Source organism: Nocardia sp. NPDC050697, from assembly GCF_040654395.1.
In the GTDB taxonomy this organism is placed as follows: Bacteria; Actinomycetota; Actinomycetes; order Mycobacteriales; family Mycobacteriaceae; genus Nocardia.
The window spans coordinates 501901-558831 of the sequence record NZ_JBFAHY010000001.1 but is presented as its reverse complement, the minus strand read 5'-3'; the positions used below and the strand labels follow the sequence as shown (position 1 = coordinate 558831).

Here is a 56931-nt window from a genome sequence, read left to right as displayed (position 1 = left end):
CGAGCGCAATGCCCGGCGCGGGGTGATCCTCGTTCCGGACAGCCGCGGCGTGTTCCACCGGCTCTCCGTCGAGGACAACCTGCGGCTGGCGCGGCGCAAGAACAGCCCGTCCCTCGATGACGTGCTGGACTACTTCCCCAAGCTGCGCACGCTGCGCTCCCGCGGCTGCGGCACCCTCTCCGGCGGCGAACAGCAGATGCTGGCCCTGGCCAAGGCGCTGCTGTGCGCGCCGAAGGTGCTGCTCATCGACGAACTCAGCCTCGGGCTCGCCCCCATCGCGGTCGAGGAGCTGCTGCCCCGGCTGCGCGAGATCGCCGACGACCAGCACATGGCCGTCGTCCTGGTGGAGCAGCACATCGAGCTGGCGCTCTCGATCGCCGACTCGGCGCTGGTGCTGCACCACGGCCGGGCCGCGCTCACCGGCTCCGCCGCCGAGCTGCGGGGGCGCCGCGACCGGGTCGAGGCGGCGTACTTCGGTACCCTCGAGAACGCCGCGGGGAGCTGACACCGCCTGTCGTATCGGGTGGCGGGCGCACCCGATACGACAGGAACGGAGGACGTCATCGACGCAGCGAGGGAGGGGACCGTGGCCGAGTCCGGGCGCCGCCGCAGCACCCGCAACCGCCCCACCGACACCCATCTGCTCGACGCGGCGTGCGCGGTGATGGCCGAGGTCGGCGTCGACCGCGCCACCATGGACACCATCGCCCAGCGCGCCGATACCTCCCGGGTGACGCTCTACGCCCACTTCGGCTCCCGCGACGCGCTCGTCGACGCGGTGCTCGAACGCGAGCTCGAGAAGCTCACCACCTGGATGTTCGAGATCTACGACCACGGCGAGACCATGCAGTACGGCCCGCGCGCCGCGTACTCGATCGAATCGCTCTTCGACTACGCGCGGCGCCACCCCAGTGGCTTCCGCGTGCTGCTCGACAACCGCTACGACGACAACCATTCGGTGCGGCGGCTCTCCGCGACGCTCGAGCCGCGGATCGCGGAGCGGTTGCGGGCCAATTACGCCGAGCGGGGGACGCCCATCGATGGGGGTGCGGAGACGCTCGCCGCCCTGCTGCTCGGTATCAGCCTCGATGTGGCCTATCGGGCGGTGATCGTCGGGGGGTCGGATATCGATGTGGCGTGTGAGCTCGCCGTCACCGCGTCGCTGGCGGTCTTGCGCGCGGTCGAGCCCGCGCAGTTGCGGGCCCTGGACGCCGCGCAGCCGGGGTGAACCGGCCTGTGATACAGGTCGCTCTACTACCCCCTGTCGGAGATTCGGCGCCGGAGTTAGCCTGAGTCGATCATGTTGCTCGGCAACGCTGTTGGCACGGATCGTGGTGTGTGCGGTTCGCCTGCCCGTTCCGCGAGGAGTCTCCGATGTCTCGGTCAGCCACCCCGATCACCCGCCGCCGGATGCTCGCCGCCGCCGCACTGCTGATCGTTCCGGGGTGCGCGCCGACCGGCTCGCCTGCCGAAAACAGCCCCCCGCACTGGGATTACGACGCGGACGGACCGGCGCACTGGGCGCAGCTCGACGGCCGCTACAGCATGTGCGGGACCGGCGCCGGGCAGTCCCCGATCGACCTCGGCCATCCGACGCGCGTGACGCCCGCCGAGCACATCGACATCGACTACGGCCCGGTGCGCGCCGTGGAGGTCGTCGACAACGGCCACACCATCCAGGCGAACATTCCCTCCGGTACCGGCCATCACGTGACCGTCGACGGGCGGCGATTCACGCTGACCCAGTTCCACTTCCACGCGCCGAGCGAGCACACAGTCGAGGGCGCCGGTTCGGCTATGGAGCTGCACCTGGTCCACGTCGCCGAGGACGGCGCGATCGCCGTGCTCGGCGTCCTCATGGAGGTGGCCGAGCAGCCGTCGGCCTTCTCGCCGGTGCTCGGGGAGCTGCCTCCGGCCCGTGGGTCGCGCACCATCGAAACGCTCGACCTGCGCGCCCTTCTCCCCGGCGATCTCGCGCAGTTCCGCTACACGGGCTCGCTCACCACGCCGCCGTGCACCGAGGGGGTGGCCTGGACCGTGCTCCGGCACCCGGTCCCGGTGGCCGGGGACGAGGTGGAGCGCTATCTGGCGCGCTTCCCGCACACGAATCGGCCCGCTCAGTCCGCCAATGGGAGGGCGGTCGTGCTCGCGGGTGGCTGACCTGGTCCGCGCATCGACTCGAGCTGTTCCCGGAGGATGTCCCCGTGGCCCGCGTGCCGGGCGAACTCGCCGGTCATGAACACATACATCCAGCGGAGGCTGATCGGGGCGCCGGTGTGCGGATGCGCGCGGACCTCGTGCAGCGGGAAGCTCGCCGCGATGACCCGGGCGCGGGCGCTCGCGCGGTCGAACTCCGCGATCACCTCGGCCACGGACTCGTGGTCGCCCACCTCGAAGCCCCCGTGCGCCCACAGCGGGCCGTCGCAGTCGGCGTCGGCGAGGCGGCCGAGGGTGCGCTGGAACCACATTCGCTCGGCGAAGGTGGCGTGTTTGACGAGGGTGAGCGGGGTCGTCAGCGAGGGCACGAGGCGGCGTCTGGCCTCGGTCTCGGACAGCCCGCGCACCGTGCTCACGAGGTCGGCGCGCGCTTGGTCGAGCAGGCTTTCGAGTACTTCGCGCTCGGGAGTGGTCATCGGACGCAGTCCTTTCTCGGCCCGCCGACGCACACGCCAGACGGACCGATCTGGTGGTGGTTCGGATAGCGGCTCACCGGGAGAACCGGGGCCGGGCGGTCGCGGGCGGCGACCGGGATCCTGAATCGGGCCGCTGGAGGTGATCAACCCGGGGACGGGTGCGGCGGACCGATGGCGAATCTACCAGTTCGTTATCGGATCACCGCTGCGCGCGCGGGTCACGGCGCGATCAAGGGGGTGGAGGGCTCGCTGTTCACCGCTCCGTCTCGGTGCGCGGGCTCTACGATGACACTGATCGATCTGTGATCACCGGGGAGGGCCGATGCGGATTCCGGGACGAACGGGCGCAGGCGGAGACCGGTTCCGCCCCAGTCACGATGGACTTTCGGAGACCGTGCGGCGGCTATCGCGATTCGGGGTCGTCGCGCTGGCGGTACTCCTGATGTCGACGATGATGGCGGCGACCGGATCGGCGCTTCCGCCGGACACCGTCACCGTCCGCGCACCGTTACCGTCGGCGTCCGCGGTTCCGGTACCGGACGAGCACTGCACGGCTACCACCTGCGACTCCACGGACGAGACCGAGAAGGATCCCGGTACCTACCCCGGATGCCGCACCGGCGTCGGCCCGTGCCCGTACACCGATCCGTGCCTCCGCAACCCCGACGCTCCCGCGTGCATGACCGACCCGTGCACCGCCAGCAATCCGCCGTCGACCTGCGGAACCCCGCCGTCGTGCACGGAAGCGAATCCACCGCCGACCTGCCCACGCGACCCGGACACGACCGTGCCGTGCGAACCGGGAGTTCCGCAGTGCCCACCCGGAAACGACACCTCGAATCCGGGGAACACGCAACCGGATCCGGGACCGGGCGACCCGGTCACCTCGGACCCGGGGACGCGCAACCCGCAATCGGGAAGCCCGGAGCAGCACGACCCGGGCTCCGACATCGGCCCACCGGACACCGGGCAGCCGCCGGTATCCGAAGACCGCAAACCCCCCGGCTCGGTCGAAATGGCACTGACCCCGTCGGCGATCGCCCCCGGCGGAGAGGTGACGGCCTCCGGGCGCGGTTGCGAACCCGGCGCTCGGGTCGAGCTGAAGATCGGCGCGACCCCGGTCGGCACCACCGTCGCCGCGGCCGACGGCTCCTTCACCGCACCGCTGACGCTCGCCGCCATCGAGGTCGGGCGGCACGACGTGCAGACGTGGTGCGGCCGCCCGCTGACCGCCCAGCTGGACGTGGTGCTGGTCAGCAGCGTCGACGGCGGCGCGTCGACCGTCGCGATCCTGCTGTTCTTCCTGCTCCTCGGTGGCTGGTTCTACGGTCACCGGCTCATCTCGCACCGTTCGACCCGGAGAAGCCGATGACCATCCCCCCGAGGCGAATCGCGACAGCGGTGCTCGCCGCCCTGCTCGGTGCGGCGGCGCTGCTCTCCCCCGGACCGGCGCACGCCGAGGCGGACGGCCTCGAGCTGACCGCCACCATCGACGGCCGCGATATCGCCGGTCGCACCGGCGCCGACCCGGTCCGCCTGACCCCGGAGAGCGCGGCCGACATCGCCGTCACCCTCAGCAACGGCGGCGCGCAGCAGCTCGAGGTGCGCCGGGTCGACCTCACCGGCGAGGTACTCGGGCTGCGCTTCTTCTCCTACTCGACCTCCGTGGGGCTGAAGATCGCGCCGGGAAAATCCGAGACCCTGCGCTATGAACTCGATCTGGCGGGGCTGGACGGCCAGGCCACCGGACTCATAGCCGGGCGGCTCACCGTCACCGGCACGGACGGCGCGGAACTCGCGCACGTGAGCACGGTGACCGATGTGCGCGGCTCGATCCGCTCGGTCTACGGCCTGTTCGGGATCGCGCTCGCCGCGCTCACCGCGCTGGCGCTGCTCGACGCCGCGATCGGCATCGCCCGGCACCGGCTCTCGGCCAATCGCTGGCAGCGCGGGGTCCGGCTGCTCGCCCCCGGCGTCGGCATCGGGCTGGTCTTCGGTTTCACCGCCTCGGTGCTGCGCTGGTGGGTACCGGACACGGGGGTGTGGCTCGGCGTCGCGGGCGCGGCGGCCGCGATCGCCTTCGTGCTCGGGTACCTCTCCCCCACACCGGATTCCGACCCCGACGAGCCGGAACTCGACGCCACCGACATCGCCGAGAACGCCGACACCGTCCGCATCGTGTCGCGGGGGCCGATCGCGTGAACGAACGAGAAACGGTGACCGCCGACACCGGATGGCTGCGCGCGGCCCTGCCCGGCTACGACCTCGGCACCGAGGTGGGGCGCGGCGGCTGCGGAGTGGTGCTCTCGGGGGTGCAGCGGCGGCTGGGCAGGGCGGTGGCGATCAAGCAGATCCCGGCCCAGTTCGCCCACGATCCGACGGTGCGCAGACGCTTCGTCGCCGAGGCCCGCGTCATGGCGGCGATCGACCACCCGCACGTGGTGCGCGTCTTCGACTACATCGAACACGAGCACCTGTGCCTGCTGATCATGGAGTACCTGCCCGGCGGCACGGTCGCCCACCGCTTCGCCACGCACGGCTTCGACGCCGCGACGGCGGTCGCGGTCGCGCTCTCCTGCGCCGCCGGGCTGCAGGCCGCGCACAGCCACGGCGTCCTGCACCGCGACGTCAAGCCATCGAACCTGATGTTCGGCGCGGGCGGCGCGATCAAACTGACCGATTTCGGCATCGCCAAGATCGTCGGCGGTGACGAGACGCTGGTGACCAAGGCGGGCGAGATCATCGGCACCCCGTCCTATATCGCACCGGAACAGGTGCGCGGCGAGGAGCTGTCGCCCGCCACCGATATCTACTCGCTGGCGACCATGCTCTACCAGCTGCTCGCCGGGGTGCTGCCCTTCCCGCCCGCCGCCAACCAGCTCGCCGCGCTCTACGCGCACGCCTACGAACAGCCGATCCCGCTGTCCCAGGCCGCGCCACGCATCCCGGAGCCGATCGCGGCGGTGGTGATGCGCGGCCTGGCGAGCGAGCCGGAGCGGCGGTTCGGCTCGGCCGAGGAGTTCGGCATCGCGCTCGCCGAGCCCGCGGCCCACTGCTGGGGCAGTGATTGGCTGACGCCCGTCGGCATCCCCGTGATCGGCGCGGACACGATTGTCGCCGCGGCCACCGGTGGGTCCCGGAGCGTCATCGGGCGGGCGGCCAGCGCACCGACCGTGCGCGTGCCCGTCCCCCGGACGGGTGGCCACCCGCCTCCGACCCGTCAGGCCACCCGGCCCGGCCCCGGCCCCCTTCCCGCGCGGATACGGCCGCAGGGCGAGGTGCAGGCCCGCGGCGTCCGGCTGATCGACCTCGAGCAGGCCGATCTGGTGCCGGTCCGCGAGGTGGTGAGGTTCGCGTCGCCGCGGGTGCCGTTCGCGGTCGCCGCGGTCCTGGCCGTCGGCGCGTGCGCCATCGCCCTGACCGGATTCGGCGGGCCGGAGCCGGGCGGGAATCTCGCGCCGGGAACCGTCACCCTCGCGGACGCCGACCCCGTCGCTGCCGGGCCGCTCGCCCTCGATATGTCCGCGCCGGTCCCGCTGCGGGTGGAGGGCGTGGACGCCGACGCCGCCCGGCTGTCGATCGTCGTGCTCGGGGCGCGGATCGGTGACGAGACCACTCCGATCGAACCCGGGAATCCGACCTCGGTTCCCGCGCCCGTCAACCCCTACGTCGTGGCCGGAACCGGCACGGGAGAGCTGACTCTGCTGCGCGACGGGGTGGAGATCGGCACCCAGCGCGTCGAATACCGCACCACGCAGTCGGCGTTCACCACCGCCGTCGCGGTCGGCGTCGCGCTGCTCGCCCTGCTGGCACTCGCCTACCTGGAATCCAATTTCCGGGCGCTGCGACGCGGACGGGGTGCACTCGCGAACTCCGCCGGGCTGGTTGTCAGCGCGGCGGCTACCGCCGTAGCGGTCGCGGGCGCCGCGTGGGTGCTGCTCGGCATTCAGCCGACGGTGCCCGCGCTCGCTCTCTCCGCGCTGATCGCGGCGGGTGCGGGGGTGGCGGCGGCCGCCGGTGCGCGACGGATGGGGAAGCGGTACCGCTCCCTTCGCGGCAGCCGCCGGGTGGTGGCGCTCGTGCGGCCGTGACCGGACTCGACCGACCGCCCCTCCGGTGAGACGATCCGCGGCGCCGTCCAGCACCGGCACGCGGGATCCCTATCCCAGTCGGCGCGGCTCTGCCGCAACCTCGGAAGCAACCATCGCAGGCGCTGTTTCGACCGCAGGGGCGGCGCAGCGGATCCGGTCCTGCGGGAAGCCGTCGAGCAGGCGTTCCAGCAGGATGCGGCGCGGCACCATCCGGGTCGGCGCGCCGAGGGTGGCGTTGACGACCAGCACCCGCCTCGATGACGTTGCGACAGCGGCTTTTCGGGGTGATACCTCGGGTGGTTGCACACCTCGGATACGAAGTGGTGCCGCCTCTGGTTCACGCGTTCCGGCTCGTCATATCCGGTACGAGCAGCGCGGCCAGCTGCTCGAGCTGCGCCCGCACCTCGGCGAGCAGCGCCGGATCGTCGGTCCCGATGGCAGTGGCCAGGGCCGCGTCGATGGTCCCGGCGCGCACCGCCGCGACTCGCTCCGAGGTCTGCGGCGCCTGCCGCAACAGGCTGCGGCGGCGGTCGCCGGGATCCGGTTCGCTGACCACCGAGCCGGCGTCGAGAAGCCTGGCGACACAGCGCGACACCGCGCTCTGCGGCAGCCCCGTCCGGGCGGCGATCTCCCCGACGGTGCTGGTCTCGGCCGCCGCGATCTCGGCCGCGACGACGAGCACCGCACGAGCACCGGTCGAGTACTCCGGTAAACCGTCGGCCGGGATCGCCTCCTCGCCGATCTTCATCAACGCGCGCCCCAGCAGGAGGAGCTCCACTCCGTTCACCCCATCCACAATACATCCATCTTGATGTATCCATTTGGATGGATTACCGTCGGAGCCATGACCACCGCTGAAAGATCCCGCCTGTGTGTGCCGGGCGCCGAACTGTCCTACGAACTTCGCGGCTCCGGCCCGCTGCTCCTGCTGCTCCAGGGCGGCGACGGCACCATCGCCCGCGCGGCGGGGCTCGCCGAGAAGCTGGCCGAGCACTACACCGTCCTGGTCCACGACCGCCGCGGCCTCGGCGGCAGCATCGCCACCGACCCGTCCCCCCGGGCGACCCCGCACACGCACGCTGAAGATTTCCCCGGCCCAGTCGAACGCGGCGCCGAGGGCGTGTTACAACACCTGGATGTTCAACCGCGGCTCCTGGGTCGCGGAGATCCCGGGCTGGCGCTCCTACGCCGAACCGGGCGCCATGATGGCCGAGCCGCTGCTGATGAACGCCGCGGGCTACTCCTACGGCGTGCTGCTCTGCACCATCCTGGGCTGCTTCGTCATGCGGCAGGCCAAGAAGAAGTGGCCGAACATCAACAACTACGGGCTGATCGGCATCCTGATCGTCTGGACCTTCTTCTTCGACCTCGTCATCGAGGGGCTCTTCCTCATGCCGATGGGGCTGTTCACCTACCCCGGCGCCATCCAGTCGCTCTCGATCAACGCGGGCACCTACTACCAGTGGCCCATCTACGAGGGGCTCATGTGGGGCGGGGTGCAGGCGGGGCTGTGCGCGCTGCGCTACTTCACCGACGACCGCGGCCGCACCTTCGTCGAGCGCGGGCTGGAGCGCACCGGCGGCGGCTTCGCCCGGCAGCAGGGCACCCGGTTCCTGGCCATCTTCGCGGCGTGCAGCATGTTCTTCTTCGTCGCCTACAACCTGCCCGCGCAGTGGTTCGCCATGAACGCCGACCCCTGGCCCGAGGACATCCAGAAGCGCTCCTACTTCGACATGGGTGTCTGCGGTGACGGCACCGACAGGCCCTGCCCGCACCCGGATATGCCCATCCCCGGCCGCGACACCGTCTACATCGACTCCGACGGCAAGGTCGTGATCCCCGAGGGTGTCGAGCTGCCGACGATCGTCCCCCACGAGCGAGGAAACTGAGATGACGCTGACCACCGCACCGCACATCGCGCGCGCCCCCTTCTATCGCGCCATCGGCGACGAGGCCGAGGTCTTCCGCGCGGCGGCCCGACGCGGGTCGCCGGTGCTGCTGAAAGGCCCCACCGGCTGCGGTAAGACCCGCTTCGTGGAGGCGATGGCGCACGAGCTCGGCCGCGAGCTGATCACCGCCGCCGGCCACGAGGACATGACCTCGGCCGATCTGGTCGGCCGGTTCCTGCTCCAGGGCGGGGAGACGGTCTGGGTGGACGGCCCGCTGACCCGCGCCGTCCGCGAGGGCGCCATCTTCTACCTGGACGAGGTGGTCGAGGCGCGGCAGGACACCACCGTCGTCATCCACCCGCTCGCCGACCACCGCCGCGAGCTGCCGGTCGACCGGCTCGGCACCAGCATCCCCGCCGCCCCCGGCTTCCAGCTGGTGATCTCCTACAACCCCGGCTACCAGAGCGTGCTCAAGAGCCTCAAGGAATCGACCAGGCAGCGCTTCGTCGCCATCGAGCTGGACTTCCCGCCCGCCGATATCGAGACCGACGTGGTCGCCCACGAGGCCGGGATCGGCGCCGGCACCGCCGCCGACCTGGTGCGGCTCGGGCAGGCGATCCGCCGCATCGACGGGTCGCCGCTGCGCGAGGTGGCCTCCACCCGGCTGCTCATCCTGGCCGGTGGGCTCGTCGCCGAGGGGTTGCCGCTGCACGCCGCGGTGCAGTCGGCGGTGGTGCGGACGCTCTCCGACGACGCCGACGTGGTCCGCGCGCTCGGCGAGCTCGTCGACGCCGTCCTGCCCCGGTCATGAGCACCGCGGAGCTCGACCGCTTCCGGCTGCTCGCGAGCTACGTCGCGGGCCGGGCGGTCGAGATCGGCCCGGCCCCTGCGGGCGCGGCGGCCCACACGAACGGGCAGGTCGTCTTCGTCTCGGCGGGCCGATCCGCCGCCGAGCGGCGCCGGGAGGTGCTGGTGCAGGCCGCGCTGCTCGGCGCGGGGAGCCTCGACCCCGCGCTGGTGCGGCCGCTCCGGGCGCGCTCCGGGGTGGCGCGGCGCTACCTGGCGCTGGAGGGGCACCGCGCGCTCGCCGGGCTCGGCGCGTCGATTCCGCTGGCCGCGGTGCTCGCCGGGCCGGAGCCGCTGCGCACCGCGAGCGCGGAGGGGTCGCTCGCGCTGGCAAGCGGCCGGGAGCCGGTGGCGGAGCCGCCCGAGTGGTTCGGGGTGATCAAGCCGTCCCGGCTGCTCGCACCCGCCGCCGGGCCGGGCGGGCGGGCCACCGGGAAGGAGCTGCGCCTCGAGTTCGACCCGATCGACCTGCCCGAGGGCGAGGAGGACGACGACGACGGCGGTGACCAGGTCGGGGGGAGCAAGATCCTGAAGCTGTTCGAGAACCCGCTCTTCAATTCGCGGGCGCTCTCGGATCAGCTGCGCAAGCTCTTCGGCAACTCCCGCTCGGCCGGTGACGGCGCGGCCGGGGCCGAGATGCAGGTGCGCGCGGTGCGCCGGGTGAGCCGGGTGGGCGCCGCCGCCCAGCCGCTGCCGACCCGCATCCGGTTCACCGACGACGGCAAGCCCGCCGCCGCGCTCGGCATCGGCGGCGCGCTGCACCCGGAGTGGGATGTGCACGGCAAGCGCTACAAACCCGACTGGTGCCGGGTCATCGACTTCCCGCTGACCGTCGACGCCGACCTCACCGCGGCCGGCGTCGCTCCCGACGACGTGCTGCGCCGCCGCCTGGCCCGGATCGGGCTCGGCCCCCGGGTACTGCGCAGCCGCCCGGACGGCGACGAACTCGATCTCGAGGCGCTGATCGACCTCGTCGTCGACCTGCGCTCGGGCCACTCCCCCGCGGAGAACATCTACCTCGAACGCCGCAAGCTCGACCGCAACCTGGGGGTGCTGATCCTGCTCGACGCCTCCGGCTCGGCCACCGATACCGACACCGAGGGCCTCGCGGTGCACGACCACCAGCGCCGCGCGGCCGCGACCATGGCGCACACGCTGGAGGAGCTCGGCGACCGGGTCGCGGTCTACGCCTTCCGCTCGCAGGGCCGCCACGCCGTGCACCTGCCCGCCGTCAAGACCTTCGACCAGCGCTTCGGCGCGGCCGGGCGGGCCCGCCTCAACCAGCTCCAGCCCGCGAACTACACCCGCCTCGGGGCGGGCATCCGCGGCGCGGGCGACATCCTGAAACGCGAAGCGGGAACCGAGAACCGGCTGCTCGTCGTGCTCTCCGACGGCCACCCCTACGACGAGGGGTACGAGGGTCACTACGCCGAAGCCGATGCCAACAGGGCACTCGAGGAGCTGCGCGCCGACGGCGTGGCCTGCCTGTGCCTGACCATCGGCGCCACCACCACCGACGACGCGCTCGCCCGGGTCTTCGGCTCGGCCGGGCACGCCGGCGCGACCACCCTGGGCGAGCTCAGCCCGCGCATGGACGAACTGTTCCTCGCCGCACTGCGCGAACTCGCCGTCGCGCGCTGACCGACCACCGACAAGGAGGCCAGGAATGACAGCCCCGACTTCCCCGCCCACCGCCGCCGCCGAGATCACGACCTGGTCGAAGGGGTACGTCTCCCGGCATCCCGCCGCCGCGCTGCGGACCGTCGGCAGGCAGGTCACGCTCGGGCAGCGGGCCGTCCGGCACCTCGTCACCGATATCGCCACCCGCCGCTTCCCCTTCGACGAGTTCGCCGGCCAGGCGGCCTTCATGGTGAAGACCGCGCTGCTGCCGACGGTGGCGGTCGCGCTGCCGATCAGCGCGACGCTCTCGATCCAGTTCGGGCTGCTCGCCGGGCAGGTCGGCGCCACCGCGCTGGCCGGGGCCGCGAGCGGGCTCGCCGTGATCCGGCAGTCCGCGCCGCTGGTCACCGCCATCCTGCTGGCGGCGGCGGTGGGCTCGGCGCTCTGCGCCGACCTCGGCTCGCGGAAGATCCGCGACGAGATCGACGCGCTGGAGGTCATGGGCATCTCGGTGCTGCGCCGGCTGGTGGTGCCGCGGCTGGCCGCCGGCGTGCTCGTCGCGATGGCGTTGACCGGGGTGAGCTGCTTCGTCGGCTTCCTGGCCGGGTACCTGTTCAACGTCTACGTCCAGGACGGGACCCCGGGCAGCTACCTGGCCACCTTCTCCTCCTTCGCGACGGCGGGCGACCTGTACCTGGCCCTGCTCAAGGGGGCGGTGTTCGGGGTGCTGGTGGTGGTCATCGCCTGCGAGAAGGGGCTGAACACCAGGGGCGGCCCCGGCGGGGTGGCGAACTCGGTGAACGCCGCCGTGGTCGCCTCGATCGTCGTGCTCATGATGGTCAACCTGGGCTGCACCCAGCTGTACACCATGCTCTTCCCGAGGACGACGCTGTAATGGCCACCGTCTACCGCCCGCCCGTGCTCCGCACCGCGCTCGCGGTGACGCGGCCGCCGTGGCACGCGGTCATCCAGCTCGGCCACCTGTTCACCTTCTTCGCGCGCAGCGTCACCGCGATCCCGCTGACGCTGCGCCACTATCGGCGCGAGACGCTGCGCATCATCTCCGATGTCACCTGGGGCAACGGCTCGCTCATCGTCGGCGGCGGCACCGCGGGGATCATGATCATCCTGGGCGCGGCGGCCGGTGGCATCGTCGGCATCGAGGGGTTCAACGCGCTGAAGCTGCTCGGCATGCAGCCCGCGACCGGCATGATCGCCGCCACCGCGGCCACCCGCGAGCTGGCCCCGATCATGGCCTCCATCGCCTTCGCCGCGCAGGCGGGCTGCCGGTTCACCGCCCAGCTCGGCGCCATGCGGATCGCCGAGGAGATCGACGCCCTCGACTCCATCGCCATCCGCCCGGTGCCCTTCCTGGTCACGACCCGGCTGATCGCCGCCGTGGTGGCGATGGTCCCGCTGTTCCTGGCGGCGCTGGCCGCGGACTACCTGGCGGTGAAGCTGTTCGTCGGCATCGCGGGCGGCCAGTCCTTCGGCACCTACGACCACTACTTCGACCTGGTGCTCAGCGGCACCGATATCGTCTACTCCCTGCTCAAGGCGGTCGTCTTCGTCATCGTCACCACCACGATCCAGTGCTACTACGGCTACTACGCGCGCGGCGGGCCGCAGGGCGTCGGCATCGCCGCGGGGCGGGCGATGCGCGCGAGCATCACCGTGATGATCACGGTGAATCTGCTGCTGACGCTGGCGCTCTGGGGTTTCGACGCCGGCTCGCGGATCAGCGGGTAGGCCATGACCATCGTGTTCGAATCCGAGGATCGGAACCTCACCGGCACCGGGCTCTTCGTGCGCGGGCTGGCGGTGCTGGTGGTCATCGTCGCCACCGCCGTCGCGATGATCGCCCGCTCCGAGGGGGCCTTCGCCCGCACCGTCGAGGTCACCGCGGTGCTCAGCGATGTCGGCGACGGGCTGCCGCGGCGCTCCGACGTCAAGTACCGGGGCGTACTGGTCGGCAGCGTGCGCGAGGTGACGCGGGCGGACGGCGCCAATGTCGTGCGCATCGATCTGCTGCCCGCGCACGCCGGCGGCATCCCGGCCACCGTGACCGCGCGGGTCGTCCCGAGCAATGTCTTCGCGGTTCCCTCGATCCAGCTGGTGGACAACGGCTCCGGCCCGGCGCTGGCCGCGGGCGCGCGGATCCCGGAGGACCACAGCCGCGCCGGCGTCCAGCTACAGACATCGCTCACCGCGCTGAGCAAGCTGGCGGCGGCGGTGGGCCGCCCCGGCACCGACCCCACCGTCGGCATTCTGGAGACGCTGGAGCGCGCGACCAGCGGCCGGGGCGCGGACGCGCTCGCCGCCGCCACCCAGCTCGAGCGCCTCGCGCGCGCCTACCGCGCGGAGGCCACCGCGCCCGGCGAATCCGCGCTGCTCACCGAGCTCTCCGGCGCGGTGCTCGAGTTGCAGCGCGCGGCCCCCGATCTGCTCGCCACCCTGCACGAGGCGGTGCTGCCGCTGCGCGGCGTGGCCGAGCACCGCGATCAGCTGGCCGCGCTGCTCACCGGCGCGAACGCCACCAGCACGACGGTCGGCACCGCGCTGACGAATCGGGGTACCACGCTGATCGGGCTGAACAGCCGGATGGGCCCGGTGCTGCGGGTCCTGGCCGCGGGCAGCGACAACTTCGTGCAGATGACGACCTCGCAGACCCGGGTCGCGCAGGTCTTCGCCCACGACTTCTGGAATGCCGAGGACCAGAGCGGCACCGCCAAGGTGATCGTCGAGCTCACGCCGCACCAGCAGTACACCCGCACCGACTGCCCCCGCTACGGCGAGCTGGCCGGCCCGAGCTGCACCGGCGGCCCGCCCGCCGGGCCCTCGGTGCTCGACAGCCTGGAGGCGCCGGTGAGCGGCCCCGGGCAACGGCGCCTGCTGGCCGAGCAATCCGGCCTGCCCCCGGAGCACGGCGGCCTCGCCGAGCTCTTCGGGCTCACACCACCGACTCCGGGAGGACCGCGATGACCCGACGTGACCGCATCGGGCTCACCGCCTTCCTGCTGGTGGCCGCGGTGCTGACCTGGATGGTGCACGTCACCCTGCAGCGCGACATCACCGGCGAGACCGACACCTACACAGCGATGTTCAGCGACGTCTCCGGGCTGCGCGTCGGCGACGACGTCCGGGTGGCGGGCGTGCAGGTGGGCCGGGTCGACGCCATCGACGTGCACGGGCCGAACGCCAGGGTCACCTTCCGGGTGCACCGGGACCAGGCCGTGCGCGGCGACACCCTGGCCGCGGTCACCTATCAGAACCTCATCGGCCAGCGCTATCTCGGCCTGAGCCTCTCGGACTTCGGCGCGCCGGACCCGCTGCCGCCCGGCGCCGAGATCCCGCTAACGCACACCCAGCCCTCCTTCGACATCTCCGGGCTGCTCGACGGCTTCCAGCCGCTCTTCAGCACGCTCGACCCCGCCGACGTCGACAACCTGACCTCCGCGCTCATCCGGGCACTGCAGGGCGACGAGGGCGCGGTCGCCGCGCTGATCGGCCGGACCGCCGCGCTGGCCCAGACCTTCGCCGGGCCGGACGAGGTCCTCGGCGCCCTCATCGACAACCTCGCCGCCGTCATGTCCACCCTCGCCGCGCAGAGCACCGGCATGCAACAGACCCTCGCCCGGACCCGCGTGCTCTTCGAGGGGCTGGCGGCCCGCCGCGACGAGCTGATGGCGCAGACCGACCGGATCGCCTCCGTGGTCACCGACGCGGCGGGCGTCGTCGAGGGCGCCGCCCCCGCGCTGACCGAGTTCGCCGGCCGCGAGCCCGGCTTCGCCCGCCACTTCGTCGCGGGCAGCGACCGCTTCGCCTACCTCGGCTACAACCTGCCGCCGCTGCTGCAGGCCATGGTCAGGGCCACCGACAGCGGCGCCTTCGTGAACGCCTACGTCTGCGATATCGGCTTCAGCATCGTCCCCGGCATCGACCCGGTGATCGCGGACGCGCTGGCCGCGGCCTCGCCCACCGGCCGTCCGCAGCACTCCCCGATCTGCAGGTGAATCATGAACGCACAGAACGCCTCCGGCCTCGACTCCGCGCTGCGCACCGGGATCGCCGCGGTCGCGGCCCTGGTGCTGGCGCTGACCGGGCTGGTCGTGCTCGGCTCGCTGCACATCGGCGCCCGGACCTACCGCGCCGACTTCGCGCAGGCCGCCGGGATCGCCGCGGGCGACGCGGTCACCTGGGCCGGCATCCCGGTCGGCACCGTCACCGATACCCGGCTCGCCGGCGACCACGTCGAGGTGACCCTTTCCATCGACGACGACGCGGTCGACCTCGGCGCCGACACCGCGGCCGCGATCAAGCTGACCACCCTGCTCGGCTCCCGCTACGTCGAACTCCGCTCCACCGGCGCGGGCGAGCTGCCGGGCAACCGGATCCCGCTGGCGCAGACCACCGTGCCCTACGACCTGGAGACGGCGCTGCAGGATGTCACCACCACCTTCGACCGGATGGACGCCGACCGCATCGCCGCCTCCATGACGACGCTGGCCCGGGAGCTCGACGGCGTGCCCGCGCTGGTCCCCGGCATCCTGCGCGACGTGCGCTCGCTCTCGGCGGTGATCGCGCAGCGCCGCGACCAGATCGGCGCGCTGCTGGCGGGCACCGAGCAGATCAGCACCGTGCTCGACCGGCAGCAGGCCGACCTGGCCGCCGTGATCGGCGAGGGCCGCACCCTGCTCCAGCAGATCAATGCCAGGCAGGACGCGCTGGCCCGGCTGCTGGACGCCACGACCGCCCTGGTGCACCGCCTGGAGCCGATCGCGGTCGGCGAACAGGCCGAGATCGAGCAGCTGCTGACCGACCTGCGCGCCATGACCGGCATGATCGCCGCGCACGACGACCTGCTGCGCAATATCCTGCAGATCCTCCCGGTGCCGTGGCGGCTGTTCGCCAATGCCACCGGCAGCGGCCCGGAGCTCGACGCCAACGCCCCCGACGGCGCCTTCGTCGACTCCTGGATGTGCGCGCTGAGCGCCGCCGCGGTCGAGTCCGGCCGCGCCCCCTACCTCGAGGACTGCCGATGAGCCGCATCCGGTGCACCCTGAAACTGGCGGTGCTGGCGGTGACCGCCGCCTGCCTGGCCGGTTGCGGCGCCCCCGGCGCCGGCAGCACCACCGTCACCGCCCGCTTCACCGATGCCAACGGCCTCTACGAGGGCAATGCCGTCTCCGTGCTGGGCATGAAGGTCGGGAAGATCGTGCGGATCACCGCGCGCAGCACCGATGTCGAGGTCGAGATGCGGGTCGAGGAGGGCATCACCCTGCCCGCGGACGTCCAGGCGGTGACCATCTCCGACTCGATCCTCACCGACCGCCACATCGAGCTCACGCCGGTCTACCGCGGCGGCCCCGCGCTGCCCGACGCGGCGGTGCTCGGACTCGACCGCACCAGGACGCCGGTGGAGTTCGACGCCCTGCTCGCGATGACGCGCAAACTCTCCGCCGCGCTGGGCGGCGACGGCAACGGCGCGGGCCCTGTCGCCGACCTCGTGTCCCTGGGGTCGGCCGCCACCAGCGGCAACGGCGCCGACATGCGGGCCGCGCTCGGCGAGCTGGCCCGCGCGCTGCAACTCGGCCCCGACGGCGGCGCGGCCACCCGCGATGCGGTGACCCGGGTGGTCACCACCCTCGACGCACTCACCGCGACCGCGACCCGCAACGACGAGACCCTCCGGCAATTCGGCTCCGCCGTCGCGCGACTGAGCGATTTCCTCGCCGGGCAGCAGCTCGGCGACGGGACCACCGGCGCGGCACTCAACCGGATCATCGCCCAGGTCACCGAGGTGCTGACCCGGCACCGCGACACCATCGCCGGGCTCTCCACCGACGCGAACACACTGGCGGGAACGCTGGCCGAGTACGACTACAACCTCGCCGCCTTCCTCGACGTGTTCCCCCTCGTCACCGACAACGCCTACAACGCCATCGACCACGATGTCGGCGCGCTGCGCGCCGCCGTCGACGTGAACCGGCTGCTGCTCGACGGCCAGATGGTCAAGGAGGTCTGCAACCTGCTGCAGCTGCAGAACCTCGGCTGCGCCACCGGCACCATGCGCGACATGGGGCCGGACTTCGGCATCACCGCCATCCTGACCGCACTGGCAGAACGGAACGGCCGATGAGACTTCCCCGATCCCTGCTCGCGCTCGGCGCCGCGCTCGCGCTCGGCGGCTGCGCCACCGGCCTGGACCGGCTGCCGCTGCCCGCCCCGGGGTTGAGCGGCGACACCTACACGCTCACAGCCACCTTCGCCAATGCGCTGAACCTCCCCGCCGAGGCGAAGGTGCGGCTCGACGGCGCCGACATCGGCCAGGTCGAGACCATGGCGGCCCGCGACTACGCCGCCGTGGTGACGTTGCGCATCAGCGCCGAGGTCCGGCTGCCCGCGGGCACCTCGGCGGAGCTGCGCTCGGCCACCCCGATGGGTGATGTCTTCGTCGCGCTCACCGCCCCGCCGGAGCCCGGCACCGCGCTCCTCGGCGACGGCGACGCCATCCCGCTCGCCGCCACCGCCGCCGCCGCCAGCACCATCGAGGAGCTGCTCACCCGCGCCTCGCTGCTGGTGAGCGGCGGCGCCATCGAGCACCTGACCTCGGTGATCTCCGCCCTCGGCGAGTACGTGGGCGGCCGCGGCGAGCGCCTCGCCGAGCTGCTCGACCAGACCCGCGCGCTGCTGGACACGCTCACCGCGCGCTCCGCCCGGATCGACGAAGTCCTGCGCGCCGCAGCCGATCTGGGCGCCACCGTCGCCGCCGAGCGCTCCGCCCTCACCGACTCGATGACCGCGGCGGGACCGGCCGTCGACGTGCTGGCCGGCAACACCGGCGCGATCCTCGATCTGGTGCAGCGCATCTCCACGGTCACCGACCAGCTCGCCCTCTTCCCCAGCGTCCAGGGCACCAACGACACCAGCATGGCGGCGAACCTGAACCGCTTCGCCGCCGGGATGAACGCCGCCGCGGTGAACCCGCACGCCGACCTGAACGCGCTCAACACCATGCTCGGCATCGTCATCAAGATGATCAGCGGCCCGAACGGCCACGTGAACGCCGACATCACCCAGGTCGCCGTCGGCGCGCTCCCCGACCCCGGCTTCCCCGGCACCGCCGGAGCCCGCCTCCCCGACCCCACCGACTGGACCGAGTTCGCGGGCTCGCTGCAGCACATGCTCGACCGCCTCGGCCCCCGGCTGCAGGGGCCGCCGCGATGATCGCCCGCCTCCTCGTCGGCGCCGTGCGGCGCGCGCACCGGCACCGGCTCGCGCTCTCGCTGGCCGGGCTGCTCGTCATCCTCGCCGGGGCGGGCGGGTATCTCGGGATCGGCACCCTGCGGATGGAGCCGTTCCACGAGCCGTACCGGGTGCGGATCGAGCTGGCGCAGTCCGGTGGGCTGCTGCCCGGCCAGGACGTCACGCTGCGCGGGGTCCGGGTCGGGCGGGTCGAATCCGTCACCGTCAGCGGGGACCGGATCGTCGCGGTCGCCGCGATCGGCGAGCGGCACCGCATCCCCGCCGCGGGCCCGGTGCGGGTGGCGGCGCTCTCCGCGGCCGGGGAGCAGTACCTGGACTTCCAGCCCACCACCGGCGACGGGCCCTACCTCGCCGACGGCGCCGTCATCACCGCCGACCGCACCACCACGCCGGTCCCGCTCGCCGACATGCTGGAGAGCCTCAGCGCCACCCTGGCCCAGATCGACCCCGACCGGCTCGCCGCCATCTCCCGCGAACTGGGCGTGAGCGAGGCGGGCCCGGACAGACTGGCCGCCATCATCGACGGCGGCACCTTCCTCGTCGCCACCCTGGACGCGGTGCTCCCGCAGACGGTGAGCCTGCTGCGCAACAGCCGCGTCGTGCTCGCCACCGTCGGCAGCCCCGCGCTCGCGTCCACCGCCGCCGACCTGGCCGCCACCGCCCGCGGTGTCTCCGCGATGACCGGCGGTTACGAGCAACTCGTCACCCAGACCCCGCCCATGCTCGCCACCGTGGACGCCATGCTCGCGCAGAACTCCCCCACCATGGTTCAGCTGCTCGGCAATCTGGTGACCGTCTCCCAGGTCGCGTACACCCGCATCCCCGCCCTGGAGGAGTTCTTCTTCCCGCGGCAGCGGGCGGGGTCGGCGCTGGACGCCGTCGCCTCGGCCTTCCACGACGGCGGGGTCTGGGCGCTGGCGAGCATCTACCCCCGCTACACCTGCGACTACAACACCCCGCGCCGCCCCGGCTCGGTCCCCGACTACGCCCCGCCGTACCTCAACGCCGACTGCCCCGACCCCACCCTCATCCCGCGCGGTGCCGCCAACGCCCCCCGGCCCGCGGACGACCCCGTTCCCGCCGCGCCACCGGGAGATCCGTTGCAGACCGCCGATCCTCCGCCGGTCGGGCCGCTCTCGATCCCGACCCCCTACGGCGGGCCGAAGGCCCCGATCCCGCGCTGACCCGGCTGCACCGGAACGGTCGTCGAGCTTCCCGACTCGCCGGTGTCACGCCGGATGAGCAGCCGATGCCGGGACCCCGGGTGCGGGCGCTCGCACGGGAATGTGGCGGGTGAACCGTCGATCATCGGATGAAACGGGTATGCCTCGAAACGGGTGCGGACCGGTTCCGGCGGCCGCGCCCCGGCGGCGAAGGCCGCGAGTCCCACCTGTCCGGGCCGAGGTGAGAGGGCATGACCAGTACTCAGCAGAGGCATTCACCGAACGGCATCGCCCGCGCGGCGGCGAACGCACTGGGACCGGTGTGCGTGGGCGAGTTCGGCTACGACCCGTCCGCGCGGACGATGCGCTGGACGCGCCGGACCGAGCCGCGCACAACGGCCGCGGCGGACACCGGAGCCGGGCGGATGAGCGCGGACGTGCTGCTGAGCCAGGTCCACGAGCAGGACCGCGAACCGCTGGCCGAGGCACTGGCGAGCGGGCAGCGCTTCTGCCTGCGGGTGCGGCTGCCCGACGGCGCCGGCGCCGAGCGGACGCTGATCCTGCTCGTGGACCAGACCGCCGGCGAGGTGGGCCCCGGGGCGGAGGTGGAGGGAATCTACCTCGACCTCACCGACGCGCTCGGCGCCCAGTCCCAGACGCTGCTCGACGAGAAACTCCCGCCGATGGTCGCCCTCGGCGCCACGGTCGAGCAGGCGGTCGGAATGCTGCGACTGGTCTACAGCATCACCGCGAACAAGGCCCGCGAGCTGCTCCTGTGGCGGGCCACGGAGACCGGGGTGCCGGTCACCGAGTTCGCCGCACGGCTGTGCGCCGCGGTCGACGGGGACGGCGAACTCGCACCGGCGGCGGTGCGGGCCCGGGTCGACGATCTGCTGCTGACCCTGCACGAGCGGATCGGCGAGGCTACCGGGCCGGCCTGACACCGTCCGGTATCGGACCGAGCAGCTCGATGCCGTGCCGCTGCGCGAGAGCGAGCACCTGTTCCATCGCCGGCGGCCCGTCCGCCGCCAGCGCCGCGGCGGCGCGGCTGAAGTTCTCCATCGTCGCTCCCGGGGTATGGACGACGAAAGCGACCGCGTCGGAATCGGTTTCATTGCGGATCGTGTGCGGGGTCCCGCCCGCGAGCGGGACGGTGGCGCCGGGTCCGGCGCGGTGCCGGGTGACGCCGTCCGCGCCGCCGATGTAGAAGGCGAACTCGCCCTCGAGCACGTAGTAGACCTCGCTGGGTTCGTGGCGGTGCAGGACCGGGGGCCCGCCGCCGGGTGGCATCCGGATCTCCACGGCGAACAAGTGGCCCCGGGTCTGGGCGCAGGTCGCGAGCACGGTGATGTGATCGGCGCCGAGTTGCCAGCACTCGGCCGTTGCGCGATCGACAGGTAGCATGTCCATATCGTCGAATTTAGACAGGGGACTTGTCTATGTCAATCGTCCGGCCGGTCACCGGTGGCCGCCCCCGCCCGGTCAACACCGTGGTCCTGCTGCGCGAGGCCTTCGCCGCGCTCAACGACCTCGCCCTCGCCCGGCTGGCCGCGAGCGGGCACGGGGCGGTGCGCTCCGCGCACGGGGTGGTGTTCCAGCACCTCGACGACACCGGCACCACCGTGAGCACCCTGGCCGAACGCGGCCGGATGACCAAGCAGGCCATGGCCGAGCTCGTCGCCCATCTCGAGCAGCACGGCTACGTGACCCGCGAACCCGACCCCCGCGATCGGCGCGCGAAACTCGTCGTCCCCACCGCGAGCGGGCGCGAGGTCGTCGCGATCGCCCAGTCGACGGTCCCAGCGATCGAACGATCCCTGGCCGAGCTGCTCGGCGCCGACCGCCACGAGCGGCTCCGCGCCGACCTCGAAACCATCCTCGGGTCCGCCGTCACGATCGGGGACTGACTCACCGCCGCGGGACCCCTCATCCGCCCGCCGGGGACGAGCCCGGGTCCCACGCCGCGCGCCGCGCGATCTCGGCCAGCTGCGCGGGATCGGCGACCGCGTCGGCGGGGTCGTCGGGCCAGGTGCGGGCCTGTTCGCCCGCCCAGTCGGCCCAGCGGGCGACCATGGCGTAGAACTCGGTGAAGAATGCGCCGGCCAGCATGGTGGTGGCGGCGCGGTACTGGAACGGCCCTTCGCCCCGCGCGTACAGCTCGGCCACGGCCGCGTTCTCGGCATTGCGCTGTTCGGCCCAGCTCCGGGCGGCGGCGATGGTGCGCAGGGCGTCCCGCTTGGCGCCCTGATCGGCGAAGCTGAGCTGCACGAGCTGCTCGAACTCCAGCACCGGCCCCTCCCCGGGCTCGGTCAGCCACCGGGCGAGCGCGGCCCGCCCCTCCTCGGTGATGGTGTACACCGTGCGCGTCCGGCGCCCGGTGACCTCGTCCTCGGCGGTCGCGAAACCGAGCGCCACCAGCTTCTTGGGCTCCTCGTAGAGCCGGCTCTGTGCCCGCGGCCAGATCCGGCCCAGGCTGCGCTCCATCTGGCGGGTCAGCTCGTAGCTGCTCCAGGGCTGCACGGCCAGCAGCCCGAGCACCGCGTAGGTGGTCCCGGTCATTCGCGCACTTGACACCGCGTCTCCTCCCGCTCATATTTACTCCCATTGAGAGTACTCTCGAAGAGAGTATCAGGGACGAGGAGACCCGCACCCATGAGCACCGTGAAAATACCGAATGCCGCCCAGACCGCGGCCTGGGATGGCGACGAGGGCGCCTTCTGGGCCGACAACCACCATCTTTTCGAGGCCGTTCTCGACCGCTACCAGCCGGCGTTCGACCGCGCCGCGGCGATCGAACCGCACCACCGTGTGCTCGACATCGGTTGCGGCACCGGCGGATACACCCGGGTCGCCGCCGCGGCCGCGCACCGGGGTCACGTGCTCGGAGTCGACCTGTCCAGCCGGATGGTCGACGTCGCCCGCCGCCTCGCCGCGCGGGAGGGGCTGCGCACTATCGAGTTCGAACGCGCCGACGCCCAGCTCCACCCCTTCGACAGCGACTACGACGTGCTGGTCAGCCAGACCGGGGCCATGTTCTTCGACGACCCGGACGCCGCCTTCGCCAACCTGCTGAGCAGCCTGCGGCCCGGCGGGCGGCTGGTGCTGCTGACCTGGAACCGTCCGGAGCACCAGGAGTGGCTGAACGCCTTCACCCTGGCCCTGACCGGCCGCACCCCGCCCGAGCCCGCGCCGGGCGCACCGGGGCCCTTCTCGCTCAGCGACCCCGTCCACACCACCGCGCTGCTCGCGCGCACCGGTTTCGCCGAGATCGACTGCACCGACCTGCGCGAGAGCACCGTCTACGGCCGTACGGTCGACCAGGCCCACGCCTTCCTGAGCGGACTCCTCGGCTGGATGCTCACCGGGCAGGAACCCGACCGCCGCGCCGCCGCACTCGACGCGCTGCGCGCCACCCTCGCCGCCCACGAAACCGACGACGGCATCCGCTTCGGCTCCGCCGCCTGGCTCGTCACCGCCACCCGCCGGTGACCCGCACACCGCTCGCGGCCGTCTTCGTCCCCGGACTCGCTGGGCACGCCGCCGAATTCGACACCCTCGCCCGCGGGTGGAGCCACGGCCCCGCCCTGTGCCTCGATCCGTTCTACGACGAGCCCACGATCCCGGGCCAGGCCGCGCGGGTCGCCGAAGCGGCAGGGCGGGCCGGGTTCTCCCGCTACCTGGTGGCCGGGCACAGCCAGGGCGGGCTCGTCGCCCTCGAACTGGCCAGGGCGCGGCCCGACGTCGTGGCCGCCGTGGCGATCGTGGACGCGCCGCTCCTCGTCCCCGCGCCGGTCCGGGCGGCGCTGACCGTCTTCGTCGCGCTGCTGCGCACCCCGATCGGGCCCGCGCTGCTGCGCGCCTTCTTCCGCGCGACCTTCGCCGCGGCCGACGGCTCGGGCCATCGCGCCGACGTCATGGCCCGGCTCGCCGCGGTCCCGCCCGCGCAGGCGCGCCGCTTCGTCCGCGCGGCCTTCGGCTACCCCGGCCGCAGGGCGCTCGGCGAGCTGACCGTGCCGTGCGCCTATGTCCGGGCGAACATTCCCGTCCCCCTCGACCGGCTCCCGGCGGGGGTGCGCGGGTGCGATCTGAGCGGGGTGGGGCACTGGGTCCACCTGCACCGTCCGCGGCAACTCATGGCGGTGCTCCACGAACTCGCAGACGAGACGCAGCTCCACGTCCCGGAATGAGGTACCCCCACACGCTGGTGACCCCCCAGCACCCCCGGCCACCATGAACCCATCCGACCGCCCCCGGAAAGGCCAGCCCCATGACCCGCACCGCACCCCACTCCCACTTCGCGCGCGCCGACCGGGTGCGCGCGCAGGAACTCGCGCTCACCGATTCGCCCTTCACCATCGAGGTCCGGTTCGTCGGCGGGCTCACCGCGAGCCAGGAGGCCGCCTTCGCCGCGGCGGCCGACCGGTGGGCGTCGGTGATCGTCGGTGATCTCCCGGAGGCCGAGATCGAGGACGGCGCGGGCGGTACGATCGCCGTCGACGACGTACTGATCTTCGCCGAGGGGCGGCAGATCGACGGGCCGGGCACGGTCCTCGGGCAGGCCGGGCCGACCTGGATCCGCAGCGATTCGCTGCTGCCCATCGCGGGCGAGATGACCTTCGACACCGCGGATCTGGCCGGGCTGGAGGCCGACGGGCGGCTCGGCGACACCATCACCCACGAGATGGGGCACGTGCTCGGTATCGGCTCGCTCTGGAGCCAGCACGGCCTGCTGCGGGACGCGGACACCGCCGACCCGGTCTTCGTCGGGCGTACCGCCATGGCCGAGTACGCCGCGCTCACCGGGGCGGGCACCGAGCCGGTGCCGGTGGAGAACAGGGGCGGGCCGGGCACGGCGGGCGCGCACTGGCGCGACGACGTCTTCGGCACCGAGCTGATGACCGGGTTCATCTCGGCCGCCGGGGTCGCCAACCCGATCAGCCGGGTCACCGTCGCCTCGCTCGCCGACATGGGTTATCGGGTCGACTTCGCCGCGGCCGACCCGTTCACGCTGCCCGACCTGCTCGCGGTGCTCGAATCGGGCAGGCCGGAGCGCGCCGCCCGGGCCGGCTACGTGCTCCCGACCCTGCCCCGCCGCGTCTGAGACTCGCGGCCGCAACCCGGCCCGGCTGGACAGAAAGCGAACTAAACTTCCTTCCCATGGGTGGGAGCTGGCAGCTGCTCGAACGCCCGGCCGAGTGCGACGCCGTCCGCGCCGCGCTGACCACACCCGCCGCGGGCGGGATCGTGCTGGTCGGCGCCGCCGGGGTCGGCAAGACCACGCTGGCCCGCGCCGTCACCGCCGGCCTGACGGTGCCGGTGCGCTGGGCGGCCTGCACGGAATCCTCCCGGGCGATCCCGCTCGGCGCCTTCGCGCCGTGGATCACCGCGCCCGCCTCGCGCGACCCGCTGGCGCTGCTCTCCTCGGCGCACGAGAACCTGGTGGCCGGGGCGGATCCGGTGATCGGCGTCGACGACGCGCACCTGCTCGATCAGCTCTCGGCCACGCTGCTGCACCAGATAGCGGTGGAGGGCAGCGCCCGCGTCGTCGCCACCGTGCGCACCGGGGAGCGCGTTCCCGGCGCGGTGACCTCGCTGTGGAAGGACGGCTACCTGGAGCGGCGCGAGCTGGCGCCGCTGGGCAGGCAGCAGTGCCTGGAGCTGGTCGAGGCGGTGCTGGGCGGGCCGCTGGAGGGGCTCAGCGCCGAGGTGGTGTGGGAGACCTCCGGCGGCAACCCGCTCTACCTGCGCACCCTGGTGGAGGGCGCGGTGGCGGCGGGCGGGCTGAGCCGGGTGGGCGGGATCTGGCAGCTGCGCGGCCCCGCCGCGGTGCCCTCCGGGCTGGTCGAGCTGCTGGACGAGCGGCTGAGCCACGCAGACGAGGCGGTGCTCGACGTGCTGCGCATGGTGGCCCTGCACGAACCCTTCGACCTGGAGCTGCTCGCCGACCTGGAGAGCCCGGAGGCCGTCGACGCCGCCGAGCTGGCCGGGCTGCTCCGCATCACCGGCGACCACGGCGCCGAGGCCGCGCGCTTCACCCACCCGCTGCTCGGGGAGGTGGTGCGGGAGCGGATCGGCCGGGTCTCGGCGCGCCGCCGCCGGGGCCGCATCGTGGCCGCGCTGCGCGGGCAGCCGCTGGACACCGCCCCCGCCCGGCTGCGAATGGCGCGGCTCTGCGTCGACAGCGACCAGCCGATCGACACCGGGCTGCTGATCACCGCCGCGAAGGACGCGGTGGCGCTCTCGGATCTGCCGCTCGGAGAGAAACTGGCGCGCGCGGCGCACGAGCGCGACGGCGGGCTCGCCGCCGCCGAGCTGCTGTGCCGGGCGCTGCTCTGGCAGGGGCGGGCGCGCGACGCCTACGCCGTGCTGGCCGGGTTCGATCCCGGGCACCTCGACGAGCTGGAGCTGGTGCAGTGGGGGTTCCCGGTGGCGAGCCTGCGGTTCTGGGCCACCGGCGACGCGGCGGGCGCGCACCGGACGCTCACCCTGCTCCTCGACCGGGTCCGCCATCCCGTGCTGCGGCTCGCCGTCGATGCCCTGCGCGCCGCCGTCGCGGTGCACGAGAACCGCATCCCGGACGGGCTCGCGCTGGCCGAACACGTTCTCGCGCAACCCGAGGCGCCGTCCCAGGCCGTGGATTTCGCGGCCTTCGCCGCCGGGCTGGCCATGCCGGTGGCCGGGCGCGGGCTCGACTTCGCCCCGATCGCCGAGCGCTGCCGCGCGGAGCGCAAGCCGACCGACGGCGTCATCCGCGCCATGATCCGCTACGGCGAGGCGCTGGCCCTGGTGAGCGTGGGCGCGCTGGACGAGGCCGAGGAGCTGGCCACCCGCTCCGGGCGGTTCTCGACCTCGGGCCAGTTCGCCGGCTGGGCCATCGAGAAGATCTGCTGCGGGACGGTGGCGGTGGCGCGCGGCCGGTTCCGGGACGCCGCCACCGCGCTGGAGCAGGCGTTGGCCGCGCTGGTGGCCGAGACCGCGCTCTCCTGGCAGCTCCCCGCGCAGCTGCTGCTCGCCCGCGCCTACGCCACCCTCGGCGATGTCGCCGCCGCCGAGCGGGTGCTGGCGGCGGCCGGCGAGCACGACGGCCCGCACACCGCCCTGCACGAACCGCACCGGCTGCTGGCCCGCGCCTGGCTCGCCGCCGCCGACCACAATGTGCACGCGGCCACCGGATTCGCCCGCGCGGCGGCCGATCTCGCGCACCGCGGCGGCCAGCTCGGCTTCGAGGCCGAGGCGCTGCACCACGCGGCGCGCCTCGGGGACCGGACCGTGGCCGCGCGGCTCGGCGCGCTGGCGCGGCAGGTGCAGGGCCCGCTCGCCGGGCTCTACGCCCGCCACGCCGCCGCGCTCGCCGCGCCGGGCACCCGCGCGCTGGCGGCGGCGGGCCGGGACTTCGAGGCGGCCGGGCTGCTGCCCGCCGCGGCCGATGCCGCCGCGCAGGCGGCCGCCAGGCACGCGCACGCCGGACAGCGCAGGTCCGCCGCCGAGGCCACCGCCCGCGCGCTGCGGCTCGCGGCCCGCTGCGACGGGGCGACCACACCGGCGCTGCTCGCGGCGGCGCGGCCGCTGCCGGTGACCGCGCGGGAACGCGAGATCACCGCGCTCATCGCCCGCGGCCTCACCAACCGGGAGATCGCCGAGCGGCTGGTGGTCTCCATCCGCACCGTCGAGGGCCACATCTACCGCGCCTGCCAGAAGCTCGACACCACCGACCGCGAGCAGCTCGCCGCGCTGATCTGGCCCGACGTCCCGCACTGAGCGATTGGGGTAGGGGCGTACTCGGTTCCCCGCCCGCACCGGACCCGTTTCGCCCGGCCGGGCGGCGCGCGGGGCCGGGCGGCGCCGGAAACGCGCTCCTGATTGGCGTACCCCGCTACGCACGCTCCGGCCGCCCCATCGGCCCATGCTGGGCGCACAGTCCGCAAACTCTCTGCACTCCGAGGTGATCGGGATGGGTACCGACAGCGACGCACACACCACCGCGCGATGCCGGCAGGTCGAGGCCGCGTCGCAGCGCTTCAGCGACCACGCGGACGAGCGCGCGGAGGTGGATCGGGAACGGGCCAGGCGCAACACCGCCGTCGTCGACGACCCCGCCCAGCTCGAGGCCCGCGCCGAGCGGCTGCTCGTCACCGGCGAGGTGCCCGCGCAGACCATGATCGAACTGGGCAGCCGGGAGCCGGTCGACGGCGTGCGCGCGCTGGAGCGCATCATCGACGCCGCCAACGAGCTGCAGGCCGTCAACTTCCTCACCCGCGGGGTGCGCGCCGCCGACACCGTGGCCCGGATCTCGCTGTGCCACAACGGCCGCGAGATGCCGCTCGGCACCGGCTCGCTGGTCTCCCCGCAGCTGCTGCTCACCAACAACCACGTGCTGCCCTCCGCCGAGCGGGCCGCCTCGGTGGTGGTGGAGTTCCGCGCGGAGGCGGGCATCGACAACACCCCGGCCGCGGCGGTGCGGCTGCGGCTGGCGCCCGCGGACTTCTTCGTCACCGACCCCGGCCTCGACTACACCCTGGTCCGGGTGGCGCCCGGCCCCGACGGCGTTGCCCCCGGCGCGGTGTTCGGCTGGAACCCGCTCATCGCCGACCAGGGCAAGATCGTGATCGGCGAGGCGATGAACGTCATCGGGCACCCGATGGGGCGGCTCAAGGAGATCTCCATCCGGAGCAACCGCCTCGACCTGCAGCTCGACGACTTCCTGCACTACTCCTCCGACACCGAGCCGGGCAGCTCCGGCTCGCCGGTCTTCAACGACCAGTGGGAGCTGGTCGCGCTGCACCACTCCGGGGTCGCCGCCACCGACAGCGCGGGCCACACGCTGCGCGCCGACGGCAAGCGCTGGCAGCCCGGCGACGGCGAGGACGCGGTGCACTGGATCGCCAACGAGGGCGTCCGGGTCAGCGCGCTGCTGCGCGACCTGCGCGGGCGCGCCTTCGACGCCGCCCAGCGCGCTCTGCTCGACGAGCTCGGCCCGGCGGCCGCGCTCTCGACCGGAGCGGGCAGCGCCAGGACGCCGGAGGTCAGGGAGGCGCTGCGCACCCCCGGCCGCGGGATCCGCGCCGGGGCCGGCGCCTTCGCCGGCCGCCGCACCGTGGTGTTCCTGCACGGCCGCGGGCAGGAGGGCCGCGACCCGGCCGAGCTGCGGCGCGGCTGGGTGGCCGGGCTGAACAAGGGGCTCACGCTGGCCGGGCTGCGCCCGCTCGACCCCGCCGACATCACCTTCCCGTTCTACGGCGACCAGCTGGCGGGCAGCATCGGGCGCGAGCGGGTCGCCGACGTCGAGACCCCGCTCTACGAGGACCTGGTCACCGAGGCGGCGCGCCGCGTCGGGATGCCCGACACCGGCTGCGCGCCGCCCGATCCCGTGGCCAGGGAGGCATTCGGCGCCACCCTGCTCTCCCGGGTGCGCGACGGGCTCTCCTGGGTGGCGTCGCACAGCGCGCTGGACTCGCTGCTCATCCGCGCCGTCTTCCGCGACGTCGCCGCCTACCTGGAGAACGAGGCGGTGCGGCGCGGCGTGCTCGAGGCCGTGCGCGCCGACCTGCCCGTGCGCGGCGAGCTGATCCTGGTCGCGCACAGCCTCGGCACCGTGGTCGCGCTGGACCTGCTCACCGAGCTGCCGCCCGAGGTGGAGGTGAGCCTGCTCGCCACCGCGGGCAGCCCGCTCGGGCTCGACGCCGTGCAGCAGCGGCTGCTGGCGGGCGGGCCGAAACGCCCCGAGCGGGTCGGCGAGTGGATCAATACCTTCTACGGCGGCGACCCCATCGCCATCGGCTGCCCGCTGCAGCGCGCCTGGGGCAGCGACCTGCGCGACCTGCCGGTCGAGAACCCCAGGGACCGCGCCCACGACATCGCCGAGTACCTCGCCCACCCCGCCGTCGCCGCCGCCATCGGCGGGCAGCTCCTCCGCTGACCACTTCCGAACCCCGAGGTGTCCCATGATCATCGACAACGCCGCCGCGGCCGTGCTCGACGGCGGGGAGCGCGCCACGGCCACCGGCTACGACCCCGCCTTCCTCGGCACCGCCGTCCCCGCGCCCACGCACGCCGACGGCACCACCCCGCTGCCCTACACCCATTTCTCGCTCACCATGAGCCCCGCGCGGCGCCTGGCCATCTGGGTGGCGTGGAATATCGACGGCGGGGCGCTCAAACGGCTCCCCCGCAAGGACCTGGAGTTCGTCAAGGACCGCAGGTTGCCCGACGACGCGCAGCTCGGCAACGAGCTCTACCGCGACAACCGCCTCGACCGCGGCCACCTCGCCCGCCGCGCCGACCTGCTCTGGGGCCCGCTGCCCGAGGCCGGGCGCGCCAATGCCGACTCGTTCTTCTACACCAATATCGCGCCGCAGATGGACGACTTCAACCAGAGCGCCCGCGCCGGGCTCTGGGGGCGGCTCGAGGAAGCGGTCTTCGCCGACGCCGAGGTCGACGCGCTCCGGGTCAGCGCCTTCGGCGGCCCGGTCTTCGCCGCCGACGACCGGGTCTACCGCGGCGTCCTGATCCCGCGCGAGTACTGGAAGGTGCTGGTCTTCGCCGAGCGCGGCGCGCTGCGGGCGCGCGGCTTCCTGCTCGGCCAGAATCTGGCGCCGCTGGAGGCGCTGGAGCTCGACGAGTTCCGGGTTTTCCAGGTTCCGCTCACCGCGCTCGAGGAGCGCACGGGGGTGCGGTTCCCGGACGTGCTGCACGGGGCGGATCTGCCGATCGGCGCCGAGTCGGCCGCCGTGCCGCTGGACTCGCTCGCGGCGATCCGCTGGTAGCCGGCCGGAACGAACGGAGCGACCCATGGCGCAGACCTACACGGTGGTGCACGGCGACACGCTGTGGGCCATCGCCACCCGGTTCTACGGCGACGGCACCAAGTTCGCCCTCATCGCCGCCGAGAACCACCTCCCGGACCCGAACCGGATCTTCCCCGGCCAGGTCCTGCGGATCCCCGACCTGCCCGCGCCACCCCCGCCGCCGCCACCCCCGCCGCCCGCGACCGTCGCCTTCCGGCTGCTGCGCCCCGCCGATCTGCTCGACCTGCGCTGCGAGGCACACGGTTTCACCTTCGGCGCCGAGCAGCGACCGGCGCTCGCCACCCACGTCGTCGTCGCGGGTGACACGCTGTGGGACCTGGCCGTCCGCTGCTACGGCGACGGGACGCGGTTCCCGCTCATCGCGGCGGCGAACCATCTGGCCGATCCCGACCTGATCTTCCCCGGGCAGGAGTTGATCCTCCCTGAGGTCGCCGCGCCCGCCGGGGACCACGAGCACGAGGTCGCCGAGGGGGACACGCTCTGGGATCTGGCCGGGCGCTTCTACGGCGACCCCACCCTGTTCCCGATCATCGCGGCCGCGAACGGCATCGCGAACCCGGACCTCATCCATCCGGGGCAGCGGCTGCGGATCCCCGGCGTCCGTCCCGCGCCGGCGGGCGCCCCGCGCCTGGTCGCGGTGGCCGACGACGCGCACGTGATCGTCCGGTTCGGCAGCCAGCACCTGCTCGAGGAGTCATTCGCCACCGTGAAGATCGGGCCCGCGCGGATACTCGCGGCCCACGATTCGCGGGTGGTGTTCGCGGTGCCGCGGGGCACCGAGATCCCGTTCGGCATCGCCGGGGTACTGGCCGCACTTCGGACCTTCCCGCTACGGGTGCCTCCGGCCGCAGGCACACAGGATCCACCCACCGCCCCCGGCGCCGATCGCACCGCGATCGAGGCGCCGTTCCGGCTCATCGTCGCACCGAGCGAGCGCGGCGGGTTCACCCACAGCGCCGAGATCGGCTCCGCGCCGGGCGATCCCGCGCGCGCGGAGCTGTGGACCACCCGGCTCGGCGTACGCGTCGAGCGGGACGGGCAGTTCGCCGGGGTCGACGAGGACGATGCCGAGCAGCGCGTCGTGCGCGCGGTCTGGACCCGCGACGCGGAGCCCGGCGTCGGCGCACAGGGCTTCCCGGCCTCGCTCGACGCCCCCGAACGCCGCGGCATCGTCCGGCAGACCGCCGACCGCCGGGTCCGCGGCACCGGGGGCACGCCGATCGAGCCGAAGCCACTGCTGGTGCGCCGCCTCGCGCTCAGCGCCGTCGGCGCCTGGGTGGATTGGACCGGCCACTGGGACGGCCTCGGCTACCCGGAGGCCGAGGAGACGACGACCCTGCAGGCGTACCGGCATCTGGCGCCGATGGGCCGCGACGCCTACGTCCGGGTCGAGACGCCCGCCTACCTGTTCCCCTTCGGCCATCGGGTCACGCTGGTCAATGTCACCGAGCGGCGCATCGAGGCCGGCCCGAACCCGGTGGCCCTGCTGAAGCAGCGCACCTTCATCGTGGTGCGCGAGCGCTCCAAGACCTATAAGGACCTCCGCGGCCTCCCGTTCCACACCGTCACCATCGACCCGCCGGTCACCCCCGATCTCGACGGCATCCCCGTCGGCACCGGGACGCCGGTCGTGCCGTCGTCCGGGAACAGGCCCTACCTGTGGCAGGTGACCGGCATCGATCACCGCGACAACGCGATCCCGCTGCAGGTCTCGCTGGTCCTGGTGACGAAGAAGGCCGCGGCGGCCACCACGACCGCGGCGATCCTCGCGGTGTGGCCGCCCGCCCAGCGCCGTGCCGCGCTCGGCGACGCGGAGGTCGCCATGGCGCCTCCGGACACGCCCGGCGACACCACGCTGGCCGTGCACGCCCTCGACCTCACCGGCGTCCACGACGCGGCCGGAGTCACCGCCACCCCCGCGATGGCGCGCGGCTTCGTCGCCGTTCCTGCGCTCGGCGCGATCGGCGGCAGGCGCGCGCCCACCGAGGTGAGCTACGCCGACTCCTACCTCCAGCACGACTTCGACGCGCACGCCGGGGTGTTCCTCACCCTGGCGAGCGCGCAGCCCCTGAGCTTCGCGGGCGGCAGCGACCGCGGCGGCGGCTTCGTCGAGCCGAGCGTGCGGGTCGCCGCGCTCTCCCGGAAGCTGGGTGCGATCGGTGACGGGCCGGGCGCCGCCGCCGGGACGCCCGATCCGCGGGCATTCCTGGCCGGTGCGCTGCCGAAGCTGTTCGGGCTCTTCGACCTGCTCGAGATCGTCGGTGGCACCGGCTTCGACGAGGCACCCGTGCTGCTCGCCGAGCAACTCGGCGTCCTCGGCTCGCTCGACGCGGAAGCCAGCAGGCTCGGCACCGCGCTGGACCGGGCGGCCACCGAGCTCGCCGACGACATCGCGCACAGCGCCAACCCGGCGGCGGCCCAGCGGGCGCAGGCCCTGCGCGGCGCCATCGAGTCCGCCCGCGCCGGGCTGAGCGGCGCGGCCGGCGCGCTCGGCGCCGCGCTGCGCGCCGTGCTCGACGGCGAGTCCGGCGATGCGGGCGCGGCAGCGGATGCCTGCGCCGCCGCGCTCGCCGCCGTCGACGCGGCGGCCGCGGACCCGATCCTGGCCGTCGCCGTCCGCAGCGCCCTGCAGAAGCCAGCGGCGGCGCTCCGGCAGATCACCGCGCTGGCCCGCGGCGCGGAGCTGCTCGCCGCCCTGCGCGCGGCCGTGACCTCGAACGTGCTGCGCTTCGAGTGGCGGCCGCGGCTGAAGAACTGGCCGCCACCCAACGGTGACCCCGGCCAGGTTCCGGTCTTCAAACCCGATCCGCACGGCCTCTCGATCGCGGTGGAGCTCCGCACCACCGAGCGCGGCGAGCCCGCCGCCGACATCAGCGCCCAGCTGCGCGCCTTCGAGCTGATCCTGATGCCGGGCGAGCCGCTCATGTCGATCCGGTTCGCCCGGCTGGGTTTCCGGACCAGCGGTGCGCGCAAACCGGAGGTCGACGTCGTCTTCGATCGGCTCGAATTCCTCGGCGTGCTCTCTTTCATCGAGAAGATCCGGCAGCTCATTCCATTCGACGGCTTCGCCGATCCCCCGTACGTCGACATCTCCGCCGAGGGCGCGACCGCGGGCTTCGATCTCGCGCTGCCGAGCGTGGCGGTCGGCGTCTTCGGCCTGGCCAACATCACGCTCTCCGCCGACTGCCGGATCCCGTTCCTCGGGGAGGCGGTCACCGTCGGGTTCGACTTCTGCCGCAAGGACTCCCCGTTCCGGCTCACGGTCCTGTGCATCGGCGGCGGCGGATGGGTGGAGCTGCGGCTGAGCCCGGCCAAGATGGTGGTGCTGGAGATGGGGCTGGAGGCGTGCGCGTGCCTCGCCGTGGACCTCGGGGTCGCCTCCGGCTCGGTGTCGGTCTCGATCGGGGTCTATCTGCGGATGGAGGCGGGCAAGGGGCAGCTGACCGGCTACTTCCGCATCCGCGGCGAGGTGGACGTGCTCGGCCTGGTCTCGGCCTCGATCACCCTCGAGCTCTCGCTGACCTACCACTTCGAGTCCGGCAAGCTGGTCGGGCGCGCCAGCCTGACCGTCGAGGTCGAGGTGCTCTTCTTCTCCGCCTCGGTGGAGATCGTCTGCGAGCGGCAGCTCGCGGGGTCCAGGGGCGATCCGGCGCTGCGCGACATCATGCCGCCGCGGGCCGGGGGCCAGGAGCTGTGGAACTCGTACTTCGACGCCTTCGCGATGGGAGCCTGACCATGCCCGGAACCGCTCAGCTCATGGTGACGGTGCTCCCGCACTCGATCGCCCCGGACGCGCCCTGCCACCTCTCCCTGTTCCTCACCCACCGGCTCTCCCCCGGCGAGACCGGCAGCCTCGCCGATATCGCGGCCATGGCGAACTGGGTCGCGGCCCTGCGCACCGCGCGGATCACGCTGCGCACCGACGCCGGGACGGTCACCGGCACCCCGGTGCTGGACCCGCTCGACGAATCCGCCTGGGCGACAGCGTTTCCGCCGGAGACGCCGGTACGCGGCTTCCCGGCACCGGTCACCACGAACGCGCCGTGGAAGAGCTACCCGGCCAACCGGCTGCCCGAGCACGCGCTCGAGGCGCACTACGTGTCGGCCTTCTCCTCGCCGGTCACCCGGCCCTCCCCCGGCGGCAGCCGCCTGGCGCGCGCGATCCTCGCCGTGCTCGACCGGACCATCGCCACGGACGGGGAGGCGCCGAATCTGCGCCGGACCCTCGACGCGCAGAAGGCCTACGACGCGGCCAAGCGGCGGCGCCGCACCGGCATAGCGGACCGAGCGGCCGATCGGACCGCCGCGGCGCTGGGTCCCGCGCTCACCCCGCCGCCACCGGACCCGCCACCGCCACCCCCGCCGCCTCCCTCCGGCCCCCACCTCACGCTGACCGAGGCGACCGGGGAGCAGCCGACCTGGCGCTCCCCCCTCGAAGCACCCCTCGACGCCTGCGACACCGAGATCAGCACCTTCCTCGACGCACCGGCCGGCGACTCCGATTCCGGCGATCCGGTGCTCGCGATGCTGCGCGACACCCACGCCACGCAGCGCTTCTACCAGCGCGACGGCGAGCAGCGGCGCTACGCGCAGACCCCGGCCGACGGCGCGCACGAGCCGCGCCCGGAGCCGCCGGTCCCCGACTTCCACGCCCGCGCCGCCACCATCGGCGGCGTCCCCGCGCTGGCCCGGCGGCTCGGCTTCGTGCTCGACATCCGGGTGGCGGAGCTCGACACGCTCGCCGCCGCCACGCTGATCTGCTGCGACCTCGCGGTGGAGGGCTTCGAGCCGCTGGTCGGGCCCGCCACCCGCTGCCTGGTCGACGGGCAGCGTTTCCTGGCCGCCCCCGACACCGACGCCTGGAGCTCGGGCTTCCTCACCGTCGGCCGCCCCGACCGCTTCCGGGTGCTCGATCTCGACCCGGACGCCTCCGGGCTCAAACTCGAGCAGCTGCTGCGCGGCACGGTCCGGTCGGTGGCCACCGAGCTCAACGGCGACCCGGCCGCCTTCACCCCCGGCACGCTGCGCTCGTCCGGCTTCTCGCTCGCCCACATCGACCGCCCGACGGAACTCCTGACCCGGGTCTCGGCCGCCGAGCAGCTCAGCCCGCAGGTCGCCGCCGACGATGTGCCGCTCGATGCCCGGCCGCGCCTCGGCTTCGAGGCGCTGGCCCGCGGCTACCGGCTCGAGGTGTGGGACGACAGCACCGGGCAGTGGCACAGCCTGCACGAACGCCTGGTCAGCGCCGACCATCGCGGCACCCCCGTGCTCACCGACGCCCCGGACACCGGCTACCTGCAGAACGCGCCGCTGGCCCGGGTCCCCGGCAACCCCGGCAATGCCTACTACGTGCACGAGGTGATCGCCGGCTGGGACGGCTGGAGCCTGGCCGCGCCCCGGCCCGGACTCCGCGTCGTGCACGACAGCGGCCAGGGCGGCGAACCGGGCCGGGAGATGATCACCGACCGGGACGAGCGCCCCGGCCCGGAGCGCGATGGCCTCGGCATCCGATCCGTGGCCGCGCCGAGAACACTGCCCGCACTGCGCTACGGCCGCCGATACTCCTTCCGGCTGGCCGGGGTCGACCTGGCGGGCAACAGCGTGGCGCGCGGCACCGCGACGGCACCGCCCGACCCCGCCGCCGTCGCCGCGGCCACCGCGCACCTGGCCGCGCTGCGCGCCGATGCCGACGCCCGCGACGCGGCCGCGCTGCTCGCCCGTTCCCGCGGGGACGCCGCCGCCGCGGCACCGGCGGGCGATGCCGGGGTCGCGGCGGTCGAGCACGCCATGGACGCCGTCGAGAACTCCGCGACCCGGCTCACCACCCGCCCCCAGCTCGACATCGAGCCCGAACGCTTCGCCGCCCTCTTCGCCGCCGAGACCGCGGACCCCGCCACCGTCACCACCCCCCGGCTCTTCCTGCGCTGGGAGGCCGTGCTGCCCCCGGCCGTGGTGCCGCGCACGCCCTACTCGGTCGGAGAGTCACTGCACCGCCTGGTGATCCGCGACGGGGCGACGAACACCGAACGGCACCTCGCCCCGCCCAAGTCCACGCAGCTCGACGCCGAGCTCGACGGCCGCTTCGACGCGCTCATGACCTCGCCGGACCCGGCCGACCGGCGCCGCGCCTACGCCATCGCGCTGGCCGAGCGCGGCTCACTGCTGCACCAGCGCATCCAGAACCTGGACGAACCGGACGCCGAGGTCGAGCAGCCCGGCATCGCACTGCACGCCGGCCCCGGCGCGGACCCGGCCGCTCTGGTGGATCTCGCCGCGCTGCAGGACGATCCGGAGCGGCAGCCCGCCGAGGGCCAGTACGTGGTGCACGATGTCGATCAGCTGGTGCTGCCCTACCTGCCGGACTCGATGGCCCGCGGCATCGCGCTGATCTTCTACCGCGCCGGAACCGGCCACACGCTGCGCGACGCGCGGATCCTGCAGTCCGTGGTCGTCCCCTACGCGGGCGCGTGGCCGCGGATCGAACCGCTGCGGCTGGTGCTGCACGGCGCCCCGGTGCTGCACGCCGAGCAGAACGGCAATGTCCTCGACATCGGGGTGCCGCCGGGCGAGCAGATCGCCGTCGCCGTCTCCAGCGTGCTCGACCGCGAACACCTGAACCGGCTCGGGCTCTGGCGCTTCCACGCCGTGCACGACCCCGCCGTGACCGAGCCGGACCGGGCCGTGTTGGAGCGGGCCGCGCTGGACGGCTGGCTCTGGTGGCTGACGCCCGGCATCGACCTGCGGCTGGTGCACGCCACCCTGCGGCCCGCCGTAGCCCCGGAGCTGACCGCGCTCACCGCCCCCGCCCGGAACCGGGGCGTCGCCACCGCCGAACTGGTCGGCGCGCTCGATATCCACGGCGCCAGCACCGACCGGGTCGAGCTCCGCGCCACCTGGACCGACCTGGTGGACGACCCCGCGCTCGACGCACCGGGCCCGGTCCCGAAGGCCGAGGTGGTGACCGGGTTCGCCGTCGGCGCCGGGGAGCGGCGATCGCTGTTCAGCACCACCGCCGCACCCGTCGCGGGTACCCGGGAGCCGGGGGTTCCGGTCCGGCCGATCGTGCACGCACTGCCCGACACCCGCTACCGGGAGGTGGACTACCGCCTGCACGGCACCACCCGCTACCGCGAGTTCTTCCCCGCCGAGCAGCTGCCCGCGGCCGGCGACGAGCTCTCCGCCGGCGCCGCTCGCCGCGTGCTCCACCCGAACTCCGCGCCGCCACCGACGCCGTTGGTGCACGAGGTCGTGCCGATGTTCCGCTGGGAGGACGAGAGCGAGCCCGAGCACCCCTTCGCCCGCCGCCGCACCCGGCGCAGCGGGGTCCGGGTGTGGCTGGACCGGCCCTGGCTGGCCAGCGGCGACGGCGAGCTGCTCGCGGTCGTCGTCGGCACCGCACCGCAGGACGGCACCAGCCCCGAGGACATCAGCCTGTGGGGCCGCGACCCCGCGTTCGTCACCGCCGGGCTGCGCAACGCCACCGACCTGCAGGTGACCCCGGCCTGGCAGCAGCGGGCGCTACAGCTGCGGCTCGACCCCGGCGAGCACCCCGGCCGCCCGGTCGGGTACGTCGATATCGACGACCACCGCGCCGCCTACCTGTACCGGCCCGAATACCACCCGGAGCGGCGGCGGTGGTTCGCCGATATCGTCTTCGACGCCGCCGAGACCGCCTGGCCCTTCGTCCGGCTCACCCTGGCCCGCTACCAGCCGCACTCGGCACCCGGCTGCTTCCACTCCCCCACCGTCGCCACCGACTACGTGCAGCTGCTGCCCGAGCGGATCGCCACCCTGAGCCGCCCGGAGGCCGGGCAGGTCCGGGTGACGGTCTCCGGGTCGACGGCCTTCACCGACATCCCCGGCCTCGCCGCCGCGCCCGCACCGCCCGGCCCGGAGCGCCCCGCCGCCTTCGTCATCCGGACCCTGCCGACCAGCAGGCGCGTGGTCGCGACGCTGCAACTCGCGGATCCGGGCACGGCCACCGATCTGGGCTGGACCAAGGTCGGTCAGGTGCAGTGCGAAGTGGTGGGCGCGCAGGTCACCACCGACCCGGCGGACGGCCACCTGACCGCGCTGTCGGCCGGGTGGAGCGGGCTGCTGCACCTCGATCCCGCCCTGCGCCTCCGCACCCCCGGCGCCACCCCCGACCTGCGGGTGCTCATCGAGGAGTACGAGCTGCTCCCCACCGACCCCGAGCCCGGCGCGCCGGAACCGGCCACGCTGTCCCGGCTCGTCTACGCCGACCACCTCTACCTGTGACCGCCCCGATCACCCGAACAGATACGCGGCGATCGCCGCATCCACGACCCCGGCCACCGGGAAGACCGAGGCATCACCGGCGAACCGCTGATTCTGGAACACCACCACGAATCGGCGACCGGTCGAGTTCTCCCGCGCGATCAGCGCTTCGGAGGCGACCGAGAATCCGGCGGCGACCGGACCGAGGCCGATCTTGGAGTGCAGCGTCACGTACTGCACGGAGGTGTCCCGATTGAGAAACAGGTGCAGCTTGATCACGGCGAGCTGCAGCAGCTCGAGCATGGCGGCGTCACCGGCCGGATCCACCAGCCGCGCATCGGCCAGCAGGGTGAACAGCTTCGCCATCTGGTAGCCGCTCGTCCCCTGCGCCGTCGGCCCGTCGTTCTCGCACGGAATGCGCTGCGGCGGGAATCCCGCGCCGAAATCACCGCACAACCAGATGCCGTGATCGGCGTCGGCGTCGAAGAAATTCGCCTCCGACGCGGCGGTGGTCAGATATCCGAACCCCAGCCGCTGGACGCACCGGCCCGCGGCCGGATTGCTGCCGTCGGCAATGGCCGCGGACATGTCGTTCCAGAAGTCCTGCGTGAAATTGACGATATTCGCGGCCGGATCGTAGGCGAAGACCTTCTCGTACTTCGGCAGCAGATGGCGATCCTCGAGACTCGCCAGCCGCGGCAGCCGATTCACCCTGATGACCTCGTCGAAGCCGTCCCGCAGGGCCTGGAAGGCATTCGCGGGCACCGCTCCCGCCAGCAGCTGATTGCCCGCCTTCCGCAGCTCGAAAGCGGCATACAGCGCAGCGACCTTCAGCAGGCTGGCCGAATAGCACTCCATGAACTCCAGCCGACCGGCATAGCCGCGCCTGCCGTCCGGGTCCAGAGCCACGATCACGATCGGCGTGCTGTTCGAGACGCCCGGCGTCGACGCTATCGCGGTATCGAGCGCGAGTTGCAGCGCGTCGTCGTGCACCAGTGGGTCGTTCTTCGCATCCGGAAAAGGCAACATACCGGTACCTCGCATCCTTCGAAGTCCAGCGATAACGGTGTGCTCAGCACGCCGTTCTTCCGATGTCAGAATGGTCCGGCGGGGGGCGTATGGCACGGGTAAGGCACTACTCCTCGCAGCACCCACGACGGGTCATGCGAGCTCTCCGACCAGCAGGGTCAGCGCGGCGACGGACAGGGCGAGGAAAACCGCGGCCGGGACGATGTCGTAGCGACGCACTCGCAGGTGCGCGACGAGCGCGGCGGCGAAATAACCCACGAGCCCCGCAGCAGCCGCAACCGCCACCGGTGCCCACACCAGCCCCAGGCACAACCCGACGACGCCGACCGCTTTCAGCACACCGAGCGTTCGGAGGTGCTCGATCGGGAAGCCGACGCCGGAGACGGTGGCGACGATCGTCGGCTGCCGGGTCAGCGTGGCCGCGGCGGAGCCGGTCACCGCGAACGCGAGAAGCGCCGTCACCACGATTGTTGCTGTATTCATCAATGCTCCTGCGGGATTCGGCCGGTGCCGAGCAGGGCGGCACCGAGGAGGAAGGGGGAAAGGGTCGCCATGAACGGAATGCTCAGGGCGAAGACGAGCGCGGCCGGAACCACGTCCAGGCTTTCGGTGGCCAGCGCGAGCAGCAGCCCGGCGGGCCAGAGGGCGAGCAGGCCGAAGCGGGCCCGCCGGGAGGTCAGGTGGCGCATCGCCGACCCCTCACTTTCATCGAACACTACGTGTGGTGAAAGTGTGCGATTCCATCGGACACTCTGTCAACCGAATATGCGAGAATCGGGCCGTGACCAAGCGCAAGTACGACCAGGACGCCCGCGCCCGCGCCGCCGAACAGACCCGGCGGCGCATCCTCGAGGCCGTGGCCGACCGGCTGCGCGAGGCGCCCACCGAGCAGTTGAGCCTCGACCGCGTGGCGCGCGCCGCCGGTGTCTCCCGGTCCACCGTCTACGCCGACTTCGGTTCCCGCGCCGGGCTTTTCGATGCCTTCGTCGCCGACCTGTGGGCCCGCACCGGCCTCGCCGAGCTCACCGCTGCGGTGGCCGCCGACGACCCGCGCGCCCACCTGCGCGCCGCGATCGCCGCCGCGAGCCGGATGAAGGCCGGCGACCTCGATATCTACCGCGTGCTGCACGCCATGGACCGCCTCGACCCCTCCTCCGCGGCCGACGCGGTGCGCGCCATGGAGACCGACCGCCGCGGCGGCGTGGAGCACCTGGCCCGGCGGCTCGCCGACGCCGGGGCATTGCGCGCGGGTGTCTCGGCCGAGTGGGCCGCCGACGTGCTGTGGACGCTGACCAGCTTCGAGAGCCTCGATCTGCTGCTGACCGGGCGGGGGCTCGATGTGGAGGAGGCGATCGAACGCCTCACCGCCACCGCCGAGCGCGCGCTCCTCCGGGATTCCGGATAGGCGGCGGGGCTCACGCCTCGGCGCGCCGGGGTGGACCGGCCGGCGGCGAGCGCGTCTGGATCCCGGTGATTCGGTCGCGTGGGGATGGCTAGTCTCTCGCGGTGACGAGCAGCGATGACGACCACGGCAGCGAGCGGACGCGGGTCTCGGTGCCGACCGCGCGAGCGATCGTGGACTGCGCGGTGTACCGGGACGGAGCCCGGGTGCCGGGCCGGTTCACCCACACCGAAGCCCTGGCCCGGGTCCGGGCCGGCGCGAGCGGGCACGAGTTCTGCTGGGTCGGGCTGCACGATCCCGACCGAGCCCAGCTCGCCGATGTGGCCGCGGCCTTCGGGCTGCACCCGCTGGCGGTGGAGGATGCCGAATCCGACGAGCAGCGCCCCAAGCTCGAACGCTACGACGACACCCTGGTGCTGGCGCTGCGCACCGTCGCCTACGTCGAGCACGAGCTGCACACCGTCTCCGAGATCGTCGCCACCGGCCAGATCATGGTCTTCGCCGGCCCTGACTTCGTCGTCGCGGTGCGCCGCGGGTCGCATTCGCAGCTCACGACGCTGCGCGGTGAGCTCGAAGCCGACCCGGGCCGGCTGGCGCTGGGGCCCGGCGCGGTGTTGCACGCCATCGCCGACCATGTCGTCGACTCCTATCTCGATGTCGCCGACGCGGTGCAGAACGACGTGGACGCGATGGAGGAAGACGTGTTCACCCCGCGCTCCCGGATCGAGATCGCGGCGATCTACCTGCTCAAACGCGAGATCGTGGAGCTGCGCCGCGCGGTGCTGCCGCTGGGAACCCCGCTGGTGCTGCTGACCAAGCCCGAGACGCCGTTGCCGAAGGAGGTGCGCCGCTACTTCCGTGATGTCGCCGATCACCACTCGACGGTCGCCGATCGGATCACCGATTTCGACGACGCCCTCTCCTCGCTGGTGACCGCCTCCCTGGCCAAGATCACCGTGCAGCAGAACACCGACATGCGCAAGATCACCGCGCTCGTCGCGATCGCCGCGGTGCCGACCATGATCGCCGGGATCTACGGCATGAACTTCGAGCACATGCCCGAGCTGTCCCAGCCGTGGGGATATCCCGTCGCCCTGATCGTCATGATCACCGCCTGCACCGCGCTGTTCGCCGCGTTCCGGCGCAATGGCTGGCTCTGAACACGTACCGCAGGGCGGCAGGCGAGGCGGGTGTTCTCAGGGGGTGATGAGGTTGAAGTGCGGGTCGAAGGTATCGGTCACCGTGGCGAGCTCGGCCAGCACACCGGTATCGCCGTCGGCCGTCACGTCGAGTCGTGAGATCAGCTCCGCCGCGTTCCCGGGGGCGAGCAGGACCTGAGCCAGAGCGGGTTTGGTACCCGCGAGGGTGAGTTGCGCCCCGTCGGCGTGCCCCGGACGCGCGTTGAGGACACCACCGCGAATCCACATAGTCCACGGCTGATCCTGTCCGGCACCGGTGAATGTCCAGTTGACCCGGATGGCGAGTCCGGCGCTGTCGGCGGCGGGCCCGTCGAGGTGAACTCCGGCGAAGTCGAAGAGCAGGTCGATGGGCATCGCCAGAATGGTGTCCAGGCTGTCGGTGTTCAATTGCCCTTCGCTCGCGACACCATTGCGCAGTTCCTTGGCAGCGCAGAGGAACAGCCCTCGATATTGCGGTACCTCCTGCTGGTATCCGAGTTGTTCGTAGGCGTCGGCCTGCAGGTTGCGCGCCTCGGTGTCGCCGGGGTCGGTGAAGACGAGGTGGTGCAGGATTTGCACGGCCCAGCGGTAGTCGCCTTCCGCGATCGCGGCCCGGCCGGTTTCGAGGATCTTGTCGCGGCCGATCAGCTCGGTGTGCCGCTTGGCGTTGTCGGCCGGGAGGAGGGGAAGGATGGTGGCGGGATCGCCGTCCCAGAATCCGAGTTCCTTGTGGAAGACCGCGCGGACATTGTGGTGCAGGCCGCCGTGGTAGTAGCGGTTGTACCACTTCTTCCCGAGTTCATCCGGGAGATCGAGTATTTCGGCGGCCTCCAGCGGGGTGAGGCCCTGGTTGGCCAGGCGCAGGGACTGGTCGTAGATGAATTTGTACATATCCCGCTGATCCTCGAGGAACCGCACCACCTTCTCGTTGCCCCAGACCGGCCAGGTGTGCGGCCCGAAATGCACCTCGGCCCGGTCGCCCCACCGGACGAGGGTCTCGTCGAGGTACCGGGCGAAATTGCGCGCGTCCCTGGTGCGGGCGCCGCGGATCGTCTGGATGTTGTGCATCGCGTGGTTGGCGTTCTCGGCACAGGTCAGAGCATTGATCGCCGGAATCCAGATATGCATCTCCTCCGGCGCCTCGGTGTCGGGGGCATAGAGGAACTCGAACTCCCAGCCGCCGAGGGTCCGCTTCTCGCCGGTCTTTGTCACCGGGTCGGTGGGCGGAATGTAGCTGAAATTGGTGTACATGCCCGCGTCCGCGGAGCCGAGGCCGACGCTGACGAGCCCGCAGTCGCAGCGCGGCAGCAGCACGCCGAAGGTGTAGCCCATCCGGCGGGACATGGCGTTGCCGGTGATCACGTTCTCGCCGATGGCGTGTTTGTTGAACGATTCGATGGTGCCGGGGGCGACGATCGGGATTTTGCCCGAGGCGACGTCGGCCTCGTCGATAATGCCTTTGACGCCCCCGTAGTGATCGAAGTGGGTGTGGGTGTAGATGACGGCGACCACCGGCTTGTCGTTACCGGTCTCGCTGCGGAACAGCGCCATCGAGGCTGCCGCCAGGTCGACATTGTCGCCGGTATCGATGATCACCAGCCCGTCCGGTGCGTCCACGATGGTCACCTGCATGACGATCCGGACCTGATAGAGCCCGTCCACGACCTCGAACAGGCCCTGCCTGCGCAGCACCTGGGATTGCCGCCACAGGGCCGGGTTGACGGTGTCCGGGCAGGGCGCGTCGTCGGTGATGTACGCGGTCAGCGATCCGTCCCGCATGAGCTGGCCGTCCGGGGTGTACATCCGCTCCGGGAGCCCGGCGATGAACCCCCGTTCGGCGTCGGTGAAGTCCGCTCGGTCGTTCATCGCGTACTTCGCCACGGCCGCTCGGTTGACCTCGGCGGTGAACGCTGTCGCGTCCTTCGGCTCTGTCATCTGCACTCCCTGTCCGATCGACACCGTCGCCGCTGGTCGCGGCCGCCGCCCCTGACGCGCGCAGCCACCCGGGTCACCGGCGCCGGGTGATACCTCCGAGCGTCGCTCCGCGCACACGACCGCGCATCACCCGTATCGGGTGAACCGACCGAGAACCTCGCACTCCCGAACAGACGCCGCCGTCCCGGCTACCCGGGTGCGGCTGGCTATAGTGACCGGATGGCGGAGCGCCCGCGGGGTTCGGAGTCCGGGGCCGTCGACGGGCGCACCCGCCGCTGGGACGACCACAAGTCCGCTCGGCGCGACCGCATCCTGCGCGCGGGACTCGCCGCCATCCGGCGCGACGGCCCGGCGGTCGCGGTGCAGGAGATCGCCACGCACGCCGAGGTCCCGCGCTCGGTGGTGTACCGCATCTTCAAGGACCGCGAGGACCTCGACGAACAGCTGCGGGCCCGCATCGTCGAGGAGCTGATGGGCGCGCTCGCCCCGGTGCTGGAACCCGCCGACACCCTCGAGGTCGCGCTGCCCCGCGCCGTGGACGCCTACGTCGGCTGGGTGCTGGAGAACCAGCGACTGCACCAGTTCCTCGCCCTCGGTTCCGGGGTCGTCACCGAGGCGCGCACCGCCATCGCCGCGCGGGTCGAGCGGGCGCTGGTGCTGATCCTGCGGAAGCGGCCCGACGCGCTTCCCCTCGCCGACCTCATGGCCTTTGCCATTACCGGCCTGGTCGACGCCGCGGTCACCCGCTGGCTCGCCGATCCGCATCCCGCGCTCACCGCCGGGCAGCTGTCGGCCTTCCTGCAGGACGCGATCGGGCAGGTCATCGCCGCCCGCCTGCGCGAGGCCCGCCGCTGACTCCGGCACCGCCGACGATTGACTGAGACGCCGTGTCACGTTAATCTAACTTGGACATCGCGTCCCATATAACTGTCGCCGTGCGGGAAATGCGCTTCGGCAACAGGATTCGCGACAACCCTGGTAGTGGAAGGACTCGGCCCATGACCGCCGCCCGGACCCGAGCCGATTACGAAGCGACGCTGCGCGACCTCTCCGAAGCCTCGGTGCACCGGCACTTCGACGCCTTCCTCGACGTGCCGTGGGACGACCCGGAGTACGCCATCGTGCCCGGCGACCCGCGCTGGGTGCTGCCCGCCGCCGACCCGCTCGGCGCGACCGACTGGTACCGCGCGCTCCCGCTGCAGCGGCAGATCGAGATCGGGATGTACCGGCAGGCCGAGCTGGTCAAGGTCGGGTTGCAGTTCGAACAGGCCCTGATCGGCGGGATCATGAACTTCGGGCTGCGGCTGCCGAACCGGTCGGTGGAGTTCCGCTACTCGCTGCACGAGGCGACCGAGGAATGTCACCACATCCAGATGTTCCAGGAGCTCGTGAACCGGATCGGCGTCGAGGTGCGCGGCGGCCCGCGCTGGTTCCGCCGGGCCGCTCCCCTGCTCGCGCTGGCCGGTGGGATCGTGCCCTTCGGCTTCTTCGTCGGCGTGCTCGCCGGCGAGGAGCCCATCGACCACCTGCAGAAGACGGTGCTGCGCGGCACCGAGGAGCGGCACCCGCTCGTCACCCGCGTCATGCAGATCCACATCGCCGAGGAGGCGCGGCACATCGGCTTCGCGCACCGGTACCTGCAGCACAAGGTGCCGAAACTCGCGCCGCGGCAGCGCTTCCTGGTCTCGGTGCTGACGCCGGTGATCATGCGCGTGCTCTGCGACGTGATCATGAAACCGAGCCGGGCCATGCGCCGCGACCTCGATATCCCCGCCCATGTCATCGACCAGGCGTGGTGGGGCAGCGAGAGCTCGCGCGCGATGCTGCGCGACACCTTCGCCGACGTCCGCATGCTGGCCGTGGAGCTGGAGCTGATGAACCCCGTGGCCCGGCGGGTGTGGCGGGCGCTCGGAATCGACGGCAAGCCGTCCCGGTACCGCGGCGAGCCGAACTTCGCCGCCGCCTGAGCGGCACGACGGCGCGTTTCGGCGCGGCAGCATGCGTAGCCGCGGCTTTCGCCGAGCCGAGCTGCGAATCAGGCGGGCAGGTTCACTCCGGGCGCGGGGCAGGGCCCGCTCGCCGCTCTGATTCGCCCCCTCCTCCAGCGCCAGGCGGAACCGCAGCTCGTTCTGCAGGTCGGGATCGGTGATGCCGTCGACCATGCTGATGGTGAAGGCGAGGCTGCGCGCATCCTTGACCCGGTTGCCGACCAGCAGCGACACCCCGCCGAGCGTGCCGCCCGCCAGGGCCGCGTACACCGCCCCGAGCCCGTCGACCACCCCGAAGGTGGCCAGCAGCACCGAGGTGATGAAGGTGAGCACCGCGGCGAAGGCCAGCAGCTGGGCCGCGAGCAGGGTCCGGCGCAGGTGGACGAAGGCGATATCGCGGAGCTCCCTGCTCGACGTCGCCGCGAGGGCGGCGCCGATCACCGGGACCGACGCCGCCGCGATCGAGGCGATCTCCAGCCCGCGCGCGTCGTCCCCGACCGGCGCGATCGCCAGTACCGCTGCTCCGATACTCATGCCAAGTCCTGTCCAGATCAGTTGGGCCACAAGCGGATGCCGAAGGCCGGAGCCCGCAGACGTGAGGTCGTGAAGGTCGGCCGGAGTGTCGTAGTTGCCGCGATGGCGGCGCGCGATCTGCACACGCAGGCCACGGCGGAACGGGTTCGCCGGCGCTGGGTCGAGCCCGTGCCGCAGCCGGCGCTCGTAGCGCGCGATCCGGGCGTGCGTCGCGTCCCTGTGCTGCTTGCGCTGGTCATCGATGCGGCGGGGCACCGAACGCAATGTCGCCCGCTGTGCCTGCACATCTCGGCGGGTCTCCATCGCGTCGACCGCGGCCTCCACCACGGCTGCCGCCGTGGCGTACCAGTGGTGCTTCTCGACCGGCGGGGGTGCCAGCGCGGGGTCGCGGTCCCACGGCGACACGTACGCGTCCCACCGGTCGCCCGCCGTATCGCCTGGCTCACAGTCGCCGCCGGGGGTCGCCCGGAATCCGCGCGGAAGCTCTCGAAAAGTGCTGTCGCACAGACTGATCTCATGACCGAGATGATCACGGCACTGGATACCGACGAGCAGATCACCGTCTACGCCGAGGGCGCGGCGCTGCGCGGGCACCTGCGCATCCCGCCGGAGGCGCGCGCCATCGTGCTCGTCGCGCACGGCAGCGGCACCTGGCGCGACAGCCCGCGCAACTCCTACATCGCGGGCCGGCTGACCGACCGCGGACTCGGCTCGCTCACGCTGGACCTGCTGACCCCGGCCGAGGCCACCACCGACCTGATCTTCGACATCACGCTGCTCGGGCGGCGGCTGCTCGCGGTCAGGAACTGGCTGGCCGGGTCGCCGTACCGCTGGATGCCGGTCGGGCTGTTCGGCATCGGCTCGGACGCGCCGGTGGCGCTCTGGACCGCGGGGGAGCCCGATATCCGGCTGACCACGGTGGTGGTGCACGGCGCCCGCCCCGACCTGGCCGCCGAGCGCCTCACCCGGGTGCTCGCCCCGACCCTGTTCGTCTCCGGCGGCGTGGACGAGCGGATCCGGCGGTGCGTTCGCGCGGCCGCGGAACTCGTCCCGGCCCCGACCCGGATCACCGAGCTGGCGGTGAGCGCCCAGCCGGTCCCGCGGGACCGGCTGGGCATGTGGTCGGCCTACCTGGCCTCGGTGTGGTTCGGCGAGCACCTCGGGCCCGCGCCGGACCGCTCCTGACCGCTACTCGGCGAAGACCTCGCGCAGCTTCCGCTCCTGCTCGTGGCTGAGGTTGGTGGAGACCAGCTCGGCGGTCTGGTGCCGGAACTCCTCCTGCACCCGGTCGAGCGCGGCATCGGAGGAGAGCACGAAGAGCGCGGAGGTGCCGGGGGTCAGCTGCTGCTTCAGCCGGGCGATGAAGGAGTCGTCGATCCCCACATCGGCCAGCGAGGCGGTGAGCGCGCCGATCCCGGCCCCGACGGCGGCGCCGAGCAGCGGCACGAAGAACAGCAGCCCGAACAGCAGCCCCCAGAAGGCGCCGCCGAGCGCGCCGGCGCCGGTCGGGCTGTGCAGCTGCTTGGTCTTCGGCTTCGGCGCGCCCGCGGGCCAGCTGACGGTCGCCGCGTCGTGCACGGTGACGAGCCGCTGCTGGGCGAGCTCGCGCAGGGTGGTCGCGGCGGTCTCGGCGCCGGTCTCGGTGCGGAACTTCCAGACGGTCAGGGTTCCGGCCATCGGCTTCTCCTTCGTCGGGGGGACCTACGCCGGGCGACGCTAGTGACGAAGGCGCCGGGCGGGGTCATCCATTGTGGGTGACCCGGCCATCGGCGCAGCTCAGGCGATGGAGGCCTGCAGGTCCGGGCAGCCGCAGCCGGGGTCGGGGGCCCCGGTGCAGCGGGCGGCGACGAGATCGGTCTGCGGCCGGATGGACTCGGCGATCTCGCGCAGGTGCGCGCGCTGGGCGGTGGCCCGGTCGCGCAGGGTGCGGGCGGAGACCTCGTCACCGGCGGTTTCGGCCAGCCGGGCGAGCACGGTGTCCATGGGGCCCATGCCGACGAGCCCGGTGCTGAGCCCGATGGTCGAGCCGGACCAGGTGGTGAGCCGCTCGAAAAGCAGTGCGGCGGCCTCGCTCTCGCCGAGCGCGGCGGCGGCGGCGCCGGAGAAGGCGGTCATGAGCGGGCGGCCGGGGCCGCGCTGCAGCGGCGGGTTCTCCCGGAAGACCAGGCGGGCGCGCTCCAGCTCGCCGGCCTGGGCCAGGGCGAGCGCGTAGATGTGGGCGAAGTGCTCGGGCTCCTGCGCGTAGCGCCGCTCGAGCACGGCGCGCAGCGGGGTGAGGTCGCCGCGGTCCCAGGCGATGGCGAGCTCGGTGAGCAGCAGGGCGTCCGGGTGCCAGGCGCCGACCTCGAGCGCGGCGGCGCGGCACTGCGCGTAGCGCCGCTCGGCGGCGGCCCGGTCACCGCGGATGAGGTCGGTGGCGGCGACGAAGCAGAGCAGCGCCTGGTTCAGCTCGGGGAAGTGCGCGGCCTCGGCGACGGCGAGCGCCTCCAGCGCGTAGCGCGCCGCGGCCACCAGATCGCCGCGCCTGCAGGCGTCGAGGACGCGCAGGTACAGCGCGAGCGCCTGGTGCTCGGCGGATTCGGTGAGCGCGGCCACCCGCATCAGCTCCGCGGTGGCGGGGCCGCAGAGGTCGGCGGCGCCCGCGTCGACCAGGGCGCAGGCCACCGCGTTCAGCGCCGCGCAGACCAGCACGTGGTCACCGGCGTGGTAGGCGAGCGCCAGCGCCTCGCCGGCGTGCGCGTAGCGCTGCGCGGCGGTGGCGGCGCCGTCGGACTCGACGGCCAGGGTGATCAGCAGCCGGGCCCTCGTATGGTTCGGGAGCGCCCCGGCGAGTGCGTGTTTGAGCGCGGCGCGGATGCGCGGGCCGCCGGTGCCGCGGTAGCGCATGCCCGGGATCACCGGCGCGCTCCAGCAGGTGAGCGCGCGGGCCACCAGCGCGGGGTCGGCGAGGCTCTCGGCGAGGTCGAGCGCGCGCTCCCGGGCCGCGGCGGCCGCGGTCCGGTCGCCCTCGTGCGCCAGCGCGTCGGAGAGCCGGCACAGCGCGTCGATCAGCGCGGCCCGTTCGCCGGCGGCGGCATCGGCCTCGACCGGGGCGGCGCGCCCGTTCAGCTCGGCGGCGGCCCGCCACAGGGTGGCGGCCTCGGCCCGCCTGCCCGCGCCCGCGTAGCGCCCGGCCGCCTCGACGAGCCGCTCCAGCGCGCGGCCCGCGCCGGCCGGGGTGCTGCCGTGCAGCGCGTGCATGGCCAGCGCGGCGGGGCCGGCCTCGTCGAGCGCGCCGCCCGCGATCCGCTCGGCGGCGAACTCGGCCATGTGGCCGTGCATGCGCCTGCGCCGCATGGGCGGGATGCTGTCGCGCACGATGCGCTGCACCAGCTCGTCCCGGACGGTGACCCGGCCGGTGCCGTCGAAGCGGACCAGCGAGGCGGCCATGGCGTTGTCGAGCAGGTCGGCCACCTGCTCCTCGGCGAGATCGGCCAGCCGGGCCAGCGCGTCGACATCGATCGGCGCGCCCCAGAGCGCGAGCGCGCGCAGCACCGCGAGCGAGCCGGCGGGCAGCCGCTCGGCGACGTCGAGGACCAGGGCGCGGATGCGGTGCGGTGGCTCGCCGGAGTCCGGGCGGGCGGCGATCACCTGGGCCCAGATCCGCAGCAGCATGGGGTTTCCGCCGGTGCGCTCGTGCAGGCTGCGTACCAGGGCCTCGTCCCCGCTGTCGAAGCCGTTGCGGCTCAGCATCTCCGCGGTCCCGGCGAGGTCGAGGCCGGTGAGCTCGACCCGGTCGGTGATCAGGTCGGCCAGCGTGGCCTCGGCCTGCGGGCGGCCCGGCTCGTGGTCGCGCACCGCGACGACCACCAGCACCGCCTCGCCGTGCAGCCAGCTCATGAGCTGCCGGATGCCCTGCAGCGTCGCCGCGTCCGCGCGGTGCGCGCCGTCCAGCGCGATGACGACCGGGCCGCGCAGCGCCAGCTCGCGGCTGCGCCGGTAGACCGCGCGCACCACGCCGAAGACGCCGTCGGCGGCGGGCACCTCGGCGGCGCCGGGCAGCCCCTCCAGCAGCTCGGTCCAGGCCCACGCCTCCGGGGCGCCGTCGAGTTCCGGGCAGGAGGCGTACACGGTGTGGCTGCCGCGCGCGGCCAGTTCCGCGAGCACGCCGGTCAGCAGCGTGGTCTTGCCCGACCCGGCCGCGCCGACCAGCCAGAGTAGTCGCGGATCCCCGCCCGCCGCCGCGGCGGCCGCGGTGTGGATGGCGGCCGCCTCGGCCGGATAGCAGGCCGAGCGCGGCGGCGGTTTCTCCGGATGCGGCACCGAGGCCACCACCAGCGCGGTGCCGGGCGGCGGAGTTTCCGGTTCCAGCGAATGGTTCAGGATCGCCATTTCCAGTTCGTGCAGCGGCCTGCCCGGGTCGATGCCGTATTCCGAGCGCAGATGTTCGCGGGTGCGGCGCACGGTCTCCAGCGCGTCGATCTGCTGCCCGAGCCGGTATTGGGCGGTGGCCAGCAATCGCGCGCTCTCCTCGCGGCCGGGATTGTCGCGGGCGAGCTGATGCAGCGCCGCGACGACATCGGCGTCCAGCCCCATCTCCAGCGCGGCGCGGGCCCGCATTTCCATGGCGGTGGACCGCAGATCCGACAACCGGGAAACCTCGGCCGAGGCCCAGGACGCGGAGGCGAAGGATTCGAACGCGTCGCCGTGCCAGCACTCCAGCGCCTCGTCGAGCATCCGATATCGCTCGGCCGGGCCGGTCTCCCTGTGCTCGCGCAGATGGTGTTCGTACCGGGTGAGCAACCGCTCGAATTGCCAGGCGTCCACGCTGTCGGTATCCAGCCGCAGCGCGTATCCGCCGTCCTCGGACACCAGCACGCAGGCCGGTGTCCGCGGCGGTCTCGCCGGCTCCAGAATTCTCCGCAGATTGTGTACCTGCACCTGCAGCACCGAGGCGGCCTGGGCGGGCGGGCTGCCCTCCCAGACATCCTCGATCAGGCGATCCACCCGCGTGGTGGTGCCGCCGGCGAGTACCAGCCTGCCGAGCAGCGCCTGCTGGCGTCCCGCCTGGAGGCGCGCGGCCCTTCCATCCAGAACGACCCGCAGCGGACCGAAGACCTGAACTCGCACCTCTGTCATGAAACGACGCCCCTCCAGTCGCCGGATATTTCACATCCGAGCCTCGACCACAGTTAAACCGATCGGTAAATTACCGCTGGTTCACACAACTGACAAACCGTGGGTAACGGTTGTGCTCACGAACACGATCGCGCGCGAGATTTTCGCTCAGACCGGAACCTCGGCGAATCCGCACAATTCACAGGACCGCTCCGCCGAACCCGGATCCAGTACGCGCCAGCAGCGCACACACCGCCGCTGCCGCACCCGCCCCGTCGCAATCTCGCGCAGCACTTCGGGTGCGCGCGGGTCCGCCGAAAGCCAAACTCCGGCCACCACGCCGTGCCGCCGGCCGGTGCGCAGCGAACTCTCGGCGCATTCCCTGAGAACGGGGCAGCGACGGCAATATCCGAGCGCCTGGCGCGGGTCGCCCCGCGGCGGCAGCGGGGGCAGGAAGAGCCCCGGTGCGATCCCCGTGCACGCGGCGCCACTGCGCCAATCCATAGCGTCACCTCTCGCCCGTCCCCGACCGATCCGGAGAACACCGACACTCTATTCACGAAATTTGCGATACTGCTATCCGAAAATGGTCAACACTGGATAACAAAGAATTTCCGAAGAAGCGTGGAATCCGCGCAGAAGTAATTATTCAGTGCGCCGGGTGAATATTGCGCAGGAATTGTTTCCGATTCGAACGGGAGTTACCCATGACCGCCACCAGCACCGCCGTCGCCGCCCCGGCCCCGGCCGCCCCGCGCCCCGCCGCTCCCGAGCCGGCCGCACCCGGCGTCTACCGCGACCGGGACGGCGACGTCTGGGTGCGCGCGGAGCACGGCTGGCTGCTCTGCCTGCAGAACGGTGTCGCCGTCGACACCACCACGGTCTGGCAGTGGGTGGACGGGCACGTGCGCGACTACGCGCCGTTCGCCCTGCTGCTGCCGTCCTGAGATCCGCTGTGCGCCGCGCGATCCCGGAGCGATCCGGGGTCGCGCGGCATGGTGTCCGGCCGCTCTTCCCAGCCCCTGAGCAGGAGACGATGACTTATTCACCCGAATTCACTTTCGAACCCGTCCCACGCCGCCGGATCCGGCGCATTCTCGATTCCGCGGTGACCTGCGGTCCCCGCCGGGTGGTGCTGGTCTGCGCGCCACCGGGCAGCGGGAAAACCGTGGCCGTGGCGGAATGGTTCCGCAAGTTCCGGGAAAGTGCGCCGGAAGCCGAGATGCACTGGGTTGCATGTCATCCCGACGGCCCCGCCGTGGCCGATCTGCTGCCCCCCGCGCGCCGGGGCGGGAGCGCGCCCGGCCACCCCGCCGAACCCGCACGGGTGCTGGTCATCGATGACGCGCATCTCGTCAGCGATCCCCGTTCGCTGGCGGCGGTGGACTATTTCCTGCACCACGCGGCGGACACCGCGCTGGTGCTGATCGCGCGCCGCGACCCGCCGCTCGCCTGGCATTCACTGGTGCTGGAGACCCGGGTGGTCCGGGTCGGCGCCGCCGATCTCGCGCTCGATCGTGAGGAGACGTCACACCTGCTCGCCGGGTACGGAATCCGGCCGGAGCGGATCGATCTGGACGCCCTGCTCCGCCTCACCCACGGCTGGGCGGCCCCGGTGCGGATCGCCGCCACCGAGCTCGGCGGCCACACCGACGTCCGCGCGGCGGCGGCCGCGCTGCTCGACCCGACCACCGAGGCGGGCGCCTTCCTCACCGACATGCTCATCGCGCCGCAGCCGGCGCCGGTGCGGACGTTCTTGATCCGCACCAGCATTCCGGAGCGCTTCACCACCGCGCTGGCCGGGCGGCTGGCCGGGGAGGCAGCGCCGGAGATCCTGGATCGGCTGCTGCGGGAGAATTTCCCGCTCGCGCCGGTGTACCGGGACGGCGCGCTGTGGTTCGGCTACCACCCGCTGGTCCGCGCGCACCTGCTCGGCGCCGCCGAGCGGGCCCGGGCCGGCGCCGAGTGCCACCGGATCACCGCCGCCTGGCACCTGGGCGCGGGCGCGCCCGCCGCCGCGCTGCCGCACGTTCTCGGCGAGAACGGTCAGCGTGGGCTGCCCGCCTTTCTCGGCGATCCGGCGCTGCGGATGATCCTGCAGGGCGCGGGGCGGGCGCTGTTCGACGGGTTGGCGGGCGCACAGAGCGTCGAGGCCGACGACCCGGCGGTCTGGGCGCTGCGCGCCGTCGACGCGGTGGAGCGCGCCGACACCGCGCACGCGCTGACCTACCTGGACCTGGCCTGCCGCCGCACCGGCAACGGCACCGCGGTGCCGCGCGGGCAGCTGGTCGCGCTGGTCCTGGCGGCCACGCTGGCCACCGCGCTCGCCCTGGCCACCGGGATCGACGACGTCCAGCTGCCGGACGTGGTCCCGGCCTCGGGCAGCCCCGGGGTGGACGGCTACACCGCGGTGCAGTCCGGCACCGCGCGCGCGGTGCGCGGCGACCGCGCGACCGGGATCGACGACCTGTACCGGGCGCTGGCGCTGGCCCGGGTGGCGGCCGACCCCAGGCTGATCCTGCGCGCGGAATCCCGGCTGGCGACGCTGCTCGGCTGGAGCGGGCGGCTCACCGCGGGCGCCGAGCAGGCCGCCGCCGCGACCACGACGGCCTCGGTCGCCGGGCTGAAACCCGCGCTCGGCGAGGCGGATTCGGCCGCCGCCTACATCGCCTTCCTGCGCGGCACCGAGCCGCCGCCCGGCACCGAGGCGCAGGGCCCGCTCCGTGCCGTGCTCGACGGGCTCACCGGCACCGGCGACGACGCCGACCGGCACCGCCGCGCCGACGCGCTCCGCCGGCACGTCACCGAGCTGCTGCGCACCGCCGCGCTGCCCGACCGCGTCGCGCTCGAACTGCTGCTTCCGCACGTGGTCCGGGCGCTGCTGGAGTCGGGAACGCCGCGCACCGCGCGGCTGCTGCTCGGCCACGCCCGCGGCGAGCTCGGCGACCGGCCCGGCGTGGTGCTGGCCAGGGCGGTGCTCGCCGCCGGGCTGCACCGCCCCGACCAGACCCGCGCGCTGCTCGATCCGCTGCAGCGGGACCCCGGCGCGACGGTCCCGCAGCACGCGGTGCTGGTGTACCTGCTCGAGGCACGGGCGCAGGCCGCGCTCGGCACCCCGGGCAAGGCCCGCGCCGCGCTGCTGCGGGCACTGGAGCTGGCCGGGCCGGAGCGGATCGTCCGGCCGTTCCTGGAGACACCGGGCATCCTGGAGCTGCTCGACGACGACGCGGGCACCTTCATCGAGCACAATGCCTTCGCCGCCGCGATCCGCACCCATCCGGGCGCCGAGCGCGACGCCGCCCCGCTGCTCACCGAGACCGAGCGCACCGTGCTCGCCCAGCTGCCGAGCGGCCGCACCGCCCGGCAGATCGCCGACACGCTCGGCGTCTCGGTGAACACGGTCAAGACCCACCTGCGCCGGATCTACACCAAGTTCGGCACCAGCAGCCGGGCGGGCACCCTGCAGCACGCCCGGCGCGCCGGGCTGCTCTGACCGGCCCGCCGCGGGCTCAGCGGCCGATCACCGAGTCCTTGATTCGAGCGAACTCGGCCTCGGTGATCGTCCCGCTGTCCAGCAACCGGCCGGCCTCGCTGATCCGGGCGACCGTGTCGGTGCCCGCGATCACCCGGACGTAGTCGTTGCGCGCCTCCCACTCGCGCAGCGACGCGGCCTGTGCCCGCTCGGCCATGCCCGGCCCGCGCACCACCACGTAGATCATCGCGGCGAGCAGCGGCAGCAGCACCAGCGCGACGATCCAGCCCGCCTTGGCCCACCCCGAGGTGGCGTGGTCGCGGAACAGATCGGTGACGGTCCGGTACAGCACGATCAGGTAGGCCGCGAACAGGAACGACACCACAACGACTCCGACGATCTCCCAGAACGACACGGTCTGTCCTCTCTCGCGGGTCCGGCTGACGAGTTCCAGCCTCGCGCCGGGCACCCCGCCCCGCCCTCATCCGATCCGGGTGACCCGCGCCACGCACCCGCCCCCGGCGGGAGATCACCCGTGCGGGGTGACCGGCCGCGTCCGGCGCACCGGGCACGGTCGGAGCACCGACTCGGTCGATCCCCGTGATCGCGCTGAGCGCGGCGGTGGTCACCTGGCGGCCCGACCCGAGCTGAGCGCCTAACGGGGACGCCGTGAACGCGGCGTCCCCGCTGACCGGAGGGCGAGGGTTCAGCGCGGTGCGCGCCCCTTCCTGCGCATGAGCAGGGCCCCGCTGAGCAGCCCGATCAGGAACATGATCAGCAGGATCAGCCACATCGGCGAGCTCACCGTGAGCAGCAGGAACTCGATATCGACCCGCTGGCGGTTGGACAGCACGAAGATCACCGCCAACACCGTGAACACCAGCGCGAGCCACTGCCCCGCGGAGACCCTGGCCAGCAGCGACCGCCTCGGCGGCGCGGACTCGCTCTTCGCCTGCACGGCACACCTCCCGGTCGGAATCGGCGCCCCTGATGATCCATGCTGGGCCGACAGTGGTCATCACCCGTTCGGGGTGAGATCAGCCCGCGGCCCACCCCGTTTCCCGCCGCCGTTCCGGTCAATTACCCGATCATGAGCGACCCCGAAGAGCGGAAGAACAGCGTCGAGGCCGGGCGCGAGGATGTCGAGCACCGGCCGGACTCCACCGACCAGACCCCGCCGAACACCGAGGAGCAGGCGGCGGAGATGCAATCCGAGGGGGACACCCCGACCTGACCGCCGACCAGGCCGCGGTAACGGGTGAATTGGGGGCATTTCCCGGCGATGCGGATCGGCTATGGTCACCGCGAACAGGAGGGAGTCCCATGAAGATCTCGAGTGCGCTCGGTGCGGCGGTCGCCGTTCTCGCGGTGACCGCGGGGGCGGCCGGTACGGCGGGGGCGGCGCCGATCCGGGCGGCGGAGGTGGAGCTGTCGCCGTACCTGGCCGGCGATACCGTCTACTTCAGCACGGGCGGCGTGAACTGCGCGATCCACGCCAATGGCGATGTCGGCTGCGACATTCCGCCGGGGGTGGCCCGGTGGTTCGATCTCTTCCCGATCACCGACCTGGCGATCGATATTCCGTTCCTGCCCGCGCACCCGGCCTTCCGGACGCACGGCCGCCCCGGGAGCCCGCAGCTGCCGCCCGGGCCCAATGGGTACGCCAGCACCATCAGCTACGCGGGCGCGACCTGTTACGGCGGCGGGCGGGGTGGCACCGGGTGCTCGTCGAAGGGGCACAGCTT

At 73.0% G+C, this 56931-nt stretch carries 50 protein-coding genes (2 of these 50 cut by a window edge); 36 read left to right on the top strand and 14 right to left on the bottom strand.

The window, feature by feature from the left end; all coding sequences use genetic code 11:
- The 3 genes from AB0H71_RS02780 to AB0H71_RS02770 form a co-directional block, all read left to right on the top strand.
- Window positions 1-505, top strand: the 3' portion of a protein-coding gene (locus tag AB0H71_RS02780; protein ID WP_357014223.1) for an ATP-binding cassette domain-containing protein. Its footprint begins 218 nt before the window's first position; 505 of the gene's 723 nt are visible here — the last part of the coding sequence; its start codon lies beyond the left edge, outside the window; it ends in the stop codon at window positions 503-505.
- Window positions 506-586: 81 nt separating this feature from the next.
- Window positions 587-1228, top strand: coding sequence for a TetR/AcrR family transcriptional regulator (locus tag AB0H71_RS02775; protein ID WP_357014222.1), 642 nt, complete (start codon window positions 587-589; stop codon window positions 1226-1228).
- A 146-nt stretch (window positions 1229-1374) separates the two neighbouring features.
- Window positions 1375-2160: a carbonic anhydrase family protein gene (locus AB0H71_RS02770; protein WP_357014220.1), complete on the top strand. Its 786-nt coding sequence runs from the start codon at window positions 1375-1377 to the stop codon at window positions 2158-2160.
- On the opposite strand, the gene AB0H71_RS02765 is transcribed toward AB0H71_RS02770, so the two are convergent.
- Window positions 2118-2633 (bottom strand): DinB family protein, encoded by a 516-nt coding sequence (locus AB0H71_RS02765; RefSeq protein ID WP_357014218.1) that lies wholly within the window; start codon window positions 2631-2633, stop codon window positions 2118-2120. The genes AB0H71_RS02770 and AB0H71_RS02765 overlap by 43 nt on opposite strands.
- A 322-nt stretch (window positions 2634-2955) precedes the next feature.
- Here AB0H71_RS02765 and AB0H71_RS02760 point away from each other — a divergent pair, with 322 nt between their 5' ends.
- The 3 genes from AB0H71_RS02760 to AB0H71_RS02750 are packed head-to-tail and all read left to right on the top strand — an operon-like array spanning window position 2956 to window position 6724.
- Complete coding sequence (locus tag AB0H71_RS02760) at window positions 2956-4005, top strand: hypothetical protein (protein ID WP_357014216.1); 1050 nt, start codon at window positions 2956-2958, stop codon at window positions 4003-4005.
- A complete protein-coding gene (locus AB0H71_RS02755; RefSeq protein WP_357014214.1) occupies window positions 4002-4835 on the top strand; it encodes a hypothetical protein in 834 nt (277 codons plus the stop codon). Before AB0H71_RS02760 ends, AB0H71_RS02755 begins: the two co-directional genes overlap by 4 nt.
- 14 nt (window positions 4836-4849) lie before the next feature.
- Window positions 4850-6724 carry a serine/threonine-protein kinase gene (locus tag AB0H71_RS02750; protein ID WP_357014212.1) on the top strand — a complete coding sequence of 625 codons (1875 nt, stop codon included), beginning with the start codon at window positions 4850-4852 and terminating at the stop codon, window positions 6722-6724.
- Window positions 6725-6793: 69 nt separating this feature from the next.
- Here the strand turns inward: AB0H71_RS02750 and AB0H71_RS02745 are convergent, their stop codons facing one another.
- Both AB0H71_RS02745 and AB0H71_RS02740 read right to left on the bottom strand, forming a co-directional pair.
- The gene (locus tag AB0H71_RS02745) at window positions 6794-6973 is read right to left on the bottom strand and encodes a hypothetical protein (RefSeq protein ID WP_357016237.1); all 180 of its coding nucleotides are present in this window, start codon (window positions 6971-6973) and stop codon (window positions 6794-6796) included.
- A gap of 88 nt (window positions 6974-7061) precedes the next feature.
- Window positions 7062-7736, bottom strand: coding sequence for a MarR family transcriptional regulator (locus tag AB0H71_RS02740; RefSeq protein WP_357014210.1), 675 nt, complete (start codon window positions 7734-7736; stop codon window positions 7062-7064).
- A 67-nt stretch (window positions 7737-7803) separates the two neighbouring features.
- On the opposite strand from AB0H71_RS02740, the gene AB0H71_RS02735 reads away from it, so the two are divergent.
- The 12 genes from AB0H71_RS02735 to AB0H71_RS02680 all read left to right on the top strand — a co-directional run bounded on the left by AB0H71_RS02735 (window position 7804) and on the right by AB0H71_RS02680 (window position 20449).
- On the top strand, window positions 7804-8613 hold the full coding sequence (locus tag AB0H71_RS02735; RefSeq protein WP_357016111.1) for a spirocyclase AveC family protein: 810 nt from the start codon (window positions 7804-7806) through the stop codon (window positions 8611-8613).
- A 1-nt stretch (window position 8614) separates the two neighbouring features.
- Window positions 8615-9424, top strand: a complete 810-nt coding sequence (locus AB0H71_RS02730; protein WP_357014209.1) for a CbbQ/NirQ/NorQ/GpvN family protein — start codon at window positions 8615-8617, stop codon at window positions 9422-9424.
- A complete protein-coding gene (locus AB0H71_RS02725) occupies window positions 9421-11100 on the top strand; it encodes a VWA domain-containing protein (RefSeq protein ID WP_357014208.1) in 1680 nt (559 codons plus the stop codon). The genes AB0H71_RS02730 and AB0H71_RS02725 overlap by 4 nt, the downstream gene beginning before the upstream one ends.
- Before the next feature lie 25 nt (window positions 11101-11125).
- Window positions 11126-11974, top strand: a complete 849-nt coding sequence (locus tag AB0H71_RS02720; RefSeq protein ID WP_357014206.1) for an ABC transporter permease — start codon at window positions 11126-11128, stop codon at window positions 11972-11974.
- Window positions 11974-12828, top strand: a complete 855-nt coding sequence (locus tag AB0H71_RS02715) for an ABC transporter permease (protein WP_357014204.1) — start codon at window positions 11974-11976, stop codon at window positions 12826-12828. Before AB0H71_RS02720 ends, AB0H71_RS02715 begins: the two co-directional genes overlap by 1 nt.
- A gap of 3 nt (window positions 12829-12831) precedes the next feature.
- Window positions 12832-14061 carry an MCE family protein gene (locus tag AB0H71_RS02710; RefSeq protein ID WP_357014202.1) on the top strand — a complete coding sequence of 410 codons (1230 nt, stop codon included), beginning with the start codon at window positions 12832-12834 and terminating at the stop codon, window positions 14059-14061.
- The gene (locus AB0H71_RS02705) at window positions 14058-15092 is read left to right on the top strand and encodes an MlaD family protein (protein ID WP_357014200.1); all 1035 of its coding nucleotides are present in this window, start codon (window positions 14058-14060) and stop codon (window positions 15090-15092) included. The genes AB0H71_RS02710 and AB0H71_RS02705 overlap by 4 nt, the downstream gene beginning before the upstream one ends.
- A gap of 3 nt (window positions 15093-15095) precedes the next feature.
- Complete coding sequence (locus AB0H71_RS02700; protein WP_357014199.1) at window positions 15096-16121, top strand: MCE family protein; 1026 nt, start codon at window positions 15096-15098, stop codon at window positions 16119-16121.
- Window positions 16118-17218 (top strand): MCE family protein, encoded by a 1101-nt coding sequence (locus tag AB0H71_RS02695; RefSeq protein ID WP_357014197.1) that lies wholly within the window; start codon window positions 16118-16120, stop codon window positions 17216-17218. The genes AB0H71_RS02700 and AB0H71_RS02695 overlap by 4 nt, the downstream gene beginning before the upstream one ends.
- The gene (locus AB0H71_RS02690) at window positions 17215-18306 is read left to right on the top strand and encodes an MlaD family protein (RefSeq protein ID WP_357014195.1); all 1092 of its coding nucleotides are present in this window, start codon (window positions 17215-17217) and stop codon (window positions 18304-18306) included. Before AB0H71_RS02695 ends, AB0H71_RS02690 begins: the two co-directional genes overlap by 4 nt.
- Complete coding sequence (locus AB0H71_RS02685) at window positions 18303-19529, top strand: MlaD family protein (RefSeq protein ID WP_357014193.1); 1227 nt, start codon at window positions 18303-18305, stop codon at window positions 19527-19529. The genes AB0H71_RS02690 and AB0H71_RS02685 overlap by 4 nt, the downstream gene beginning before the upstream one ends.
- Before the next feature lie 230 nt (window positions 19530-19759).
- Window positions 19760-20449 carry an ANTAR domain-containing protein gene (locus AB0H71_RS02680; protein ID WP_357014191.1) on the top strand — a complete coding sequence of 230 codons (690 nt, stop codon included), beginning with the start codon at window positions 19760-19762 and terminating at the stop codon, window positions 20447-20449.
- On the opposite strand, the gene AB0H71_RS02675 is transcribed toward AB0H71_RS02680, so the two are convergent.
- Window positions 20433-20912, bottom strand: a complete 480-nt coding sequence (locus AB0H71_RS02675) for a cupin domain-containing protein (RefSeq protein WP_357014189.1) — start codon at window positions 20910-20912, stop codon at window positions 20433-20435. The genes AB0H71_RS02680 and AB0H71_RS02675 overlap by 17 nt on opposite strands.
- A 35-nt stretch (window positions 20913-20947) precedes the next feature.
- Between AB0H71_RS02675 and AB0H71_RS02670 the strand changes: the two genes are divergently transcribed.
- On the top strand, window positions 20948-21415 hold the full coding sequence (locus AB0H71_RS02670; RefSeq protein ID WP_357014187.1) for a MarR family transcriptional regulator: 468 nt from the start codon (window positions 20948-20950) through the stop codon (window positions 21413-21415).
- 19 nt (window positions 21416-21434) lie between these two features.
- On the opposite strand, the gene AB0H71_RS02665 is transcribed toward AB0H71_RS02670, so the two are convergent.
- On the bottom strand, window positions 21435-22067 hold the full coding sequence (locus AB0H71_RS02665; protein WP_357014185.1) for a PadR family transcriptional regulator: 633 nt from the start codon (window positions 22065-22067) through the stop codon (window positions 21435-21437).
- 93 nt (window positions 22068-22160) lie between these two features.
- Here AB0H71_RS02665 and AB0H71_RS02660 point away from each other — a divergent pair, with 93 nt between their 5' ends.
- The 8 genes from AB0H71_RS02660 to AB0H71_RS02625 all read left to right on the top strand — a co-directional run bounded on the left by AB0H71_RS02660 (window position 22161) and on the right by AB0H71_RS02625 (window position 38572).
- A complete protein-coding gene (locus AB0H71_RS02660; RefSeq protein ID WP_357014183.1) occupies window positions 22161-22997 on the top strand; it encodes a class I SAM-dependent methyltransferase in 837 nt (278 codons plus the stop codon).
- Complete coding sequence (locus AB0H71_RS02655) at window positions 22994-23695, top strand: alpha/beta hydrolase (protein ID WP_357014181.1); 702 nt, start codon at window positions 22994-22996, stop codon at window positions 23693-23695. The genes AB0H71_RS02660 and AB0H71_RS02655 overlap by 4 nt, the downstream gene beginning before the upstream one ends.
- A gap of 80 nt (window positions 23696-23775) precedes the next feature.
- Complete coding sequence (locus AB0H71_RS02650) at window positions 23776-24609, top strand: leishmanolysin-related zinc metalloendopeptidase (protein ID WP_357014180.1); 834 nt, start codon at window positions 23776-23778, stop codon at window positions 24607-24609.
- 56 nt (window positions 24610-24665) lie between these two features.
- Window positions 24666-27266 carry a LuxR C-terminal-related transcriptional regulator gene (locus AB0H71_RS02645; RefSeq protein ID WP_357014178.1) on the top strand — a complete coding sequence of 867 codons (2601 nt, stop codon included), beginning with the start codon at window positions 24666-24668 and terminating at the stop codon, window positions 27264-27266.
- A gap of 193 nt (window positions 27267-27459) precedes the next feature.
- The gene (locus tag AB0H71_RS02640; protein WP_357014177.1) at window positions 27460-29424 is read left to right on the top strand and encodes a serine protease; all 1965 of its coding nucleotides are present in this window, start codon (window positions 27460-27462) and stop codon (window positions 29422-29424) included.
- Between the two features lie 25 nt (window positions 29425-29449).
- Window positions 29450-30271 (top strand): DNA/RNA non-specific endonuclease, encoded by an 822-nt coding sequence (locus tag AB0H71_RS02635; protein WP_357014175.1) that lies wholly within the window; start codon window positions 29450-29452, stop codon window positions 30269-30271.
- Between the two features lie 25 nt (window positions 30272-30296).
- Window positions 30297-34046, top strand: a complete 3750-nt coding sequence (locus tag AB0H71_RS02630) for a LysM peptidoglycan-binding domain-containing protein (RefSeq protein ID WP_357014173.1) — start codon at window positions 30297-30299, stop codon at window positions 34044-34046.
- Window positions 34047-34048: 2 nt separating this feature from the next.
- On the top strand, window positions 34049-38572 hold the full coding sequence (locus AB0H71_RS02625) for a hypothetical protein (RefSeq protein WP_357014172.1): 4524 nt from the start codon (window positions 34049-34051) through the stop codon (window positions 38570-38572).
- Window positions 38573-38581: 9 nt separating this feature from the next.
- On the opposite strand, the gene AB0H71_RS02620 is transcribed toward AB0H71_RS02625, so the two are convergent.
- The 3 genes from AB0H71_RS02620 to AB0H71_RS02610 form a co-directional block, all read right to left on the bottom strand.
- On the bottom strand, window positions 38582-39580 hold the full coding sequence (locus AB0H71_RS02620) for a hypothetical protein (protein ID WP_357014170.1): 999 nt from the start codon (window positions 39578-39580) through the stop codon (window positions 38582-38584).
- Window positions 39581-39712: 132 nt separating this feature from the next.
- On the bottom strand, window positions 39713-40045 hold the full coding sequence (locus tag AB0H71_RS02615) for a DoxX family protein (RefSeq protein ID WP_357014168.1): 333 nt from the start codon (window positions 40043-40045) through the stop codon (window positions 39713-39715).
- 17 nt (window positions 40046-40062) lie between these two features.
- Window positions 40063-40269: a hypothetical protein gene (locus AB0H71_RS02610; RefSeq protein ID WP_357014167.1), complete on the bottom strand. Its 207-nt coding sequence runs from the start codon at window positions 40267-40269 to the stop codon at window positions 40063-40065.
- A 92-nt stretch (window positions 40270-40361) separates the two neighbouring features.
- On the opposite strand from AB0H71_RS02610, the gene AB0H71_RS02605 reads away from it, so the two are divergent.
- Both AB0H71_RS02605 and AB0H71_RS02600 read left to right on the top strand, forming a co-directional pair.
- On the top strand, window positions 40362-40985 hold the full coding sequence (locus AB0H71_RS02605) for a TetR/AcrR family transcriptional regulator (RefSeq protein ID WP_357014165.1): 624 nt from the start codon (window positions 40362-40364) through the stop codon (window positions 40983-40985).
- 101 nt (window positions 40986-41086) lie between these two features.
- Window positions 41087-42142 (top strand): magnesium and cobalt transport protein CorA, encoded by a 1056-nt coding sequence (locus tag AB0H71_RS02600; protein ID WP_357014164.1) that lies wholly within the window; start codon window positions 41087-41089, stop codon window positions 42140-42142.
- 36 nt (window positions 42143-42178) lie between these two features.
- On the opposite strand, the gene AB0H71_RS02595 is transcribed toward AB0H71_RS02600, so the two are convergent.
- Window positions 42179-44095: an alkyl sulfatase dimerization domain-containing protein gene (locus AB0H71_RS02595; RefSeq protein WP_357014163.1), complete on the bottom strand. Its 1917-nt coding sequence runs from the start codon at window positions 44093-44095 to the stop codon at window positions 42179-42181.
- 219 nt (window positions 44096-44314) lie between these two features.
- Between AB0H71_RS02595 and AB0H71_RS02590 the strand changes: the two genes are divergently transcribed.
- The 3 genes from AB0H71_RS02590 to AB0H71_RS02580 all read left to right on the top strand — a co-directional run bounded on the left by AB0H71_RS02590 (window position 44315) and on the right by AB0H71_RS02580 (window position 47802).
- The gene (locus AB0H71_RS02590; protein ID WP_357014161.1) at window positions 44315-44950 is read left to right on the top strand and encodes a TetR/AcrR family transcriptional regulator; all 636 of its coding nucleotides are present in this window, start codon (window positions 44315-44317) and stop codon (window positions 44948-44950) included.
- Window positions 44951-45093: 143 nt separating this feature from the next.
- Entirely contained in the window at window positions 45094-46062 is a 969-nt protein-coding gene (locus AB0H71_RS02585; RefSeq protein ID WP_357014160.1) for a diiron oxygenase, read from the top strand.
- Window positions 46063-47133: 1071 nt separating this feature from the next.
- Window positions 47134-47802: a hypothetical protein gene (locus AB0H71_RS02580; RefSeq protein ID WP_357014158.1), complete on the top strand. Its 669-nt coding sequence runs from the start codon at window positions 47134-47136 to the stop codon at window positions 47800-47802.
- 3 nt (window positions 47803-47805) lie between these two features.
- On the opposite strand, the gene AB0H71_RS02575 is transcribed toward AB0H71_RS02580, so the two are convergent.
- The 3 genes from AB0H71_RS02575 to AB0H71_RS02565 all read right to left on the bottom strand — a co-directional run bounded on the left by AB0H71_RS02575 (window position 47806) and on the right by AB0H71_RS02565 (window position 52218).
- Window positions 47806-48294: a DUF1269 domain-containing protein gene (locus AB0H71_RS02575; protein ID WP_357014157.1), complete on the bottom strand. Its 489-nt coding sequence runs from the start codon at window positions 48292-48294 to the stop codon at window positions 47806-47808.
- A gap of 99 nt (window positions 48295-48393) precedes the next feature.
- Complete coding sequence (locus tag AB0H71_RS02570) at window positions 48394-51735, bottom strand: BTAD domain-containing putative transcriptional regulator (protein WP_357014155.1); 3342 nt, start codon at window positions 51733-51735, stop codon at window positions 48394-48396.
- A 147-nt stretch (window positions 51736-51882) separates the two neighbouring features.
- Window positions 51883-52218, bottom strand: coding sequence for a WhiB family transcriptional regulator (locus tag AB0H71_RS02565; RefSeq protein WP_357014154.1), 336 nt, complete (start codon window positions 52216-52218; stop codon window positions 51883-51885).
- Window positions 52219-52421: 203 nt separating this feature from the next.
- On the opposite strand from AB0H71_RS02565, the gene AB0H71_RS02560 reads away from it, so the two are divergent.
- On the top strand, window positions 52422-52661 hold the full coding sequence (locus AB0H71_RS02560; protein ID WP_357014152.1) for a hypothetical protein: 240 nt from the start codon (window positions 52422-52424) through the stop codon (window positions 52659-52661).
- Between the two features lie 161 nt (window positions 52662-52822).
- Window positions 52823-55207, top strand: coding sequence for a LuxR C-terminal-related transcriptional regulator (locus tag AB0H71_RS02555; RefSeq protein ID WP_357014150.1), 2385 nt, complete (start codon window positions 52823-52825; stop codon window positions 55205-55207).
- Between the two features lie 16 nt (window positions 55208-55223).
- Here AB0H71_RS02555 and AB0H71_RS02550 read toward each other — a convergent pair whose 3' ends face one another.
- Together AB0H71_RS02550 and AB0H71_RS02545 are read right to left on the bottom strand one after the other, a co-directional pair.
- Window positions 55224-55601 carry an SHOCT domain-containing protein gene (locus AB0H71_RS02550; protein ID WP_357014148.1) on the bottom strand — a complete coding sequence of 126 codons (378 nt, stop codon included), beginning with the start codon at window positions 55599-55601 and terminating at the stop codon, window positions 55224-55226.
- A gap of 291 nt (window positions 55602-55892) precedes the next feature.
- On the bottom strand, window positions 55893-56144 hold the full coding sequence (locus AB0H71_RS02545) for a LapA family protein (protein ID WP_357014147.1): 252 nt from the start codon (window positions 56142-56144) through the stop codon (window positions 55893-55895).
- A gap of 132 nt (window positions 56145-56276) precedes the next feature.
- On the opposite strand from AB0H71_RS02545, the gene AB0H71_RS02540 reads away from it, so the two are divergent.
- Complete coding sequence (locus tag AB0H71_RS02540; protein ID WP_357014145.1) at window positions 56277-56420, top strand: hypothetical protein; 144 nt, start codon at window positions 56277-56279, stop codon at window positions 56418-56420.
- A gap of 89 nt (window positions 56421-56509) precedes the next feature.
- Window positions 56510-56931 carry the 5' portion of a hypothetical protein gene (locus tag AB0H71_RS02535; protein ID WP_357014144.1) on the top strand. 34 nt of this gene lie beyond the right edge of the window, so the window shows 422 of its 456 coding nt (coding positions 1-422); it begins with the start codon at window positions 56510-56512; the stop codon falls past the right edge of the window.

Coding starts and splice junctions, on each gene's coding strand:
- AB0H71_RS02610 (WP_357014167.1), bottom strand. CDS start 40,269: ATGCGCCACCTGACCTCCCGGCGGGCCCGCTTCGGCCTGCTCGCCCTC.
- AB0H71_RS02650 (WP_357014180.1), top strand. CDS start 23,776: ATGACCCGCACCGCACCCCACTCCCACTTCGCGCGCGCCGACCGGGTG.
- AB0H71_RS02640 (WP_357014177.1), top strand. CDS start 27,460: ATGGGTACCGACAGCGACGCACACACCACCGCGCGATGCCGGCAGGTC.
- AB0H71_RS02630 (WP_357014173.1), top strand. CDS start 30,297: ATGGCGCAGACCTACACGGTGGTGCACGGCGACACGCTGTGGGCCATC.
- AB0H71_RS02660 (WP_357014183.1), top strand. CDS start 22,161: ATGAGCACCGTGAAAATACCGAATGCCGCCCAGACCGCGGCCTGGGAT.
- AB0H71_RS02675 (WP_357014189.1), bottom strand. CDS start 20,912: ATGCTACCTGTCGATCGCGCAACGGCCGAGTGCTGGCAACTCGGCGCC.
- AB0H71_RS02730 (WP_357014209.1), top strand. CDS start 8,615: ATGACGCTGACCACCGCACCGCACATCGCGCGCGCCCCCTTCTATCGC.
- AB0H71_RS02685 (WP_357014193.1), top strand. CDS start 18,303: ATGATCGCCCGCCTCCTCGTCGGCGCCGTGCGGCGCGCGCACCGGCAC.
- AB0H71_RS02595 (WP_357014163.1), bottom strand. CDS start 44,095: ATGACAGAGCCGAAGGACGCGACAGCGTTCACCGCCGAGGTCAACCGA.
- AB0H71_RS02570 (WP_357014155.1), bottom strand. CDS start 51,735: ATGACAGAGGTGCGAGTTCAGGTCTTCGGTCCGCTGCGGGTCGTTCTG.
- AB0H71_RS02580 (WP_357014158.1), top strand. CDS start 47,134: ATGACCGAGATGATCACGGCACTGGATACCGACGAGCAGATCACCGTC.
- AB0H71_RS02625 (WP_357014172.1), top strand. CDS start 34,049: ATGCCCGGAACCGCTCAGCTCATGGTGACGGTGCTCCCGCACTCGATC.
- AB0H71_RS02760 (WP_357014216.1), top strand. CDS start 2,956: ATGCGGATTCCGGGACGAACGGGCGCAGGCGGAGACCGGTTCCGCCCC.
- AB0H71_RS02670 (WP_357014187.1), top strand. CDS start 20,948: ATGTCAATCGTCCGGCCGGTCACCGGTGGCCGCCCCCGCCCGGTCAAC.
- AB0H71_RS02700 (WP_357014199.1), top strand. CDS start 15,096: ATGAACGCACAGAACGCCTCCGGCCTCGACTCCGCGCTGCGCACCGGG.
- AB0H71_RS02565 (WP_357014154.1), bottom strand. CDS start 52,218: ATGGATTGGCGCAGTGGCGCCGCGTGCACGGGGATCGCACCGGGGCTC.
- AB0H71_RS02725 (WP_357014208.1), top strand. CDS start 9,421: ATGAGCACCGCGGAGCTCGACCGCTTCCGGCTGCTCGCGAGCTACGTC.
- AB0H71_RS02635 (WP_357014175.1), top strand. CDS start 29,450: ATGATCATCGACAACGCCGCCGCGGCCGTGCTCGACGGCGGGGAGCGC.
- AB0H71_RS02560 (WP_357014152.1), top strand. CDS start 52,422: ATGACCGCCACCAGCACCGCCGTCGCCGCCCCGGCCCCGGCCGCCCCG.
- AB0H71_RS02585 (WP_357014160.1), top strand. CDS start 45,094: ATGACCGCCGCCCGGACCCGAGCCGATTACGAAGCGACGCTGCGCGAC.
- AB0H71_RS02770 (WP_357014220.1), top strand. CDS start 1,375: ATGTCTCGGTCAGCCACCCCGATCACCCGCCGCCGGATGCTCGCCGCC.
- AB0H71_RS02695 (WP_357014197.1), top strand. CDS start 16,118: ATGAGCCGCATCCGGTGCACCCTGAAACTGGCGGTGCTGGCGGTGACC.
- AB0H71_RS02755 (WP_357014214.1), top strand. CDS start 4,002: ATGACCATCCCCCCGAGGCGAATCGCGACAGCGGTGCTCGCCGCCCTG.
- AB0H71_RS02680 (WP_357014191.1), top strand. CDS start 19,760: ATGACCAGTACTCAGCAGAGGCATTCACCGAACGGCATCGCCCGCGCG.
- AB0H71_RS02765 (WP_357014218.1), bottom strand. CDS start 2,633: ATGACCACTCCCGAGCGCGAAGTACTCGAAAGCCTGCTCGACCAAGCG.
- AB0H71_RS02720 (WP_357014206.1), top strand. CDS start 11,126: ATGACAGCCCCGACTTCCCCGCCCACCGCCGCCGCCGAGATCACGACC.
- AB0H71_RS02590 (WP_357014161.1), top strand. CDS start 44,315: ATGGCGGAGCGCCCGCGGGGTTCGGAGTCCGGGGCCGTCGACGGGCGC.
- AB0H71_RS02715 (WP_357014204.1), top strand. CDS start 11,974: ATGGCCACCGTCTACCGCCCGCCCGTGCTCCGCACCGCGCTCGCGGTG.
- AB0H71_RS02645 (WP_357014178.1), top strand. CDS start 24,666: ATGGGTGGGAGCTGGCAGCTGCTCGAACGCCCGGCCGAGTGCGACGCC.
- AB0H71_RS02690 (WP_357014195.1), top strand. CDS start 17,215: ATGAGACTTCCCCGATCCCTGCTCGCGCTCGGCGCCGCGCTCGCGCTC.
- AB0H71_RS02665 (WP_357014185.1), bottom strand. CDS start 22,067: ATGACCGGGACCACCTACGCGGTGCTCGGGCTGCTGGCCGTGCAGCCC.
- AB0H71_RS02575 (WP_357014157.1), bottom strand. CDS start 48,294: ATGGCCGGAACCCTGACCGTCTGGAAGTTCCGCACCGAGACCGGCGCC.
- AB0H71_RS02620 (WP_357014170.1), bottom strand. CDS start 39,580: ATGTTGCCTTTTCCGGATGCGAAGAACGACCCACTGGTGCACGACGAC.
- AB0H71_RS02710 (WP_357014202.1), top strand. CDS start 12,832: ATGACCATCGTGTTCGAATCCGAGGATCGGAACCTCACCGGCACCGGG.
- AB0H71_RS02705 (WP_357014200.1), top strand. CDS start 14,058: ATGACCCGACGTGACCGCATCGGGCTCACCGCCTTCCTGCTGGTGGCC.
- AB0H71_RS02540 (WP_357014145.1), top strand. CDS start 56,277: ATGAGCGACCCCGAAGAGCGGAAGAACAGCGTCGAGGCCGGGCGCGAG.